Annotated in this window: 52 protein-coding genes, 1 tRNA gene and 1 pseudogene (2 of these 54 cut by a window edge); 39 read left to right on the forward strand and 15 right to left on the reverse strand. The window is 64.1% G+C overall.

The annotated features are described in order from the left end of the window. Positions 1 to 836, forward strand: partial view of an ATP-binding cassette domain-containing protein gene (locus L1277_RS01655; protein WP_253374615.1) — the 3' portion only. 40 nt of this gene lie to the left of the window's left edge; 836 of the gene's 876 nt are visible here — the last part of the coding sequence; its start codon lies beyond the left edge, outside the window; the stop codon is at positions 834 to 836. Positions 837 to 917: 81 nt separating this feature from the next. Continuing rightward, a complete protein-coding gene (locus tag L1277_RS01660; protein WP_253374616.1) occupies positions 918 to 2,000 on the forward strand; it encodes a LacI family DNA-binding transcriptional regulator in 1,083 nt (360 codons plus the stop codon). A 120-nt stretch (positions 2,001 to 2,120) separates the two neighbouring features. Here L1277_RS01660 and L1277_RS01665 read toward each other — a convergent pair whose 3' ends face one another. Further along, positions 2,121 to 2,981, reverse strand: coding sequence for a sugar phosphate isomerase/epimerase (locus L1277_RS01665; protein ID WP_253374617.1), 861 nt, complete (start codon positions 2,979 to 2,981; stop codon positions 2,121 to 2,123). 172 nt (positions 2,982 to 3,153) lie between these two features. On the opposite strand from L1277_RS01665, the gene uxaC reads away from it, so the two are divergent. The 14 genes and pseudogenes from uxaC to hisS all read left to right on the forward strand — a co-directional run bounded on the left by uxaC (position 3,154) and on the right by hisS (position 19,399). Continuing rightward, positions 3,154 to 4,566: a glucuronate isomerase gene (gene uxaC, locus L1277_RS01670; protein ID WP_253374618.1), complete on the forward strand. Its 1,413-nt coding sequence runs from the start codon at positions 3,154 to 3,156 to the stop codon at positions 4,564 to 4,566. Next, entirely contained in the window at positions 4,563 to 5,990 is a 1,428-nt protein-coding gene (locus tag L1277_RS15730) for a mannitol dehydrogenase family protein (protein WP_253374619.1), read from the forward strand. The genes uxaC and L1277_RS15730 overlap by 4 nt, the downstream gene beginning before the upstream one ends. Before the next feature lie 167 nt (positions 5,991 to 6,157). Beyond that, positions 6,158 to 6,352, forward strand: a complete 195-nt coding sequence (locus L1277_RS01680; RefSeq protein ID WP_253374620.1) for a hypothetical protein — start codon at positions 6,158 to 6,160, stop codon at positions 6,350 to 6,352. A gap of 150 nt (positions 6,353 to 6,502) precedes the next feature. Continuing rightward, positions 6,503 to 7,644: pseudogene (locus L1277_RS01685) on the forward strand (glycoside-pentoside-hexuronide (GPH):cation symporter); the annotation flags it as partial. A gap of 36 nt (positions 7,645 to 7,680) precedes the next feature. Further along, positions 7,681 to 7,836, forward strand: a complete 156-nt coding sequence (locus tag L1277_RS01690; RefSeq protein WP_253375291.1) for a hypothetical protein — start codon at positions 7,681 to 7,683, stop codon at positions 7,834 to 7,836. A 49-nt stretch (positions 7,837 to 7,885) separates the two neighbouring features. Continuing rightward, positions 7,886 to 9,124 carry a D-mannonate dehydratase ManD gene (manD, locus tag L1277_RS01695; RefSeq protein ID WP_253374621.1) on the forward strand — a complete coding sequence of 413 codons (1,239 nt, stop codon included), beginning with the start codon at positions 7,886 to 7,888 and terminating at the stop codon, positions 9,122 to 9,124. A gap of 17 nt (positions 9,125 to 9,141) precedes the next feature. Next, entirely contained in the window at positions 9,142 to 9,681 is a 540-nt protein-coding gene (locus L1277_RS01700; RefSeq protein WP_253374622.1) for a gluconokinase, read from the forward strand. A 325-nt stretch (positions 9,682 to 10,006) separates the two neighbouring features. Beyond that, complete coding sequence (locus L1277_RS01705) at positions 10,007 to 10,597, forward strand: 50S ribosomal protein L25/general stress protein Ctc (protein WP_253374623.1); 591 nt, start codon at positions 10,007 to 10,009, stop codon at positions 10,595 to 10,597. Positions 10,598 to 10,714: 117 nt separating this feature from the next. Further along, entirely contained in the window at positions 10,715 to 11,299 is a 585-nt protein-coding gene (pth, locus tag L1277_RS01710) for an aminoacyl-tRNA hydrolase (protein ID WP_253374624.1), read from the forward strand. Positions 11,300 to 11,347: 48 nt separating this feature from the next. After that, positions 11,348 to 14,980 carry a transcription-repair coupling factor gene (gene mfd / locus L1277_RS01715; protein WP_253374625.1) on the forward strand — a complete coding sequence of 1,211 codons (3,633 nt, stop codon included), beginning with the start codon at positions 11,348 to 11,350 and terminating at the stop codon, positions 14,978 to 14,980. A gap of 64 nt (positions 14,981 to 15,044) precedes the next feature. Next, the gene (locus L1277_RS01720; RefSeq protein WP_253374626.1) at positions 15,045 to 15,923 is read left to right on the forward strand and encodes an SDR family NAD(P)-dependent oxidoreductase; all 879 of its coding nucleotides are present in this window, start codon (positions 15,045 to 15,047) and stop codon (positions 15,921 to 15,923) included. A gap of 2 nt (positions 15,924 to 15,925) precedes the next feature. Continuing rightward, positions 15,926 to 17,350 (forward strand): aldehyde dehydrogenase family protein, encoded by a 1,425-nt coding sequence (locus L1277_RS01725; RefSeq protein WP_374110160.1) that lies wholly within the window; start codon positions 15,926 to 15,928, stop codon positions 17,348 to 17,350. A 77-nt stretch (positions 17,351 to 17,427) separates the two neighbouring features. Continuing rightward, positions 17,428 to 18,036 (forward strand): MazG family protein, encoded by a 609-nt coding sequence (locus tag L1277_RS01730; RefSeq protein ID WP_308215067.1) that lies wholly within the window; start codon positions 17,428 to 17,430, stop codon positions 18,034 to 18,036. Positions 18,037 to 18,082: 46 nt separating this feature from the next. After that, positions 18,083 to 19,399 (forward strand): histidine--tRNA ligase, encoded by a 1,317-nt coding sequence (gene hisS, locus L1277_RS01735; protein ID WP_253374628.1) that lies wholly within the window; start codon positions 18,083 to 18,085, stop codon positions 19,397 to 19,399. A gap of 96 nt (positions 19,400 to 19,495) precedes the next feature. Here the strand turns inward: hisS and L1277_RS15735 are convergent, their stop codons facing one another. Further along, positions 19,496 to 21,526: a hypothetical protein gene (locus L1277_RS15735; protein WP_253374629.1), complete on the reverse strand. Its 2,031-nt coding sequence runs from the start codon at positions 21,524 to 21,526 to the stop codon at positions 19,496 to 19,498. A 459-nt stretch (positions 21,527 to 21,985) separates the two neighbouring features. Between L1277_RS15735 and eno the strand changes: the two genes are divergently transcribed. From eno to L1277_RS01780, 8 genes are all read left to right on the forward strand, one after another. Next, positions 21,986 to 23,266, forward strand: a complete 1,281-nt coding sequence (gene eno, locus L1277_RS01745) for a phosphopyruvate hydratase (RefSeq protein WP_253374630.1) — start codon at positions 21,986 to 21,988, stop codon at positions 23,264 to 23,266. Between the two features lie 222 nt (positions 23,267 to 23,488). Next, positions 23,489 to 23,869: a septum formation initiator family protein gene (locus L1277_RS01750; RefSeq protein WP_253374631.1), complete on the forward strand. Its 381-nt coding sequence runs from the start codon at positions 23,489 to 23,491 to the stop codon at positions 23,867 to 23,869. 7 nt (positions 23,870 to 23,876) lie between these two features. After that, positions 23,877 to 24,407: a DUF501 domain-containing protein gene (locus L1277_RS01755; protein ID WP_253374632.1), complete on the forward strand. Its 531-nt coding sequence runs from the start codon at positions 23,877 to 23,879 to the stop codon at positions 24,405 to 24,407. A 4-nt stretch (positions 24,408 to 24,411) separates the two neighbouring features. After that, complete coding sequence (locus L1277_RS01760) at positions 24,412 to 25,674, forward strand: S8 family serine peptidase (RefSeq protein ID WP_253374633.1); 1,263 nt, start codon at positions 24,412 to 24,414, stop codon at positions 25,672 to 25,674. A gap of 45 nt (positions 25,675 to 25,719) precedes the next feature. Further along, positions 25,720 to 27,141 (forward strand): FAD-dependent oxidoreductase, encoded by a 1,422-nt coding sequence (locus tag L1277_RS01765; protein WP_253374634.1) that lies wholly within the window; start codon positions 25,720 to 25,722, stop codon positions 27,139 to 27,141. 94 nt (positions 27,142 to 27,235) lie between these two features. Beyond that, positions 27,236 to 27,308: transfer RNA gene (locus L1277_RS01770), tRNA-Leu, on the forward strand. Positions 27,309 to 28,164: 856 nt separating this feature from the next. Then, entirely contained in the window at positions 28,165 to 28,569 is a 405-nt protein-coding gene (locus L1277_RS01775) for a VOC family protein (RefSeq protein WP_253374635.1), read from the forward strand. Continuing rightward, positions 28,566 to 28,847 (forward strand): helix-turn-helix domain-containing protein, encoded by a 282-nt coding sequence (locus L1277_RS01780; RefSeq protein ID WP_253374636.1) that lies wholly within the window; start codon positions 28,566 to 28,568, stop codon positions 28,845 to 28,847. Before L1277_RS01775 ends, L1277_RS01780 begins: the two co-directional genes overlap by 4 nt. A 254-nt stretch (positions 28,848 to 29,101) precedes the next feature. Here the strand turns inward: L1277_RS01780 and L1277_RS01785 are convergent, their stop codons facing one another. Together L1277_RS01785 and L1277_RS01790 are read right to left on the reverse strand one after the other, a co-directional pair. After that, positions 29,102 to 29,485, reverse strand: a complete 384-nt coding sequence (locus tag L1277_RS01785) for a RidA family protein (protein WP_253374637.1) — start codon at positions 29,483 to 29,485, stop codon at positions 29,102 to 29,104. 171 nt (positions 29,486 to 29,656) lie between these two features. Beyond that, on the reverse strand, positions 29,657 to 30,634 hold the full coding sequence (locus L1277_RS01790; protein WP_253374638.1) for a YafY family protein: 978 nt from the start codon (positions 30,632 to 30,634) through the stop codon (positions 29,657 to 29,659). A 98-nt stretch (positions 30,635 to 30,732) separates the two neighbouring features. On the opposite strand from L1277_RS01790, the gene L1277_RS01795 reads away from it, so the two are divergent. The 3 genes from L1277_RS01795 (at position 30,733) to L1277_RS01805 (ending at position 33,986) form a co-directional block, all read left to right on the forward strand. Then, positions 30,733 to 31,158, forward strand: coding sequence for a VOC family protein (locus tag L1277_RS01795; protein ID WP_253374639.1), 426 nt, complete (start codon positions 30,733 to 30,735; stop codon positions 31,156 to 31,158). Positions 31,159 to 31,249: 91 nt separating this feature from the next. Continuing rightward, positions 31,250 to 33,127, forward strand: coding sequence for a Na+/H+ antiporter NhaA (nhaA, locus tag L1277_RS01800; protein ID WP_253374640.1), 1,878 nt, complete (start codon positions 31,250 to 31,252; stop codon positions 33,125 to 33,127). 19 nt (positions 33,128 to 33,146) lie between these two features. After that, a complete protein-coding gene (locus L1277_RS01805; protein WP_253374641.1) occupies positions 33,147 to 33,986 on the forward strand; it encodes a class I SAM-dependent methyltransferase in 840 nt (279 codons plus the stop codon). 5 nt (positions 33,987 to 33,991) lie between these two features. On the opposite strand, the gene L1277_RS01810 is transcribed toward L1277_RS01805, so the two are convergent. Then, on the reverse strand, positions 33,992 to 35,689 hold the full coding sequence (locus tag L1277_RS01810; RefSeq protein WP_253375259.1) for a bifunctional 3'-5' exonuclease/DNA polymerase: 1,698 nt from the start codon (positions 35,687 to 35,689) through the stop codon (positions 33,992 to 33,994). Positions 35,690 to 35,730: 41 nt separating this feature from the next. Next, positions 35,731 to 37,866: a hypothetical protein gene (locus L1277_RS01815; protein ID WP_253374642.1), complete on the reverse strand. Its 2,136-nt coding sequence runs from the start codon at positions 37,864 to 37,866 to the stop codon at positions 35,731 to 35,733. Between the two features lie 126 nt (positions 37,867 to 37,992). Here L1277_RS01815 and L1277_RS01820 point away from each other — a divergent pair, with 126 nt between their 5' ends. The 4 genes from L1277_RS01820 to L1277_RS01835 all read left to right on the forward strand — a co-directional run bounded on the left by L1277_RS01820 (position 37,993) and on the right by L1277_RS01835 (position 42,203). Continuing rightward, a complete protein-coding gene (locus L1277_RS01820; RefSeq protein ID WP_253374643.1) occupies positions 37,993 to 39,243 on the forward strand; it encodes an amino acid deaminase/aldolase in 1,251 nt (416 codons plus the stop codon). Then, the gene (locus L1277_RS01825; RefSeq protein ID WP_253374644.1) at positions 39,240 to 40,553 is read left to right on the forward strand and encodes a D-arabinono-1,4-lactone oxidase; all 1,314 of its coding nucleotides are present in this window, start codon (positions 39,240 to 39,242) and stop codon (positions 40,551 to 40,553) included. Before L1277_RS01820 ends, L1277_RS01825 begins: the two co-directional genes overlap by 4 nt. Positions 40,554 to 40,665: 112 nt before the next feature. Then, positions 40,666 to 41,232: a LemA family protein gene (locus L1277_RS01830; RefSeq protein WP_108391541.1), complete on the forward strand. Its 567-nt coding sequence runs from the start codon at positions 40,666 to 40,668 to the stop codon at positions 41,230 to 41,232. Positions 41,233 to 41,318: 86 nt separating this feature from the next. Beyond that, positions 41,319 to 42,203, forward strand: coding sequence for a M48 family metallopeptidase (locus tag L1277_RS01835; RefSeq protein WP_253374645.1), 885 nt, complete (start codon positions 41,319 to 41,321; stop codon positions 42,201 to 42,203). Positions 42,204 to 42,276: 73 nt separating this feature from the next. Here the strand turns inward: L1277_RS01835 and L1277_RS01840 are convergent, their stop codons facing one another. Both L1277_RS01840 and L1277_RS01845 read right to left on the reverse strand, forming a co-directional pair. Beyond that, positions 42,277 to 43,734: a hypothetical protein gene (locus L1277_RS01840; RefSeq protein ID WP_253374646.1), complete on the reverse strand. Its 1,458-nt coding sequence runs from the start codon at positions 43,732 to 43,734 to the stop codon at positions 42,277 to 42,279. Between the two features lie 95 nt (positions 43,735 to 43,829). Then, entirely contained in the window at positions 43,830 to 45,065 is a 1,236-nt protein-coding gene (locus tag L1277_RS01845; RefSeq protein WP_253374647.1) for a winged helix-turn-helix domain-containing protein, read from the reverse strand. Positions 45,066 to 45,140: 75 nt separating this feature from the next. Between L1277_RS01845 and L1277_RS01850 the strand changes: the two genes are divergently transcribed. Continuing rightward, positions 45,141 to 46,421 (forward strand): AI-2E family transporter, encoded by a 1,281-nt coding sequence (locus tag L1277_RS01850; protein ID WP_253374648.1) that lies wholly within the window; start codon positions 45,141 to 45,143, stop codon positions 46,419 to 46,421. After that, positions 46,414 to 47,655 (forward strand): threonine ammonia-lyase, encoded by a 1,242-nt coding sequence (ilvA, locus tag L1277_RS01855; RefSeq protein WP_253374649.1) that lies wholly within the window; start codon positions 46,414 to 46,416, stop codon positions 47,653 to 47,655. Before L1277_RS01850 ends, ilvA begins: the two co-directional genes overlap by 8 nt. Positions 47,656 to 47,716: 61 nt before the next feature. Here ilvA and greA read toward each other — a convergent pair whose 3' ends face one another. Both greA and L1277_RS01865 read right to left on the reverse strand, forming a co-directional pair. After that, positions 47,717 to 48,208: a transcription elongation factor GreA gene (greA, locus tag L1277_RS01860; RefSeq protein WP_253374650.1), complete on the reverse strand. Its 492-nt coding sequence runs from the start codon at positions 48,206 to 48,208 to the stop codon at positions 47,717 to 47,719. Between the two features lie 80 nt (positions 48,209 to 48,288). Continuing rightward, positions 48,289 to 48,705 (reverse strand): DUF4307 domain-containing protein, encoded by a 417-nt coding sequence (locus L1277_RS01865; protein ID WP_253374651.1) that lies wholly within the window; start codon positions 48,703 to 48,705, stop codon positions 48,289 to 48,291. A gap of 109 nt (positions 48,706 to 48,814) precedes the next feature. Between L1277_RS01865 and mca the strand changes: the two genes are divergently transcribed. Then, positions 48,815 to 49,681, forward strand: coding sequence for a mycothiol conjugate amidase Mca (gene mca, locus L1277_RS01870; protein ID WP_253374652.1), 867 nt, complete (start codon positions 48,815 to 48,817; stop codon positions 49,679 to 49,681). Further along, on the forward strand, positions 49,678 to 49,998 hold the full coding sequence (locus L1277_RS01875) for a hypothetical protein (RefSeq protein ID WP_253374653.1): 321 nt from the start codon (positions 49,678 to 49,680) through the stop codon (positions 49,996 to 49,998). The genes mca and L1277_RS01875 overlap by 4 nt, the downstream gene beginning before the upstream one ends. A 141-nt stretch (positions 49,999 to 50,139) precedes the next feature. Here the strand turns inward: L1277_RS01875 and L1277_RS01880 are convergent, their stop codons facing one another. Together L1277_RS01880 and L1277_RS01885 are read right to left on the reverse strand one after the other, a co-directional pair. Further along, positions 50,140 to 50,442, reverse strand: coding sequence for a hypothetical protein (locus L1277_RS01880; RefSeq protein WP_253374654.1), 303 nt, complete (start codon positions 50,440 to 50,442; stop codon positions 50,140 to 50,142). Between the two features lie 457 nt (positions 50,443 to 50,899). Further along, positions 50,900 to 51,802 (reverse strand): helix-turn-helix transcriptional regulator, encoded by a 903-nt coding sequence (locus L1277_RS01885; protein WP_253374655.1) that lies wholly within the window; start codon positions 51,800 to 51,802, stop codon positions 50,900 to 50,902. Positions 51,803 to 51,924: 122 nt separating this feature from the next. Here L1277_RS01885 and L1277_RS01890 point away from each other — a divergent pair, with 122 nt between their 5' ends. Beyond that, complete coding sequence (locus L1277_RS01890) at positions 51,925 to 52,770, forward strand: SDR family NAD(P)-dependent oxidoreductase (protein WP_253374656.1); 846 nt, start codon at positions 51,925 to 51,927, stop codon at positions 52,768 to 52,770. Positions 52,771 to 52,947: 177 nt separating this feature from the next. Here the strand turns inward: L1277_RS01890 and L1277_RS01895 are convergent, their stop codons facing one another. After that, positions 52,948 to 53,484: a helix-turn-helix domain-containing protein gene (locus L1277_RS01895; RefSeq protein WP_253374657.1), complete on the reverse strand. Its 537-nt coding sequence runs from the start codon at positions 53,482 to 53,484 to the stop codon at positions 52,948 to 52,950. Positions 53,485 to 53,765: 281 nt separating this feature from the next. Here L1277_RS01895 and L1277_RS01900 point away from each other — a divergent pair, with 281 nt between their 5' ends. Further along, complete coding sequence (locus L1277_RS01900; protein ID WP_253374658.1) at positions 53,766 to 53,903, forward strand: hypothetical protein; 138 nt, start codon at positions 53,766 to 53,768, stop codon at positions 53,901 to 53,903. Positions 53,904 to 53,906: 3 nt separating this feature from the next. Here the strand turns inward: L1277_RS01900 and L1277_RS01905 are convergent, their stop codons facing one another. After that, positions 53,907 to 55,460, reverse strand: a complete 1,554-nt coding sequence (locus tag L1277_RS01905; protein ID WP_253374659.1) for an FAD-dependent monooxygenase — start codon at positions 55,458 to 55,460, stop codon at positions 53,907 to 53,909. 92 nt (positions 55,461 to 55,552) lie between these two features. Here L1277_RS01905 and L1277_RS01910 point away from each other — a divergent pair, with 92 nt between their 5' ends. Then, complete coding sequence (locus tag L1277_RS01910; protein ID WP_253374660.1) at positions 55,553 to 56,005, forward strand: nitroreductase family deazaflavin-dependent oxidoreductase; 453 nt, start codon at positions 55,553 to 55,555, stop codon at positions 56,003 to 56,005. 39 nt (positions 56,006 to 56,044) lie between these two features. Here the strand turns inward: L1277_RS01910 and L1277_RS01915 are convergent, their stop codons facing one another. After that, complete coding sequence (locus L1277_RS01915) at positions 56,045 to 56,851, reverse strand: hemolysin III family protein (protein ID WP_308215068.1); 807 nt, start codon at positions 56,849 to 56,851, stop codon at positions 56,045 to 56,047. 64 nt (positions 56,852 to 56,915) lie between these two features. Between L1277_RS01915 and L1277_RS01920 the strand changes: the two genes are divergently transcribed. Then, positions 56,916 to 57,671: the 5' portion of an isoprenyl transferase gene (locus L1277_RS01920; protein WP_253375261.1), read on the forward strand. It continues 27 nt past the right edge of the window; the window shows 756 of its 783 coding nt (coding positions 1-756); it begins with the start codon at positions 56,916 to 56,918; the stop codon falls past the right edge of the window.

The following is a 57,671-nucleotide window of genomic DNA, read 5'->3' on the forward strand; positions in this document are numbered from 1 at the left end:
ACCTCGTTGTGGAGTACCCCAGCAAGGGCTTCCGCAAGAAACCGTTCCGTGCACTTACCGACGTGTCGATCCGTATCGGGCAGGGCGAGACCCTCGGTCTTGTGGGGGAGTCGGGCTCCGGCAAGACGACCCTGGGCCGTGCCGTGCTCGGCCTGGCCCCGGTCACCGCCGGAACCATCACGTTCGAGGGCGAAGACATCAGCCATGCGAGCCGCAAGCACCGGCAAAAGCTGAGCCGTGACCTGCAGGTGGTGTTCCAGGACCCGTATACCTCGCTCAACCCGGCCATGGAGATCGGCGACATCCTGGCTGAGCCGCTCACCATCCAGGGCATCGGGCCCACCGAGTCGAAGGCACGGGTCAAGGAGCTGCTCGACCACGTCAACCTGCCCTCCGACGCGTTGCACCGCCAGCCCCGTGAGTTCTCGGGCGGCCAGCGCCAGCGGGTGGCCATCGCCCGGGCGCTCGCCCTGTCGCCCAAGCTCATCGTCTGCGACGAGCCGGTATCTGCGCTCGACCTCACCACACAGGCCCGCGTGCTCGACCTGTTCCTGCAGATTCAGCAGGACACCGGCGTCTCCTATCTGTTCGTCTCACACGACCTCGACGTGGTGCGGCACATCAGCCACCGAGTCGCCGTCATGTACCACGGCGAGATTGTCGAGCAGGGGCCGGCGGCGCAGGTCACTGTCTCCCCCGAGCACCCGTACACGCAGCGCTTGCTGCTCGCATCGCCGGTGCCGGATCCTGACCGCCAGGAGGAGCGCCGGGCCAACCGTCGGCGCCTACTCGACGAGCAACGCGCCTCGGCCGAGCTCGCCGCGGCGGGGGCGTGAGTGCCGTGCCGTGCGATAGCGTAAGAGCAATACGGGCCGGTCGAACGGCCACGCGCGATGCGCACGCCCAGAGGAGATACCGTGTCGAGTGAGAGCGTCGAGGAGCACGCCACCAACGTCGTGCCCAAAGCGCGAACGGCCGCGCGGGGCGGGCGTCCAGCGAAGACAGCGCCGACCATTTATGACGTCGCCGAGCTGGCTGGGGTGAACCCGTCAACCGTGTCTCGCGCACTGAGCCAGCCCGGTCGCATCAACATCAAGACCGAAGAGCGCATCCACGCCGCAGCCAAGACGCTCAACTATCGGCTCAACCCGATGGCTCGGGCGCTGCCGACCGGTCGCACCAGCACCCTCGGCCTGCTGCTCGCTGACATCACCAACCCGATGATCTTCGGCATCGTCCGTGGTGCCGAGCACGCTGCCGCTGAGCAGGGCTATACCCTGGTCATCGCCGAATCGCAGGAGTCGGGGGAGCGTGAGGCGTCAACGGCTCAACGCATCCAGCCCTCGGTTGACGGCCTCATTCTTGGCACCACCCGACTGAGCGACACGCAGATCCAGGAGCTCGCGACGAACAAGCCGCTCGTTCTCATCAACCGAGACGTCGAGGGAGTCGCCAGTGTGCTGCCCGACGTCAACCCGGGGATCGACGGGGCGCTCGCGCACCTTGAATCGCTCGGACACCATTCGATCGCCTACCTCTCGGGCCCGGCCAACTCGTGGATGAGCGGCACCCGCTGGGCAAGCCTGCTCGAACGTGCCGTCGCGCGCGGCATGAACGTCGTCGAGATCGGGCCCGGTGTGCCGACCCTCGACGGCGGCCGCGCCGCGCTGACCCGTGTGCTTGCTTCCGGCGTCACGGCGGTGGTCGCATACAACGACCTGATGGCGATTGGCCTGCTCCAGGCCGCGGGCGATGAAGGCATCTCGGTGCCCGATCGCTTCAGTCTCGTCGGCTTTGACGACATCTTCGGTTCTGATTTCACCACGCCGGCCCTCACGACGATTCGCACGCCGCTCGCCCGGGCGGGTGCCCGCGCGGTCCGCCACGCCCTCGCGCTGGTGAGCGGAACAGCCGACGAATCGTCGACCGCTGCCGACAACGACGAAAAAATTGAAACCGAGCTTGTCATTCGGCAATCGACGGGGCCTGCGGCCTCTTAACTTCTTCTCCATGACGGATGCCGTCGCGCACGACGTGCGTGACGGCATCCGTTATTCGAATTCAGGCATACGAAAAGGCGCCCCCTCGCGGGAGCGCCTTCGTCGTCTGCCTCGAACGGCTTAGAACAGGTTGCTGTAGCCGAGGGCGACGAGGTTGTCGTATGAGGTCTGCAGGGCGTCGAAGACATCGCGGCCGTAGAGGTCGTCCTGCTCGACGAGCAGGTACTGCACCTCGCTGGCCAGGCTCTCCTCAATGATGGCGCGGAAGTCGAGGTTGCCCTCGCCGACCTCGGCGAACTGAACGACTCCGGTGAACGCGGCCATGAAGGTCTTGTGGTCGCCCGTGGCGAGGGCGGCAAATGCTTCGTCGGGGATCTGTCCGATGCGGTAGTCCTTGAGGTGAACCATGGCCACCCGGTCACGGTACTTGCGAATGGTCGAGACGGGGTCGAGCCCACCGCGCTGCACCCAGTGCACGTCGATCTCGAGTCCCATGTCGGGCGCGCGGTCGGCGATGATGTCGAGCAGGTGCTTGCCGTCGTACTTTGCGAACTCAACGTGGTGGTTGTGGTAGTACAGGCTGATGCCCTCGTCGGCCAGGCGGCGGGCGATGGCGTTGGTCTCGTCGGCGAACTCGAGCACCTTGTCGAGTGAGCCCATGGCGTCGAACGGCAGCATGCCGATGCGCAGCATGGTGGTGTCGAGGGTGCGGCAGTCGGCGACGATCTTGTCGAAGTCGGCAGTCAGCGATTCGCCGGGCATGCCAGCGGGAACACGCAGTGCCGCTGACAGTGCGGCGATATTCATTCCGAGCTCGTCGCGAGCGCGTGCCAGTTCGGCCACGTTCTCGGTGGTCATCGGGATCTGTGACACTTCTACGGCGTGGTAACCGATGCCGCTGATCTTGCGCAGCGTCTCGAACGGTCCCACCTCCGCGAAGCTGTTCTTGAGCATCATTGCCTGGACGCCGATAGTGGCCACGTGAGTTCCTCCGTTGGATCTGGGCTGCCGTCGTTGGAAGCCGATTGCCGTTGTGGGAGTCGGTGAAGATTCCCTACGGTGTTGCCCTCAGTCTGTCATGAGGTTACGATGTTTGGCAACCGGTTGACAACGATATCGCAGCCGACAAGATTATCCATATGAAGGTGTGTCAATGAAGCTGCAACTCGATCCAGACCGGCTCTTTCCGGTCGACCCCTCCACGCGCTCGATCGCCCGTGCCCTGTACGAGCAGGTGGAGAGCCTGCCGATCATTTCGCCGCACGGTCACGTCGACCCGGCAATCCTCGTCGAGGACCAGCAGTTCCCCGACCCCGCTGAGTTGTTCATCCGCTATGACCACTACGTCACCCGGCTCATGCACGCGGCCGGCATCGACCTCGACCGGCTGGGCATTCCGAACCGCACGACAGGGAAGCCGGCGGCCTCCCCGCGTGAGGTGTGGCGCACCTTCAGCGAGAACTGGCACCTCTACGCCGGAACGGCGTCGGGCTATTGGTTGCAGTCGACGTTCGCGCAGATCTTCGGGATCGACGTCCAGCCGAGCGCTGACAACGCCGACGCCGTCTATGACACGATCCAGAGCGCCCTCGATACCGACGCGTTTCGCCCGCGCGCCCTGTTCGAGCGGTTCAACATCGAAGTTCTCGCCACCACTGACGACCCGATGGACTCGCTGGCGCCGCACCAGGCGCTCGCCGCTGACCCGACGTTCTCGGGTCGCGTGCTCCCGACGTTCCGCCCAGACGCCTACCTCAATCCGGCAACCCCGGGCTGGGTAGACAAGGTGGCAGCACTCGCCGACTGGAACGGTTCCGCCGTGGGCAGCTACGCCGGCTACGTCGAGGCGCTCACCGGTCGCCGCCGATACTTCGTCGAGAATGGTGCGGTTTCGGCCGACCACGGCGTACTCCAGCCGCTCGCGGTTGACCTCGACCCGGCCGAAGCGGCAGCCCTGTTCGCCAAGGGCCTCGCCGGAAACCTCTCCGACGCCGAGTCGCGCGCCTTCGCCGGTCACATGCTGCTCGAGAGCGCACGCATGAGCACCGAAGACGGACTCGTCATGACCGTGCACCCGGGCGTCTACCGCAACCACTCGAGCGAGACCTTCGCGACGTTCGGCCCCGACACCGGCCACGACATCCCGGTCACAACGACCTACGTCGAGAACCTGCGCCCGTTGCTCGAGAAATACGGCAACAACGCCGACTTCCACCTCGTCCTGTTCAGTGTCGACGAGACGGTGTACTCACGCGAAGTGGCACCGCTCGCTGGCTTCTACCCGAGCGTGTACATCGGTGCACCGTGGTGGTTCCTCGACGCTCCCGACTCCGTCCTCCGCTTCCGCTCGGCCGTCACCGAAACCGCGGGCTTCTACCGCAGCTCCGGCTTCATCGACGACACCCGGGCGTTCCTCTCCATTCCGGCTCGCCACGACATGGCTCGCCGCCTCGACTCCGCGTTCCTCGCCCGACTCGTTCGTGAAGGACGCATCGACGAACAGGCCGCTGGCCGAATCAACGTCGACCTCGTCGACTCGATGCCTCGAAAGGTCTTCAAACTGTGACGAACACCGCTTCCGCTCCCCGTCCGCTCAACCGCTCCACATTCGCCAATTCGAATCGAGCGGATGCTTCGCGGGGCATCCGCATCGTCCACGTCGGTCTCGGCGCTTTTTCGCGTGCGCACCAGGCCTGGTACACCGAGGTCGTTGACGAAACGGGGGAGTGGGGGATCGCTGCCTTCACCGGTCGGAACGCAACGGCGGCCAATGAACTCGCCCCGCAGGACGGGTTGTTCACGCTGATCGAGCGCTCGGCTGCTGGCGACTCCGCAACGATTGTCTCGAGCATCGTTGAGGCCGTCGACGGCGCCAATCTCAACCGTTTTGTCGAGCTCCTTGCCGCGGCACCCACCGCACTCGTGACGCTCACCGTCACCGAGGCGGGCTACCGGCTGACTGCGAACGGCGAGCCCAACCGCGACGATGCCGCAGTGAACCACGACATCGACTGGCTCAGCTCGGCGCTCGGTGACAACCTTGACGAATCGTTCGACGGTGGACCCGTCACGACACTCGGGCGCCTCGTCCTCGGTCTTCACGTCCGGCGACTCGCCGGTGCTGGCCCGCTTGCCATCGTGCCGTGCGACAACATGCCCGACAATGGCCCGTTCGTGAAGTCGGGGATTCTCGCGCTCGCCCGGCTGGCGAACGCTGAGACCGCGAGCTGGATCGCAGGCAACGTGTCCTTCGTGTCCACGTCGGTTGACCGCATCACGCCCAAGACCACAGCGGCCGACAGTGAAACGGCCGCAGCGCTCACCGGCTTCGCTGACCGTGCTCCTGTCGTCACCGAGCCCTTCCGCGACTGGGTGCTCTCCGGGGATTTCCCGGCCGGCCGCCCCGCATGGGAGAAGGCCGGCGCCCGGTTCGTCGACGAAATTGAACCGTTCGAGCGACGCAAACTGTGGCTGCTCAACGGCGCGCACAGCCTGCTGGCCTACGCCGGTCGACTGCGCGGCCATGAGACGGTCGCCTCAGCCATCACGGACGCAGTATGCCTGACCTGGGTGAACGAGTATTGGGACGCGGCCTGCGCCCACCTCGGCGAGGACCTTGACCTCGACGCCTACCGCGCGGCGCTTCTCGACCGGTTCGAGAATGCCCGCATTGAGCACCGCCTGGCCCAGATCGGCATGGAGGGAGTGACCAAGCTCCGCGTCCGTGCTGCTCCGATCATCCTCGCCGAGCGCGCCGCTGGGCGCACGGGCCAAGCGCCGATCCGGGCGATCGGCTCCTGGGCAGCGTTGGTGATGTCTGGAGCCGATCTGGCTGATGCTGCGGCCGACGGCATCGCCGCCGCTCTCGCGTCAGGCGGGGATGTGCTCACTGAGCTCGTGCGCCTCATCGATCCGCGGCTTGCGGAGGATGCGTCGGTGCTTGCCGGCATCCGTTCGGTTGCCACCGAATCGTTGCCGACTCACGCATAATTCCGGGGCGGAACCTCTCGAACCGAGAGGTTCCGCTCTTATTTTGGCAACCGTTTGCCAAATGCCCAAAATCGTGCTTGAATGTACTTCATCAGGTCGCAGGCTTTCCCGTCTGCTCCACATATTTCGCAAGGACGCGGTTCGCAACGACGCGTAAGGAGACACCCATGACGGCACTGTCCGCACACCTGTCCCTGCCGCTCGTTGCCATACCCTCGACCTCGCACCGGCGCGTTTCTGACGCCGACTTCTTCGGCAACTCCGCCCGTATGGCGAGCACCAGAACTGGTGGAGTTGCCGGATTCCTCGACAGGGCGCTGTGCTCTGCCTTCCTCGTATTCACATCATCGGAAGAGCAGTAGCCGACGCGCTGCCCTTCGGGTAAAGGAGCCCCCATGACAACCTCGGCCACCGAGGCGCCCCAAGCGGCGCTTGGCAAGCTGCCGAAGATCAGCATCATCGGCTACGGTGCCGGCGACGCGGCGAACAATCTGGCGTTCACGACCGCCACGATGTTCCTGCTGATCTATTACACCGACGTTGCGGGTATTTCCGCCGCTGCGGCTGGAACCCTGCTGCTCGTCGTTCGCGTTTTCGACGCCTTCGCCGACTTGCTGGCTGGCCGAATTGTTGACCGCAGCTACAGCAAGCGCTTCGGAAAGTTCCGCCCCTTCCTCATGTTTGGTTCGGTTCCGCTCCTGCTTTTGAGCGTTGCGACCTTCTCGATCCCGCAGATCGGCGAGACCGGCATGCTGATCTACGCGTACCTCACCTACGCGGCCCTCGGCCTGGCATACAGCCTCGTCAACATCCCGTTCGGGTCACTCGCTGGCGCTATGACGCAGGATCCCAGTGAGCGGGCCAAGCTCGCGAGCGCTCGCACCATTGGCGCGATGATCGTGGGCGCCGGCCTCGGCATCTTCGTTGCACCGCTGATCACCCCCGAAAACGACCTGCAGTCGATCTTCACGTTCATGACCCTCGGCTTCGTGGTCGTCGGAACTGCGCTCTACTTCTTCACGGCCTTCACCGCGAAAGAGCGTGTGCGGCGCGATGTTCCTCACGTCACCATGAAGCAGAGCTTCGCCATCCTGAAGAGCAACAAACCGCTCGTCATGCTCTGCATCAGCTCGTTCGTGTTCCTCACTGGAATGCTCGCGCTCAGCACAGTTCAGCTGTATTACCTGCGCGACGTCCTCCACGCGCTTCCGCTCTACGCGGTCTTCTCTATCCTTCAGCTGGTCATCACCTTTGGCCTCGCGGGCTTCGTGCCCAAGATCGTCCGCACTTTGGTAAGCGGGCTGCATACATGGTGGGCGGCGGGATTATGGGCTTCGGTGGCCTCATCGTCTTCCTCGCACCGCCGAGCATGGTGTGGTTGGGCTTCACCGGATTGGTCGTCGCGCAGCTCGGAATTGTCCTCGTCAACATGCTGGTGTGGGCGCTGGAGGCCGACACGGTCGAGTACGGCGAGTGGAAGACCGGTGTTCGTGCCGAGGGCATCGTCTACGCGCTCTTCTCCTTCACGCGCAAAACCGGACAGGCCGTCGGTGGCGCTCTCGCCGCATACGCCCTCGCTTGGGGCGGTTACGTCTCCGGCGGTGCCGTTCAGTCGGTCCAGGCCGAGTGGGGCATCCGCGCCGGCGCTGGCCTGATCCCCGTCGCCGCAGCGGTCATCGCAATCGCCATCATGATCTTCTACCCGCTGACCGACAAGAAGCACAAAGAAATCGTCGCTGAAATCGCCGAACGCCGCCTCACCCGCGGCTCGGCAGCGCCGATGGACCCGTCGCTCTCCACTGCGGCATTCATCGTCAACCGCGCACAAAGCACTCCCACCGAATAATCCTTCTCGTTCGCACCGTCGAACGTCATCGCTACGCAAAGGGAAACCCATGAAAATCGAAAAAGCTGAAGTCATCGTCACGAGCCCTGACCGCAACTTCGTCACACTTAAGCTCACCACCGAAGACGGAGTCACCGGTCTCGGCGACGCAACCCTGAACGGTCGTGAACTGGCCGTCGTGTCCTACCTCACCGAACACGTCGTACCGCTGCTGATCGGTCGCGAAGCACACAACATCGAGGACACCTGGCAGTTCCTGTACCGCAGCGCGTACTGGCGTCGCGGACCGGTCACGATGGCTGCCATCGCTGCGGTCGACGTCGCGCTCTGGGACATCAAGGCCAAGGTTGCCGGCATGCCGCTGTACCAGCTTCTCGGCGGCGCTTCGCGTACCGGCCTCATGGCATACGGTCACGCCTCGGGCAAGACCCTGCCCGAATTGTTCGACAGCGTGCGCGAGCACCAGGAAAAGGGCTACAAGTCCATTCGTATCCAGACCGGCGTCCCCGGCCTCAAGTCGATCTACGGCATTGCGTCGAACGCGACGTTCGAAGCCAACAAGGGCGTTCGCTACGACCACGAGCCCGCCCAGCGCGGTGCACTGCCCAACGAGGAAGACTGGGACACCCGCAGCTACCTGCGCCACGTACCCACCGTGTTCGAGGCCGTGCGCAACGAGTTTGGCCCCGAGATCCCGCTCCTTCACGATGGTCACCACCGTATGACGCCGATCCAGGCCGCGAAGCTGGGCAAGTCCCTCGAGCCGTACGACCTGTTCTGGCTTGAAGACTGCACACCGGCCGAGAACCCTGAGGCCCTTCGTCTGGTTCGCCAGCACACCACGACGCCACTGGCGATCGGCGAGATCTTCAACACGGTCTGGGACTACCAGCAGATCATCCGCGAGCAGCTCATTGACTACGTGCGCAGCGCCGTGACGCACACTGGTGGAATCTCGCACCTCAAGAAGGTGCTCGACTATGCCGCGCAGTACCAGATCAAGTCGGGCATGCACGGACCGACCGATATCTCGCCGGTTGGTATGGCTGCAGCCATGCACTTGGGCATGTCCATCCACAACTTCGGAATTCAGGAGTACATGCAGCACGGCGAGAAGACCAACAGCGTCTTCGAGCAGTCCTTCACCTGGAATGACGGAATGCTGCACCCGGGCAACAAGCCGGGTCTCGGCGTTGAGCTCAACGTCGACGAAGCAGGCAAGTATCCGTACGCCACGGCTTACCTGCCCTACAACCGTCTCGCCGACGGTACCGTCCACGACTGGTAGACGGTAGATCTCGTCGGATGTCAGTGAACACCACAGTTCCCGAGGGCACACAGATTGTCGTGATGGGGGTGTCGGCGTCGGGGAAGAGCACGATCGGGGCGCTCATTGCCGGTGCCCTCGGGGTCCCCTTTGTCGATGGAGACGCACTGCACCCGCAGTCCAACATCGAGAAAATGGCGGGCGGACATCCGCTGAATGATGACGACCGTTGGCCGTGGCTCGCCATCGTCGGGGAAACCCTGGCGACGGCGGGTGCGGCCGGCACCGGTATGGTCATCGCCTGCTCGGCGCTCCGCCGAGGCTACCGCCAGGCGATCATCGACAACGCGCCGGAGGTGCGATTCATCCACCTTGACGGCAGCCGGGAAGTACTCGCTGCTCGGATCGAGGGACGCAGCGATCACTTCATGCCGCCCAGCCTGCTCGATTCGCAGTTTGCGACCCTCGAGCCCCTCGCCGAGGACGAGCCGGGGATCGTTGTCAACATCGACCAGACGGTTGCGGCCATTGTCGCTGAAGCGGTCGAAGCCATCACCGGGAATCAGAACGCCGCCTAGGTCTCGAGTCGAGCGATGTCGCGGTGACCGGACCGCTGTCGAGCCGCGTGCCGTGATTCCCGCCTCGCCACTGAACGATGCCTCGCGCGGCATGCTGTAGACTCGACGATTGAACTTCGGCGAGGGATGCTGCCTGCTTACGCAATCTGCGGCATCCGTTATCGACGCGGTGGGCAAGGCATCCACTTTTCTTACCCAAGAACTGGCTTTTCCTCACGCTGACATGCGTTCGAGTTGATTCGTAGCCGGTCATCCGGCTACCCAGACCACACGGAGCACCGCTCCGGTAAGCGAAAGAGCTGCAAAGCTCACCAAAGGAGAAACCATGGCTGACGAGAACAAAGTTGTCGCAGAAGTCCGTACCAAGTTCGGCAAGGGCGCTGCCCGCAAGCTCCGCGCCTCCGGCAAGATCCCGGCCGTTATGTTCGGTCGCGGCACCGAGCCCAAGCACCTCGCGCTTCCCGCGCACCAGGTGAGCCTCATCATCCGCAAGTCGAACGCTCTTCTCGAGCTCGACATTGAGGGCGAAGAGAACCTCGCGCTCGTCAAGGACGTGCAGAAGGACCCTGTGCTCCGCATCATCGAGCACCTCGACCTCATCGTCGTCATCAAGGGTGAGAAGGTTGTCGTCGACATCCCCGTGCACCTCGAGGGCGAGACCGCAGCTGGCACCGTTCACAATCAGGACGCCAACACGCTGTCGATCGAGGCAGAGGCAACGAACATCCCCGAGAACATCGTTCTGTCGATCGAGGGTCTCGAGGCTGGTACACACATCCTCGCAAAGGATGTCACCCTGCCCGCCGGCTCCACCCTGCTCAGCGACCCCGAGCTTCTCGTTGTCGCCGTTTCTGAGCCTGAGGCCGAGGAAGCCGACGAAGCAGCTGGCGAGTCCACCGAGGCAGCAGCCGAGTAACTCGACGTACATCCGGGGCCTGTCGGCTCGCGAATTCGACTCAATCGGATTCTCGGGCCGGCAGGCCACTCGGCTTAAGGGGCGCGCGTGCTGTGGCGAAGGAAGAAGGAACCGATCGTGTCTGAGAACACGTGGCTCGTCGTTGGACTGGGTAACCCCGGTCCGGGATACGCGGGCAACCGACACAACGTCGGCCAGATGGTGCTCGATGAACTTGCTCGACGGATTGGTTCAACCTTCACCCGGCACAAGACTCCAGCCGTGGTCGCCGAGGGCTTTCTCTCTCCGGGCGGTCCCAAACTCATTCTCGCCAAGCCGAACAGCTTTATGAACCTGTCAGGCGGGCCGGTCTCTGCGCTGCTCCGCTTCTACTCGCTCGACCCGTCGCGCCTGATCGTCGTCCACGACGAGCTCGACATTCCCTTCGACAGCCTGAAACTGAAATCTGGTGGCGGGCACGGCGGACACAACGGCCTGCGTGACATCGCCAAGGCCGCGGACACTCCCGACTTCATCAGGGTTCGCGTAGGTATCGGACGGCCGCCCGGACGGCAGGACCCGGCGGACTTCGTCCTGAAGGACTTCGGCTCCACCGAGCGCGCTGCGCTCCCTACTCTTCTCGCAGAAGCCGCGGATGCGGTGGAACTCATCGCAACGGAGGGGCTCGCAGCGGCGCAGTTGAAAGTGCACTCGAGAAGCTAACAGCGCAAGCCCCGCTTCGGTGTCAGTGCGCGTGCGTAAACTGATTCGGTGATCCTTTCGGGCTTAATCGCAGCACTTTCGCGCGCCTCCACTTTCGACAACGCTCTTTCGTATTCCACGAGAGACGCTGATTTCTCCGTCACCGATGGGCTGCGTGCACCTCTGCTCGCCGGGCTTCTCGAAGAGCGCGGCCGCGCGGATAAGCCCGCGTGCCTGTTCGTCGTCACTCCAACCGGGCGAGATTCCGAGCAACTTCGGGCGGCCCTCGCCGATGTGTCCCCGGAAGCGACAATCGTTGACTTCCCGGCATGGGAGACGCTCCCACACGAGCGGCTGAGCCCGAGCGCCGAGATCGTCGGCAAGCGCCTCGCTGCCCTGCGGACAATGAAAGCCTGGACGGGAGCCAAGCCGCTCATCGTCGTCGCTGCCGTGCGTGCTGCGCTCCAGCCCGTCGCCGATAACCTCACAGACACCGACCCGATCGAACTGGTTGCTGCCTCACGCGGCCACGATCTGGCTGAACTGGCCGTGCAGCTCGTCGAGCTGGCCTACGTCCGGGTCGACATGGTGTCGCGGCGTGGCGAATTTGCCGTGCGTGGTGGCATCCTCGATGTCTTCCCTCCAACGGCCGATCACCCGTACCGGGTTGAGTTCTTCGGTGACGAAGTCGAACAGATTCGCGCTTTTTCCGTCGCCGACCAGCGATCCATTCCGGATGTCATTTCCAGCGTGTCCCTTCCGCCCAGCCGCGAGTTGTTGTTGTCAGAGTCGGTACGCCAGCGGGCCCGTGAGATGCGCGACGAATTTCCCAGCATGTCGGGAATGCTCGAAAAGATCGCCAACGGCATTCCGGTCGAAGGAATGGAATCGCTGGCTCCCGCCCTGCTTGACCGGCTCGTACCGGTGAGTCACTACTTGCCAGCTGGTACGGCTGTTGCCGTGATGTCCCCGGAGCGGGTGGCAACGCGCGCCATCAGCCTCGCCGAAACGAACCGGGAATTCCTGGCTGCGGCGTGGAGCGCTGCCACCGCAGGCGCCCAGGCACCGATCGACCTCGAGAGCGGTGAGTTCATTACCCTCGGCGATCTGCGCGATGCCACGAAGTTCACGCGACCCGGGGAGCCGGCCAGCGACCACCCATGGTGGACGTTCAGTACCTTCCAGCAGGGGCCAGGCGATGTGCTTCCCGAAGAGCTGGAGATGGACGAACTCCTCGCGGTGCGCGTTGCCGCCGACCCGGTGCCAAGCTTCTCCGGCAATGTCGACGGCGCCATCGCCCACGTGGCCGAGCGCCTTCGTGACGGCTGGAGCATCGCCATCACCGCACGAGGCACCGGTCTCGTTGAGCGCGCGCGAGATGTGCTCGGCGAGCGGGAGGTGGCGGCTCGCGTCGTCGACGAATTCCCCGAGAACCCCGAGCCTGGGCTGGCCTACATCGTTCAGGCCACCACCGAATCCGGCTTCGAACTGCCCGAGATCAAGCTCGCGCTCCTCGGCGAGAACGAGTTCTATGGCCGGACGGTCGGCTACGACTCCAGGCAAGTGAAAAAGCTGGCGTCCCGACGGAAGAACGTCGTCGACCCGCTGCAGCTCAAGCCGGGCGACTTCGTCGTCCACCAGACGCATGGCATCGGCAAGTTCGTTGAGCTCACCCAGCGCGAGGTCTCCAGCGGCGGCCGCAACGCGACCAAGACCCGGCGCGAGTACCTCACCCTCGAATACGCTCCTTCGAAGCGTGGTTACCCTGGAGACAAGCTCCTGGTGCCGACCGACCAGCTGGACCTGCTGAGCCGCTACGTCGGAGGCGAAGCGCCTCAACTGTCGAAAATGGGCGGAAGCGATTGGGCCCAAGCCAAGGGCCGTGCCCGTAAGGCTGTCCGCGACATCGCCGTTGAGCTCGTCAAGCTGTACTCGGCTCGCATGGCATCGAAGGGATTCGCCTTCAGCAAGGACACCCCGTGGCAGCGGGAGCTTGAAGAGGCGTTCCCGTTCGCGGAGACCCCCGATCAGCTGACCACCATCGATGAGGTCAAGGCCGACATGGAGCGGCCCATTCCCATGGACCGGCTGCTGTCGGGCGATGTCGGTTTCGGTAAGACCGAGGTCGCCATTCGCGCAGCCTTCAAAGCGGTGCAGGACGGCAAGCAGGTGGCCATGCTCGTGCCGACCACTCTTCTCGTGAAGCAGCACTTCGAGACATTCTCCGAACGCTTCGCTGGCTTCCCGGTACACCTCCGGGCGCTGAGCCGGTTCCAGAGCGCCAAGGAAGCGAAGGAGACCCGCGACGGTCTTGAGCGTGGAACCATCGATGTGGTTATCGGAACCCATCGGCTGCTGAGTGAGAACATGAAGTTCAAGGACCTCGGCCTCGTCATCATCGATGAGGAGCAGCGGTTCGGCGTTGAGCATAAGGACGCCCTCAAGAAACTGAAGACCAACGTCGACATCCTGGCGATGAGCGCGACGCCCATTCCGCGCACCCTGGAGATGGCGGTCACCGGCATCCGCGAAATGTCGACTCTTGCCACGCCGCCGGAGGAACGGCACCCGATCCTGAGCTTTGTCGGTCCATACAGCGACAAGCAGGTGGGCGCCGCCATCCGCCGCGAGCTCCTTCGTGAAGGCCAGGTCTTCTTCGTTCACAACCGCGTATCGAGCATCAACCGGATTGCGGCGCAGCTCGCCGAGATCGTGCCGGAAGCCCGTATTGCGGTCGCCCATGGTCAACTGTCCGAAGCGACGCTCGAGCGCGTCGTCGTGGACTTCTGGGAGCGCAAGTTCGATGTGCTGGTCTGCACGACCATCATCGAAACCGGACTGGATATCCAGAACGCCAACACGATCATCATCGACCGAGCGGATAAGTACGGGCTGAGCCAGCTGCACCAGTTGCGTGGACGTGTCGGTCGAGGCCGCGAACGTGCATATGCCTACTTCCTCTACGACGAGAACAAGCCGCTCTCGGAGACGGCACTTGACCGCCTCTCCACCATCGCTGCCAACAACGAACTCGGCAGCGGCATCCAGGTCGCGCTCAAGGACCTCGAGATTCGCGGCGCCGGAAACCTGCTCGGCGGCGAACAGGCCGGACATATCGCCGGCGTCGGATTCGACCTCTACCTGCGCATGATTGGCGAGGCCGTGAGCAGCTTCCGTGGAGATGTGGCCGAGGGGCAGACCGAATTGCGACTCGAGTTGCCGGTCGATGCGCACATTCCCGAGGACTACGTCGACAGTGAGCGGCTGCGACTTGAGGCCTACCAGAAACTGTCTGCGGCGAGCGCCCCTGCCGCAGCCGATGACCAGATCGACCTGGTCCTCGACGAGCTGACCGACCGCTATGGGGAGCCGCCGGCACAGGTACAGAACCTCATCGCGGTGTCACGGTTGCGGCAGCGCGCCCAGCGGGTCGGGTTGGGCGAGCTGGTGGCCATGGGCAGCAACCTCCGTGCGGCACCCGCGAACCTGCCGGATTCGCTGCAAGCGCGACTGCGCCGGATGTACCCCGGCGGCAAATATCTGGCCCAGGCCAATGCGTTGATCGTTCCGATGCCCGAGAAGCACGGCGAGAAGCTCACCGACGCTGAACTGATTGCTTGGGTGAAGCAGTTCCTCGACGCCCTGTTCCCGTTGCCCGTCGCCGAGAAAGACACCGCCGTACAAGGCGCCGCGACCGCGTGAGTCATGGAGAACCCCCGTTCGTGCATGGAATAGTCTCTTCCACAGACACCAACGGAGGTTCTTCATGGCATTCACCGTCGCGAACGCACGGGTACTGATCACCGGCGGTGCGTCGGGAATGGGCAGGCTGTATGCCGAACGCGCCGTTCGGGAAGGCGCATTGTCTGTCACCCTCTGGGACATCGAGCCGCTCACTCTCGATTCCACAGCGAGCACCCTCTCTGGCTACGGCACCGTCATCCACACCCGCGTGGTCGATGTGTCGAAATTGAATGATGTACGGGATGCTGCGAGTAGCGAACTCGCCGAAGGTCGCGTTCCTGACGTTCTGATCAATAATGCGGGCATCGTCCGCGGTAACGCTTACTTCTGGAACACCGACTCCGAACGCGATACTGAACCGACCATGCGGATCAACGCGATCGCACCCATGCACGTCACGCGGGAGTTCCTGCCCGCGATGATTGCTGATCGCTCGAAGCAGAAGCGGATCCTCAACGTGGCGTCCGCTGCCGGCACTCTGGCCAACCCCCGGATGAGCGTCTACGCGGCGTCGAAGTGGGCGTTGATTGGCTGGAGCGACTCGGTCAGGCTCGAACTCGAGCGCTCGGGCAACGGGCACGTGAAGATCACCACTTTCTGCCCCTCCTATGTCACGACGGGCATGTTCGAGGGTGCACGCGGGCCACTGCTCACGCCGCTCCTGGCCCCGGACGTTGCGGTGGCGCGAGCATGGCAGGCCATGCTGTCCGGCAAACCGTTCCGGCTGACGCCCTGGACCGTGAGCCTGGCCCGCGGGCTCAAGGGGGTCCTTCCTACGGCGGTGTGGGACCAGGTCGCAGACAAGGTGTTCGGGGTCTACTCGACGATGGACGACTTCACAGGCCACGCCGATACCGTTGCATCGGATCCGGCCGAGCCAGCGAAGGAAACGAGACCGTGACGATCACCGACACCGAGACATCCGCTCGCCCCCTGGATATCCAGGCGACACTGAGCGAGCTGCGGCGAACGTTCGCGCGCGGAACGACAAAGCCGCTCGCGTGGCGGCTGCGCCAGCTGCGGGCACTCAAACAGATGCTCGTCGAACGCGGGCCGGAACTCGAAGACGCCCTGGCTGCCGACCTCGCGAAAAACGCGACCGAGGCACAGCTGTCTGAAATCGGACCGGTGATCGGAGAGATCGACCACGCACTGCGGCACCTGCGCTCGTGGGTGCGCACCCGACGGGTCGCCGTTCCGCTGACGCTCGCCCCCGCATTCGGCCGGGTGGTTCGTGAGCCGCTCGGCGTCGTCCTGGTCATCGGTCCATGGAACTATCCCGTGCAGCTCACCGTCACGCCGCTCGCTGGCGCGCTGGCCGCTGGCAACGCCGTTGTGGTGAAGCCGAGCGAGCTCGCGCCGGCGACGTCGGCGCTTCTGGCCCGCCTGATCCCGCAGTACCTCGACCGGTCGGCCGTTCGGGTCATCGAGGGGGGAGTAGAGGAGACCACCGAACTGCTCCGCGAGCGCTTCGACCACATTTTCTACACCGGCAACGGAGCGGTGGGCCGGATCGTCGCCCGCGCCGCCGCCGAACACCTCACCCCGGTCACTCTCGAGCTCGGCGGCAAGTCACCGGTGTTCATCGATGACAGCGCCGATCTCGCCGTTGCCGCTCGGCGCATCGTCTACGCCAAGTCGCTCAACGCGGGGCAGACCTGCGTCGCCCCCGACTACCTGCTCGCGACGCCGCGCACGGCGGCCGCGCTGCTGCCGCACCTGAAAGACGCCATCGCCGAGTTCTACGGTCCGACCCCGCAGGACAGTGCCGACTTCGGGCGCATCGTCAACGCGCGGCACTTCGACCGCCTCACCGGCCTGATCGCCGACCGGAAGGTCAGCCTGGGCGGCGGTTTCGACGCCGAGACACGCTACCTCGAGCCGACGGTGATCGATGGTGTCGACGTGGACGATCCGCTCATGGCCGAGGAGATCTTCGGTCCGATCCTCCCCATCGTTCACGTCTCGGGCGTCAGCGACGCCATCGACATCATCACGGCGCGCGACAAGCCACTCGCTCTCTACGTGTTCACGGCGCGCAGATCAGTCGAGCGCCGTTTCCTCCGCGAAACGTCTTCGGGCGCGGTCGGCATCAACGTGCCAGCCGCGCACCTGCTCGTCCCGCGGCTGCCCTTCGGCGGGGTGGGCCCGAGCGGCAGTGGCCGCTACCACGGCAGTTACTCGATCGACACGTTCAGCCACACGAAGGCTGTGTTGTCGAAGCCGCTGAACCCCGACACGCTGCGCCTGATCTACCCGCCGTTCACCGAACTGCGTGACCTCCTCGTGCGCTTCGTCGTCGCTCGAACCGGGCGATCACGACGGTGACCGGCGGCTTTCGGCAGATGGACGCGCTCGCCGCGTCGATGAGCGCCGTCCTTGACCGGTGCGTCTGGAGTCAGACCATGACGCACGAGTCGCTTGTGACCTATCTCGTTGAAGAGAGCTACGAGCTCATCGATGCGGTCGAGGCCGGCGACCGTGACGCCCTGCTCGAAGAGCTTGGCGACGTCCTGCTGCAGGTAGTCTTCCACGCGGAGATCGCCCGCCGCACCCCGGGTGAGGAATTCAGTCTCGACGACGTCGCACGCGCCGCGAACGAGAAGATGATTCGACGGCATCCGCATGTCTTCGGCGACGAAGTCGCCCTCACCGTAGACGACGTCTACCGGGTCTGGCGTGCAGCGAAGGCTCGCGAAAAGGCGTCACGCACGAGTGTCCTCGAGGGCATCCCGCAAGCAATGCCCGCCCTGGCGCTCGCCGATAAGGTGCTCGGCCGGGTCGCGCAATCGGGAATCACTATTTCTCGAACGGATGCTGTTCCGCCGCCGGTTTTCGACGATGAGGCTGAGCTCGGTGCCCTGCTGCTCGCCATTTCGGCGAGCGCGAACAGTCGCGGGCTCGACGCCGAGCGGGCACTGCGAGCTGCCCTGCGTGGGGTCCAGGATGAGCTTCGCAACGCCGAGGACGCGGCTCGCGTGCCGCCGTCCGACCAGGGACCATCCGCACCCTGAGTCCCTCTGGATCGAGGCGACTGATCCTGCGTGCCAGAATTGGAGTATGGCTCCTGGCGTAACTCCTCCCCGTGGCATGCGAGATTTCCTCCCGGCAGAGAAGGCGCGACGAGAGCACGCGCTCGGTGTGATCCGCCGGGTGTACTCAAGCTTCGGTTTCGATGAGATCGAGACCCCCGTCGTCGAAGACTACGCACGCCTGCACTCGGGTCTCGGCGGAGACAACGAAAAGCTCGCCTTCAACGTGCTCAAGCGCGGACTCACCGGCGACGACCTCGCCCAGCCCGCCGAGACCGGCGACCTCTCGACGCTCACCGACCTGGGTCTCCGCTTCGACCTCACCGTGCCCCTTGCCCGGTTTTACGCGACCCACCGCGCCGACCTTCCGCCGGTGTTCCGGTCCATCCAGATCGCACCGGTCTGGCGAGCCGAGCGCCCGCAGAAGGGGCGCTACCGCCAGTTCGTCCAGTGCGACATCGACATCATCGGTGAATCCGGTCCGCTCGCCGAGATCGAGTTGATCACCGCGACAGCCGCAGCGCTCCGTGAGCTCGGCCTCGCCGGCTGCCGCATCCGCATCAACGACCGCCGTCTGCTCACCGGAATGCTCGACGTCTTCGGTTTCGATGCGGCCGAGCGCTCGCAGGTTCTCATCACCATCGACAAGCTCGACAAGGTCGGGGTCGGGGGAGTGCTTGAGGAACTCCGGTCGCGCGGTGCCACCGCCGGTGCCGTCGACGCGCTCGAGCTGTTCCTCACCCGGGTCGCCCCGGAGAACCCTGGTCAGTTCGGCGAAGCGGCGATTCGCGCGCAGCTGCCCGACGGCATCGACGACACCGTTATCGCCGAACTTGCCTCCATCGGCACCGCCGCGGAGCAGGCCGACGCTGCGGCGACCGGTCGTGACGTGAACGACACCCCCTTCGTGGTCTTCGACCCGTTCCTCGTTCGCGGCATGGGCTACTACACCGGGCCGATCTTCGAGATTGAGCATCCCGAACTCGGCTACTCGCTCGGCGGCGGCGGCCGCTACGACGGCATGATCGGCCGGTTCCTCGGCTCCGATGTGCCTGCGACCGGCTTCTCGATCGGTTTCGAACGGATCGTCGACCTCGTTTCGTTGCCCGAAGCATCCGTTTCAGAAGCGATCGTCCTGATCTACGACAAGACCGTGCCGCCGGCAGCTCTCGTGTCGCTTAAGGCGGAACTCGTGAGCACCGGGCGTCGCGTTCGGCTGGAACCGCGCGCGAAAAACCTCAAGGCCTTGCTCGCGCGTGTGCAGGCGGCGGGATTTGGTGCGTTCGCCTTTGTGGCCGATGAAACGGCATCCGCTGCGGACCTGGAGATCAAGCCGCTGGGCTGACGTGCGGGTGGTACCGACACGGTGCCTGCTGGCAAAGACCACAAAGCGCCGGCCCGGGTGTATGCACCCGGGCCGACGGCCGTTTCTTTCTGGGGGTTATGCCTCCTGTGCGGTGGCTGACATCATGCGCCGGATGATCAGTGCGGCCGCACCGAGGACCAGGACGAGCAGCACGATCCAGAGCATCGGGGAGCCGGCCAGCTCGGACAGGCTGAACGCTGCAGCACCGCTGTGCAGCTCGGCGCTGCCGTCGTCGATTTGAGTGTTGCCCGCTGCGAGGGACGCAGCGCCGTCGGCGAGGGTGGTGGTGCCGTCGTTGAGGGTGCCAGCACCGTCTGCGAGTTCCGCCGTTCCCTCAGCCAGGCTTGTCGATCCGGCGTAGAGGGCAGCCAGTCCGGTGTTGAGCGTCGCCGATCCGGTCGCGAGAGCGCCGTTACCCGTTGACAGGGTTGCCGCGCCCGTCGCCAGCTTGTCGTTTCCGGCGGAGAGAGACGACGCACCGGTCTGCAGCTCCATCAGTCCGGCGTTGAGGGTTGTCGCGCCGGCGAACAGGGTGTTCACTCCGGTCGAGAGCGCTGTGGCTCCGGTGGAGAGTGTGGTGCTGCCATCTTGGAGCTTCGCCATACCCGGGAGGATCTGGGTCGCGACGCCGGCGTTGAGCTCTGCTGCGCCCCCGACCAGAGCAGGAAGGTTGGTTCTGTACAGAAGTCCGCCGGGGAAACCATCCGGATCGACAGCGCCACTGGGCAGGAGATCTGGCGCTCTGTTGCTGAGTCCGTCACGGAGCGCTTCTGTGCCTCCTACCAGAGTCGGAAGGTTGGTGCTGTACTGCAGCCCTCCGGGGAAACCACCCGGAACCAACTCGCCCTTTTCGTCAAGATCCGGTCCCCTTGTGCTGAGGCCATCACGGACCAATGCGGTACCACCCACGAGCGCCGGGATGTTGTCCTTGTAGAGCAATCCGCCGGGGAAGCCTTTCGGGATCGGAACGCCCTGCGCGTCCAGGTCAGGTCCTCTGTCGCTCAGATATGCGGCGATGGCTGAGGTGCCCCCGACGACGGTGGGGAACTTACCGAGGGCTTGCATGGCCGTGGGCATCGTAGCGGTGGAAGTAGTCATCCCTGCCAGGTGCTTGGTCGTCTCCGCGACCGAGCCCGTCAGTTTTTTCGCTCGTTCGATCGCCTCTTTAGTTTCCGTAATGGCGCCGACGTTCGTGACGGCATCTTTTTCAAGCGTGGTCAGGAGAGAAGTCAGCGTGGTCGTCAACGAGTCAGCCTCTCTAGCGGCAGCCGTGTTGGTCGTCTCGGCGGCAGGAACAGCCTGCTGCACCGCATTGACGAACGGAGCAATCTGCGCTGCCCCCGTCGAAACTTCGCGCGCACTGGTTCCCAATTCCGCGACCTTACCGTTAAGCCTTAGGGCTCCTTCGGCCACGTCAGCGGCCCCCGGGTGAAGGGACGTCTTAACTGCAAATTGGAGCTTGCCCGCTCCGGTCGCCAGCTCTGAAGCGCCGGGGAGCAGTTTGCCTTCGATGGCGGCTTGAATCTTTGCCGCGCCCTCGGAGACCTGCTTCGCACCCGGAGCGACCTTCCCGGAGAGACCGGCATAGAGAGCCTGTGCTCCCGCGTTCAGTTCGGTAGCACCATCAGCCACCTGGCCAGCGCCGCCCGACGCGGACGCCGTTCCGGCGGCGAGTGCTTTTCCACCGCCTGCGGCTTTTGTCGCGCCGGCAGAAACCTTCGCAGCGCCCTCGGCGGCGCTGGTTGCTCCGGTTGACAGAGTGAGCGCGCCGTCGGCGGCCGTCTGTGCTCCCGTGGCGAGTTTGACCGCCCCATCCGCTGCAGTCTGAGCCCCCGTCTCGAGCGACACTGCGCCATCGGCTGCCGCCTGCGCACCTGTTGCAAGCTTCCCAGCGCCGTCGTCGAGGTCACCCGCGCCGTCGGAGACGAGCGTCGCTCCCTCTGATGCCTCGGAGGCACCGGCCGTCAGCCTCGCCGCTCCATCAGTGATCTTCTGAGTGAAATAGAAGAAGAAGGCGAGGCCGGCCACCATGAGGACGGCAAGCACTGCGGTCGAGATTTTCCAGGCAAGCACCGGTGCTTGGTCTGAAGGGGACGTTCTACTCACGAGGAAACTCCTGTCTTCGGGCGCGCCACAAAGGCAGCAGACGGTGTTCCCGAGGGCGGGGCGGAACTCGATCTGTCTTCGTTGACGTACCGTTAGTTCGGGTGCCGGATTGACCGGCCGGGATGGGCAAGGCTGTTCGTGCTCCCAAGCCGTGGTTTGTGACCTCACCTCGGTCAATTCACGTCTACGGTGATGCGAATTGAAGGTTGCCTGGCAGCAGGCCGAACGTAACAGTGTTGGCGAGCGTGGTACACGACTGCTTCGAATTGTTGAGGATCTCTACAACGAGCCCTTCGTCGCGAACCCCTGCGTTGTGCACCGACTGCAACTATGCCGCCCATACAGGGGAGTATCCGGTCGTAACGGCCCCTCCCGCGAGGAACGCTCATGGCTAGACTGGCTCCGGGTCAACGTCGCTCCACACAATCCACTGGCAACACCTTGAACAGGAGAAATACTGTGGCACTCATTGAGGCTGTAGGCGCTCGCGAAATATTGGACTCCCGGGGAAACCCGACGGTAGAGGTCGAGGTTCTGCTCGACGACGGAACCGTCCAGCGAGCGGCTGTACCGTCGGGCGCCTCGACGGGCGCATTCGAGGCTTACGAACTGCGCGATGGTGACAGCGACCGTTACCAGGGCAAGGGTGTCCTCAAGGCTGTGGATGCGGTTCTCGATGAGATCAGCCCGGCCGTCGAAGGCCTCGAAGCCGACGACCAGCGCCTGCTCGACAAGGTCCTCATCGAACTCGATGGTACGGACAACAAGGAGCGCATCGGCGCAAACGCCATTCTCGGTGTGAGCCTCGCCGTTGCCAAGGCCGCGGCCGACGCAGCCGACCTGCCGCTGTACCGCTACCTCGGTGGACCCAACGCACACGTTCTTCCCGTACCGCTGCTCAACATCATCAACGGTGGATCGCACGCCGACAACGACGTTGACATCCAGGAATTCATGATCGTTCCGCTGGGTGCAGAGAGCTTCTCTGAGGGCCTTCGCTGGGGCGTCGAGACCTACCACGCGCTGAAGGCGCTGCTGAAGTCCAAGGGACTCGCCACCGGACTGGGTGATGAGGGCGGATTCGCGCCGAACCTGCCGAGCAACCGTGCAGCACTCGACCTCATCGTCGAAGCAATCACAAACGCAGGATTCACGCCGGGCAAGGACATCGCGCTTGCGCTTGACGTCGCAGCCACCGAATTCTTCAAGGACGGCTCGTACCACTTTGAGGGCAAGCAGCTCTCGGCTCAGGAGCTCAGCGCCTACTACGCGGAACTCGTCGAGGCATACCCGCTCGTCTCGATTGAAGACCCGCTGGAGGAAGAGGACTGGGAGGGCTACCAGCACCTCACCGCCGAACTCGGCAACAAGGTGCAGATCGTTGGAGATGACCTGTTTGTTACCAACCCGAGCCGCCTCGGAAAGGGAATCGAGCTTAAGGCCGGTAACTCTATCCTCGTGAAGGTCAACCAGATCGGTACCCTGACCGAGACGCTCGACGCGGTTTCGCTCGCGCAGCGCTCGAGCTACACGGCGATCCTGTCGCACCGCTCGGGTGAAACCGAAGACACCACCATCGCCGACCTGGCCGTTGCCACCAACGCCGGCCAGATCAAGACCGGTGCGCCTGCCCGGTCCGAGCGTGTCGCTAAGTACAATCAGTTGCTGAGGATCGAAGAAGAGCTGGGTGAGTCTGCCGTATACGCAGGCCGCAGCGCTTTCCCGCGTTTCACGGCGTAGTTTCCGGACACTCCCGGTGGCGCGTTGCGCTGCCGGGAGTGTTCTTTTTTGGGTTTACGCCGTACAACATTGCAATTGAGAGGGGCCGGTTACGTGGCTAAGCGACCACACCCCACACGCAGGGGCGCTCAGCGTGGCGCAGCACAACCGGGTGTCCCCGTAGCGGAAAGCGAGGCTGGAAACTGGCTTCGCGGCATCCGTTTCTCAGGATTTTCGCTCCTTATGATGGGGGTCGTCGTTCTTGGGGTTATCGTGGTCGGCCCGAACCTCAAGGCGTACATCGACCAGCGGCAGCAGATCGCGGCTCTGCAGGAGTCGGTGGATCAGAGCTCGGCCGATATCGCCGACATCCGGGATGAGCGCGAGCGCTGGAACGACAGCACGTTCGTGATGACACAGGCCCGCGACCGCCTCTACTACGTCAACCCGGGTGAGATCAGCTTCATCGTGATCGACGATGTCGACGCTGGGGTCGTTGGTGAAGACGAGGCGCCGGTCAGCGACAGCCTCAAGGAAACGCAGATCAACTGGGCCGAGTCGATGCTGGGGTCGCTGGTCAACGCCGGCTACGCAGACGTGGTCTCCGGCGACGGTCAGGGATAATAGGTCAATGACTACTCCGCCGTTTGGGCCCGTGTCCGACGAAGACATTCGCATCGTCTCCGCCCAGCTGGGCCGACCCGCGCGAGACGTCGTCGGCATTGCCGCCCGGTGCGTATGTGGTGCGCCGACCGTGGTCTCCACGGCCCCGCGCCTGACAGACGGTACGCCGTTTCCCACGTTCTACTACCTCAGCCACCCCGCGGCGACTGCTGCCGTATCTACCCTTGAGGCAACACTCGTTATGGGCGAGTACAACGATCTCCTTCAGGCTGACGCTGAGCTGCGGGACCGCTACGCGGCCGCTCACGAGGCGTACATCGCGGATCGGGAGAGTGTCGGAGTCGTTCCGGAAATCGCCGGGATCTCGGCGGGCGGCATGCCCGTTCGGGTGAAGTGCCTCCACGCGCTGGTCGGTCATGCGCTCGCTGCGGGCCCCGGTGTGAACCCCATCGGCGACCTGGCGCTTGAGCGCGCACTGTGGAGCCCCGACATCTGCGAATGCGCCGACTACTCGGCCGAGGCCGCAACCGGAAGGTAACTCCGTGCATTCGAGACGCCGCATCCTGCCAGCAGCCCTTGCCACACTCTTCGTTTTCGGCACGGTGTCGGCCGGATCAACCGCAGCGCACGCCGACCCGGTTCGGGACGCTCAGTATTGGCTCGCGAACTATGGCGTCTCCGAGGCGTGGAACACGACGCGTGGCGCCGGCGCGACCATTGCGATCATCGACACAGGCATCGCCAACGGACCCGCCGAATTCAACGGTGCCGTTGTCGCCGGGCACGACGCGTCGGGTGTCGGAAGCGCTGACGGGCGCACTCCCATCGGAGGCGCCGATGAGAACCCCCATGGAAGCTGGGTGGCGTCCCTTGCTGCCGGTCGTGGGAACGGCGACGGCAACGGAGTGCTGGGCACTGCTCCCGAAGCGAACCTCATCTCCATCTCGGTCGGGTTCCAGTCGAGCGGCTCCACCCTTCCCTTTGCCGATCAAATTGCGGATGCCATTCACTTCGCAGTTGATAACGGTGCCGACGTGATCAACATGTCTCTGACGACAAATACGCTCGACTGGCCAGAGAGCTGGGACGAAGCGTTCTCGTATGCCAACGAAAACGACGTGATTGTCGTGGCAGCCGCCGGAAACCGGGGGAGTGGAACCGAGCAAATCGGTGCGCCGGCGACCATCCCAGGTGTCCTTGTTGTCGCGGGTGTTGACCCGGCCGGAGCGGCAAGCTGGAACGCGTCGAGCCAGGGAATCACTCTTGCGGTCGCCGCGCCCAGCGAAGAGCTTGTCGGTGTTTCGCCCGACGGCACCTACGTCTCGTGGGCTGGAACAAGTGGCGCTTCGCCCATCGTCGCCGGTATCGCGGCGCTGGTTCGAGCGAAATACCCCGACATGGATGCCGCAAACGTGATCAACCGCATCATCGCAACCGCGACGCCGGCGGCGGACCAGACAGCGGTACCAAGCCCGATCTACGGGTACGGTTACGTCAACGCCAGCCGGGCCGTTACCGCTGATGTTCCCACGGTCGACGCAAATCCGATGGGGGACCTCGCAGCGTGGATCACCCAGCACCGCAAGGCGGAAGCTGCACCACCCGAAATCCCCACAGATGAAGGGAGCGTGCCCACTCTGCCGCCGCTCGAGACCTCGGCCGATGCGCACAATCCGTTCCTGCCGACTACCGAGTCACTGCTCTATGTGAGCATTCCGCTCGCCGTCTTTCTCGGAACTGCTACCCTAGTAGTGCTCGGTGCCATAGGCGCCACCCGGCAGATCAAGCGGGTGGCTCAGAAGTAGTAGCCTGTTTGAGTCCTTGCGACCCTCAGTAGGAGAATTCTCACCGTGCCAAAAATCCTTATCGTCGGCGGCGGCTATGCCGGTTTCTACACAGCATGGAAGCTCGAAAAGTGGCTTCGTCGTGGCGAGGCAGAAGTCACTGTTGTTGACCCGCTGCCCTACATGACGTACCAGCCGTTCCTCCCCGAGGTCGCGGCAGGTTCGATCGAGGCCCGCCACGCCGTTGTTGCGCAGCGTCGCCACCTCAAAAAGACCACGGTTATCACCGCGAAGGTGACCAACATCAACCACGCCGAGAAGAAGGCGACCATCACTCCGGCCGTCGGCGAGTCGTGGGAGTTTGACTATGACATCGTCGTCGTTACCGGCGGCGCTGTCTCGCGCACCTTCCCCATCCCCGGTGTGGCAGATCAGGCCATCGGCCTCAAGACGATCGAGGAAGCAGTCGCTATCCGCGACCGTGTGCTCGCGAACTTCGACAAGGCAGCCAGTCTCCCCGCCGGCCCCGAGCGCGCGCGTCTGCTCAACTTCGTTGTCGTCGGTGGCGGTTTCGCTGGTATCGAGGTTTTCGCTGAACTTCGCTCCTTCGCCAGTTCGCTGTTGAAGTTTTACCCGCAGCTGTCCTTCGACGACGTCGAGTTCCACCTCATCGAGGCCATGGGACGCATCATGCCTGAGGTCAGCCTCAAGACGAGCCACTGGGTTCTGAAGAACCTGGCCGAGCGCGGCGCTCTCGTTCACCTCGACACCCAGCTGCAGTCGGCCGTTGACGGAAAGATCGAGCTCTCCACTGGCGAGAAGTTCGAATCCGATCTCATCGTCTGGACCGCCGGCGTCATGGCGAACCCCCAGATCGTTCGCAACACCGACCTCCCGGTCGAAGAGCGCGGTCGCCTCGTCGTGCGCCCCGACCTCCGTATCGGTACCGCGGACGAAATCATCGCCGACGCATGGGGCGCTGGAGACATCAGCGCCGTTCCGGACCTGTCCGGCGGCGGTGTCGGTGGTTTCTGTGTTCCCAACGCGCAGCACGCTGTCCGTCAGGGCAAGCTCATGGCGAAGAACATCGTCGCCGTCCTCCGCGGGGAAGAGCCGAAGGAATACCTGCACAAGAACATGGGTGCTGTTGCCGGCCTCGGTATCGGCGTCGGTGTCTTCCAGTCCGGAAAAATTGCCATCAAGGGATCCCTTGCATGGCTCGCCCACCGTGGATACCACGGGCTGGCCATGCCAAGCTGGGAGCGCAAGCTTCGGGTTGTTGGTGGCTGGGTAGCTAACTTCTTCCTCGGTCGCGACATCGTCGGCATCACTGCTGTTCAGACCCCGCGTTCCGCTTTCGAGGAATTCGCGTCTCGTCCGAAGCCCGCCGCAAAGCCGGCTGAAGAAGCGCCGGTGGTGAAGAAGCCTCGCGCGACCAAGAAGGTAGCTCCTGCTGCCGAGTCCGAGGCTGTCGCCGCCTCGAAGTAGGTTCGTGATGAAGAGCCCGGCCCATTGGGCCGGGCTCTTCTGATATCAGCCGTGTTCATCCCAGCGGGTTCATCCCCATAAGCTGGAGAGGCACGCCCCCGTAGTCCAATGGCAGAGACAGGCGACTTAAAATCGCTCCAGTGTGGGTTCGAGTCCCACCGGGGGTACTCATTCATTGACAAGCACATCCGTCCGATCGCGGCCGTCGTTGGCGGTGATCCGGCAAGGCGCAGTATCTGGCGGCGCCGCAGTGATGGGCGACGCTGGCGGGCCTCATGGAAGGAACGTTTCTTGGGGTCCGATAAACCGCTCAGTTATTGGTGCGTTTGATCGGAGCGTCTGAGGGACACTCTCAGCGCCACACGGGAAAGCTATCGAGCAGGGCGCCCATACATGGCGGCGACCGCCCGAGCGTGTTCTCGTCGTTTCATTTGCTGGATTATCCTGATGCCCAGCCATCCGGGCACGAGGCGCATAGCCCCCTGTCGCGACGCTGATGCGACGGTTATCCGTCCGCGGTAGTTGTCCAGGTCGGGCGGTTCCACAGGCTCCGGCAGCGCAGGCGTATCGATGTTCTCATGATCGAGGTCTGCGAACCGGGCCGCCCACTCGTGCGCCGCTGCACTGTCTCCGGCGGCGTAACCGCCGACCCGAACCCAATCGCCTCCGTCGGGATGCTGGAAAATCTCGGCGAAAGACGTTGCCCTTGACCAGTTACACACCCGCGATACTAGCCACCGCTCATTGCGCGAGTACACGAGTTCAGCACGTGGCATGCGTGCATTCTCCACAGTCATCGGACCTCCATTTCTCGAGGCGAACACTCTTGCCTCACCATAGGGGCGCGCGCCCCTGCGCGCACTAGTGTCCACGCTCGGGCGCTCCTCTGGAGCCGCTGCGCGACCGACTCACGCCGAGCGCTCGTGGAGCTTGAGCGCTCCCCGGCAGGCGGTCGACAGTTCTTGACCAACAAAGTGCACGCCGGGGCTTGACGCCGCACTTGTATTTTGCAAGTGTGTCCACATGAGCCTTTTCATCACCTGCCCGGTCGAAAGCGTCGACCGTGCGACCGCCTTCTACACCGCCCTCGGGTGGACCCTCAACACCGAAATGTCCGATCATAACGTTTCGTGCTTCGCGATCGCGCCCGAGCAGTTCGTCATGCTTGGGAGCCGTGAGATGTATGCAAGCGTCGGCGGCGTCGAGGAACTTATCGGCGGACCCAACACCCCCTCAAAGGTCACGGTGTCGTTCAACCTCGCCACCCGCGAGGCGGTCGACGAGATGGTCGAGCGTGCCGGCGCTGCCGGGGGCCGGATCGGCGACACCGACGACTACCCCTTCATGTACCAACGCCAGTTCGACGACCCCGATGGCTACCACTACTCACCGTTCTGGATGAAGCCGGCCACCGACCCGACCGAGTGAGCGACCTCGCAAAAGCCCTCGACATCATCGGAGCCCGGTGGGCCCTGCTCATCGTGGAGCGGCTGCTCGAAGGGCCGCAGCGCTACGGCGACATGCAGCGCGACCTCGGAGTGCCGACAAACATCCTCGCGACCCGCCTGCGCGAACTCGAAGCGGCTGGCGTACTGTACCGGCTGCCCCTCCGACACAACACCCGAGCCTACGCGCTGACCGATCGCGGCCTCGCGCTGCGCGAGGCGATTATGGCGCTCGCGCGCTGGGGTACCGGGGAGATGTAGGCCGCGTATGGGTGTCGCGTGGCCGTCGTGCTCCGGTGCATTCCCCGCGTCCCTGAGCGGCACGTCAGCAGTTGCAGGAACGCTCTACGGGACACGGAAGCGTTGGATCCGCTGACGCCGGAATGTCGTCGCCTCGTTCCCATGCCGGACGTCCCCGGACCGGAACGTCGTTTGAGGGACGGTGTGCGAACTTCAATGGATTCCGCACTGCTGGAGATCGCAGAACGACCTGGCCTACCTGTCCTGTGTTGCAGTCAACTGTCTGTATGCGCTGTCATCACAATCGACACGAGGATGCCTGGCAAGTTCGGTCCGAGGCGAGCGACGGCACGGGCCGGAGGAGCGTCTGGGAAGAAGGCTGCGTATGCCTCGTTCATCCCGATGAAGTCCTCTGGTTGAGCGAGCAACACCGTGACCAGCGTGACGTCAGCAAGAGTGCTTCCGGCCGCGTGAAGGATGGCCTCGCAGGCACGCAGCGCCTGCTGGGTTTGATCCTGGATCGATGGCCCGGCGGGCACCCCGGTTGCCGGATCGATCCCAACCATTCCCGAGAGGTAGATTGCCGAACCTGCTCTCACGCCCTGGCTGTAAAGCGGAGAGCGCGGTGCATTCTCAGTGCTGATGATTTGTTTGTTCATGCACCGGAGCATATGCCTGGAGCAGGCATGACCGAAGGGCCGTGCGCCTCCCAATATGGAGAGGACTCGGTTGCTTTCATGTTGCCGCCTAGAGGCGTTCAAGGGGACGAAGATCCGCTGAGACTGGCGCTAAGAACGTTTGCGTACCGCGTCCTGTTGACGTCCGTCCGGTCAGTGCTTCGAGAGGTGCGTTGAGGGGGCGCTCGCGTGCGCGAAGCGGTCGGCGAGAAGGCGAAAGGCGTCGGCAAGTTGGGGTGGATCCTCGACCTCCATTGGTGCATCAAAGCGTCCCATCGATGCTGCCAGCGCCGTCCATGACCAGGAACCGGCTCGGAGACGGCAGCGCTCGGGGCCCATGACCTCGACTGTGCCGTCTCCGGCGAACGGTATGACGCTGCCTGCGGGGAGGTCGAGGATCACAGTGCCGATGCATGGCCAGGCGTTCGTGTTCGCGGCCCCCTTGAATTTCGCCGAGACGTAGTTACTGACGTTTCCCCCGGGCACGACGCGAGGGGAGTACCGGGGTCCGGCGGGAACTTTGGGCGAAATACGGTCGACGCGGAACAGCCGCCAATCGTCGTGATCAAGGTCCCACGCGACCAGATACCACAGCCCGTTCGCCATGACGACGTGATGAGGCTCGGTTCGCCGCGGTGAACTGCTGCCACTGCGGGCGTAGTCGAACCGGAGGATGGCGTGGTCTCTGATGGCAGTGCTGAGTGACAGCAAGACATGCGGGTCAGCGCGCGTCGAACTATCGGGCTGGGCGGCGAGCGTCGTGAAGCGGAGCGCATCAAGTCGGTGTCTCAATCGTGACGGCATCACCTGTCTTACCGTCGTTAAAGCCCGGACGGCTGCTTCCTCGATGTCCGCCCCGGACCCTACGGCTGATTGGAGTACCACGGCCAAGGCGATGGCCTGTTCGTCGTCGAAAAGCAGGGGCGGAAGCGCGCTGCCCGCTTCCAGGCGATAGCCGCCGTCCGGCCCTTTCGAAGCGTGGATGCGGTATCCCATCTCGCGGAGTCGATCGACGTCTCGGCGAACCGTGCGGTCGGTGACGTGAAGCCGATCTGCCAGGACGGCGCCCGGCCAGTCCCGTCGCGTCTGCAGCAACGACAGTAAGAGGAGGAGCCGGGACGTCGATGACATGACTTTGAGTCTAAATAGAAAAGCGGACCGAAACTGTCCTGTACTGCTGGGAGGGTGGCTACACCGGGATCGACCCGGGCGCAACCAAGGAGCAAAACATGCCTGTCACCACCACTCCCCATCTCAACTTCCGCGGCGATGCGCGAGCCGCCCTGGAGTTCTATCAGTCCGTTTTCGGCGGGCACAGCGTAATCGTGACCAATGAGGACGCCCACAGCGTTGAGACGCCTGATGAGGCCCAGCAGGTGAAATTCGGTCAGGTGATTGGCGAGAACGGATTCCAGATCATGGCCTACGACGTCCCGGCAAGCGTCTCCTATGACCAGGGCGACAAATCGATGTTCGTCTCGGTTCGGGGAGGCTCAGCGGAGGAAATCGCCGAGCTCTGGAACAAGCTGACTACCGGGTCGACGATCATCGACGACTTGTCTCCATCGTTCTTCTCGCCCGCCTACGGGATGTTGAAAGACCAATTCGGCGTGGTCTGGGTGCTGGACGTTGCAGTTGCCTACAGCGCAGCGTGATCATTGCGCTCGACCTGTCGCGGGTCTATAACTGAGCACATCCGCGACGCAACGGGGCGACGACCACGACACTGTCGGAAAGGACGGGCGCATGCCGAACCTCACGATCATCGAACGGTCACCAGACCCCGAAGAGGTCGACACCGGTGCGAAGCGGAGCTCGGTTGCTGAGTACATTCGTGCGATGGGGCAGGTGCGCGTTGGCGCGCTCCTGCTCCTCGCAGCGACGGTGCTGGCGATTGCGTGGGCGAACCTGTCGTCCGGCTCGTACCACGGCTTTTGGGATACCCACGTGACGCTCGGCGTCGCTGACCTCCGGTTGGATTTCACCCTTCACGCGCTCGTCAACGATGCGCTCATGGCCGTCTTCTTCTTTACAGTCGGACTCGAAGTTCGGCGAGAGTTCGCAATCGGAGAACTCACCACGTGGTCCCGCGCCGTGGTTCCCGTGCTTGCTGCGGTCGCTGGTCTTGCGTTGCCCGCCCTGCTCTACGTTCTCGTGAGCTCGGGGTCGGGGTACGAGAACGCGTGGGGAATTGTGATCTCCACGGATACGGCTTTCCTGGTCGGCGCTCTCGCCCTCATCGGACCCAAAGCGCCCGGCCGCCTTCGGGTCTTTCTTCTTGCGCTCGCGGTCGTCGACGACATTGGAGCGCTCAGCATCATCGCGCTCGTCTACACAGAAAACTTCAATCCGGTTCCGCTCATTGTCGCGGCAGTGGGCCTCGCCGGAATCTTCCTCACCCGCTACCTCCGCAGCGGTCGCGGCCTCATCTACGGGACACTGTCGATCGTCGTCTGGCTCTCTTTCCTGGGATCCGGTGTGCACCCGACCCTGGCCGGCGTGGCCATCGCCTTACTGGTGCCGGTCTACCGGCCCGACCGCCGGGAGGTCGAGCATGCCCTCGATCTTGCACGGACCTTTCGCCAGTCGCCGAATACGGAGTACGCCCGAGCGGCCGCGAACAGCCTGCGTGAGTCGATCTCGATCAATGAGCGACTCCAGTCTGCGTACGCGCCCTACGTTGCCTATGTCGTGTTGCCGCTCTTCGCGCTGGCGAATGCCGGGGTGCGATTGAACGGTGACATTCTTGCTGCGGCGGCAACGTCATCCGTCACATGGGGGATCATCGTCGGACTCGTTGTGGGGAAGTTCCTCGGTGTCTTCGGCTCGACCGCCCTTGTTCGGCTCTTCCGACTTGGCGAGTTCGGCCCTGGCCTCACGACGGAACGCATCGCCGGCGGCGGTGCTTTGTGTGGAATTGGCTTCACGATTTCCCTTTTCATTGTCGATCTCGCGATTGAGGATGAGGCGGTACAGAACGAAGCTCGCGTCGGCGTGCTGACCGCGTCGATCGTCGCGTTCCTTCTGGCGGCGCTGATCTTCCGGATTTCCGATGCTGTAAAACCGGCGCAGGAACTCGGCCGAACGCTTGAGCGCCCGGTCGACGCCACTCGCGACCACATCTATGGCGCGCTTGATGCGCCACTGACCCTTGTTGAGTACGGCGACTTCCAGTGCGGATTCTGCTTGAAAGCGACCGGGTCCGTCGAAGAGGTCCATCGGGAACTGGGGGACCGGTTGCGTTACGTGTGGCGGCACGCCCCGCTGACCCGTTACCACCCCAACGCCCTGGCCGCAGCCGAAGCGTCAGAAGCCGCGGCTCTGCAGGGTATGTTCTTCGAGTTCGAGCGCAGTTTGTTCGCCGACCAGGAGAACCAGCTGCCGTCTCACATCATTCGTCGAGCCCAGGACCTTGGCCTTGACGTGGAACGGTTTGAGGCCGATCTCAAGTCGGCAGCTGTCGCCGCTCGGGTTCGAGACGACATGCTCGACGCCGAAGCGATGGACATCACAGCGGTTCCGACGTTCTTCGTGAACGGCAAACGGCACATAGGGCCGTACGACGCCCAATCGCTCATCCGAGCATTGGAAGAATCCGCGCAGCCGCAGGCCGCCCGGAACTGATCACGTCAGGGAGAACACAATGGATCTTGAAGCAGCGGTGTCGGGACACTACAGTTCGGGTCGGCTCGAGGAAGTGCTTCTCGGTGCACTTCGCGATGCCGGCGTGGACCCCGAGCAGTTCGATCCGGTCGACCTGTTTCCCGCAGACGAGTTGCACGTGGGCGGCGCTGTGGCTGCCCACGAGCTTGCCGAGGCTGCCGGTATCAGCCGAAGCACTCGGGTGCTCGACCTGGGCTGCGGCATCGGTGGGCCCGCGCGACTCTTTGCATCGCAATTTGGTGCTCATGTCGTCGGGGTGGATGTGACGGAGGAATTCGTTCACACGGCCACATCCCTCACTGCACGCAGCGGTCTGGGGGAGCTGGCGACGTTCGCGGTCGCGAGTGCTCTCGATCTTCCGTTTGACGCGGGCAGCTTTGATCGGGCGACGCTCCTTCATGTCGGGATGAATATTGAGGACAAGTCGTCGCTGTTCACCGAGGCGTTCCGAGTGCTTACCGACGGCGGCGTCTTCGCCGTATTCGACATTATGCGCACAGCGGACGGCGACCTCACCTACCCGATGCCGTGGGCTTCAACCGCCGATATCTCGTTCTTGGCGACGCCCGGCGACTACGAAGATCTAGGTCGCGCGGCCGGATTCGTGGTCGACGGTACCCGGGACCGGCGCGAACTCGGGATCGAATTCCTCACGAAGATGCAGCGGGCGGCGGCCCAGGGTACCGACGCTCCCGGGCGGCCTCGTCTCGGGCTTCCGCTCGTGCTCGGTCCAGACAGCGGCATGAGGGTGGGCAACCTTCTCGCCGCAGTGCAAGCGGGCGTGCTGTCACCGGTGGAAATCCTGTTCCGGAAGCCCTGAGTGAGTTATTTGGCCTGGTCGTAGCTCGACACAGCGACGATGGTGAGGGCGAAATTCACCGGGAAGCTGCCAAAGAGCAATCGTCCGGCGTCTGCAGCGGCCGCGGAAATGGCATCCGTTACTGCGTCTGTGAGGTCCTCAGGACTGTGAACGATGACTTCGTCATGAAGGAAATAGGCCAAGTGCGGTTCGCCGCGTTCGTCGGCGAGGGCGCGGAGCCGGATGCGAAGGCCGGCCATCCAGCACAGTGCCCATTCGGCGGCGGTGCCCTGGGCAACAAAGTTGCGGGTGAAGCGGCCCCAATCGCGGGCGAGCTGGCGGGCGCGACGTTCGTCGACGGCGGTGGCCTCAGCTTCCGCGGCCGCACGCTGGGCGGCGTGCCAGGTGGGGCCGGGCGTCGGTGAGCTCCGCCCCAGCCAGGTGCTGACCTGGTCGCCACGCTCGCCGGTGCGAGCCGCATGCTCGACGAGCCCGATGGCTCGCGGGTATGCACGGGCGAGCTTGGGCATGAGCCGTGCGCTCTCGCCGGTGGTCGCGCCGTAAAGCGCACCGAGCATCGCGAGCTTGGCGTGTGGCCGGGTGTCGACCACGCCGGCATTCACGAGGCCCTGGTACAGGTCGCCCTCGCGTCCCGCGGCTGCCATCTTTTCGTCCCGGGACATGGCCGCGATGATCCTCGGCTCAAGTTGGGCGGCGTCGGCGACCACCAGCGTCCAGCCGTCACCGGCACGCACGGCCCCGCGCACCTGTGCCGGAAGTTGCAGGGCCCCGCCGCCGCGGGTGGCCCAGCGCCCGGTGACGACGCCACCGACCACGTACTCGGGGCGGAATCGCTCGTCGCGAATCCAGGCATCCATCCAGGCCCAGCCATTGGCTGAATGCAGCCGAGACAATTTCTTGTACTCGAGAAGCGGCTCAACCACGGGGTGCTTCTGCGACCGGAGTTCCCATTTACTCGTGCTCGTTACGGAAAGACCGGCGCGCTTCAGGGCACGAAGGAGGTCGTGTTGTGAGTCAGGGTTGAGCCCGGGTGCCTGCAGCAGCTCACCAATAGAGTCAGCGAAAGCCTGCAGCTTGCGCGGGCGACCGCCGAATTGCGGTCGTGGGCCGAGCAGTTCGGTAAGGGCGGCGTCGTGCACGGCAGTGCTCCACGGCAAACCCCGAGCGCGCATCTCCTCGGCGATGAGGGCGCCGCTGGATTCGGCGGCGAGGAGCAGCTGCAGCCGGGAAGCAGCTGTCGGGGAACCTGCCGCCACGGCGTCGAGGGCTGCTCGTTGCAGGGTGAATTCGGCGATCGGATCACGAGCTCCGGGGTCAGAACCAGCATCGGACGCTTCGGCCAGGTCGGCGACGTCGTCGAAGAGAGCGGTTCCGGACGCGGTTTGCTCGAGAGGCGCGTCATCCCATGCATTCGGTTGAGCCCGGGCAAGCTCGGTGTCTCGCGCCGCCTCCGCCAATCGCAGAATGCGATGACAGAGTCGCAGGTCATGGCAGCGTTCGACGGCGAGTCCTGCTGCCAATAGAACGGGATACCACTGTGAGGTGTCATCCCAAACCCATCGCGGGTGTTCTGGTTCGCGTCGGGCTACTTCGCGGAGGAGTTCGGGCCGTGACAACGACTCGGTTGCGACGGTGGCTCCGGCCGCGTTCAGCTCGGTGAGGGTCGTTCGACCGCTGGGCGACCCGCCGAGCACGATGAACATGTATCCATTCTGCCGTCGACCGGTGACACCGGCGGGCGAGGTCAGCTGACCGTCAAATTCGGCGACACCATTCGCCGCCATACCCAGAGCGACATTCCCACAGCGGCAAATCCAACGACGGCGATGAGGATGACGAGCGTCGCGACCTGGCCCTGCCACGCATCGACGGTAGGACTGAGGAAAGCGAACAACACGGTGAAGATGACGAGGGCGGTGGCGAACCAGGCGGGGCGTGACCAGTTGAGCACGGCTCGGCCGCTGAGCTTCCCCAAAGGAACCATCATCATCGCTGCCGAACCGAGGGCCGTCATGGCGACGATGTTGATGAGCTCCGCGGCGAACGAATCAACGAAGCCAACCGGCGTTCCGATGAGCGACGTGATGAGCCACCCGACCAAACCGAGCGTGAAAACCGCGACGATGCGGGACAGGCCCAACTGGCCTCGATCCGCCCGACTACTGTTCGGCAGGGCGACGACAAACAGCAGCCCGAAGAGGAAGGCCGGCTGCAGGTCGAGGAGGCGGGAGACGAGCGCCACAGCGACAATGACCGGGAACGCGACCATCGACAGTCGCTGCTGTGGCTGGTCGAAGCCTCGCCACGCGGCGAACTTGGCGGGAGCCCAAGTTGCGGCAGCATTCACAAGGACGAGGGCGAGAACAGACGCCACGAAGAGACGGAGATACACCGGCTGTCCGTCAACGGGGCGTGCGAAAAGCTCGAGAGCTCCCGCAATACTCAGAGCGATGATCGATCGGGCGACGTTTCCCGGTGCAGCGAGGAGAGGAGCCGGATCGTCGTGAGTGGGCGTTCGATTACGCCCGGTCAGTGCTGCGCGCAAAGTTTCGGGGGAGTGTCGCCGCCGCGCCACGGTGGTGGCAACCATCCGGGCGGGAACCAACAGGAGCACCACAACGGCGACGGCTAAGAGAACCGCCCGGAGCCAGGTGAAGTCAGCGCCGGGTCCGACCGCGGCCTGCACCGCCGTTGTGAACGGGGTGCGTTCGGCCCAATTCCCGCCGGGTGGTACAGCGGCGCCTGGCGCCGGTGCTGCACTGGATGGCGGCGGCGCGGCCGGAGGGGCAGCCGGTGTGGCGGGCTGCTCGTCAGGGGGAGTTGATCTCTGGCTGGGGGAGGGTGACGCCGTCGGTCCCGTGAACAGGACGTTGAACGGTGGGCTGCCTGCGCCGGTGTTTCCCGCCGCGTCACGCTGATACGCCGTGATGGTGGCGCCCCCGGCGGGGACGGCGGCTCCCGTGCAACTCCAGCGCCCGTTGGTGACCGGTACGTCCGCACAGAGCTGAATGTCGATTCCTGACGCTGTGACCGCGAAGACGGTAACCGTTGCGCCGGTCTCTCCGATCCCAGCGTAGGTGGTGCTCCCGGCAGGAATTGCTCCGTCGGGCACCGGCGTGGTGATCGATGGTGCACCCGGTGCGTCACGGTCCAGCGAAATCTGCACGGGAGCGCTCGCCCGTGATTGCGCTGACCCGCTGAACGCAGTGCTCTGCGTCGCGGTCAGTCGGAGAGAACCACTGGGAACGCCCTGCGGCAGAACGTACACCCAACTGCCCGTCCCGGAGACAGTCACCGTCCATGTCGCCCCCGCCGAACTGCGGAGAGTCAGTGTTGCCCCCGGGTACCCGGTGCCCTGCAGAAAACCGTTTGATGCCCCCGCTGCGGAGAGGGCGATGGTTGGCGGAAGGAGAACACGGATCGGCGATGTCGCCGTCGAGGTTTCGGCACCGTCGAGCAGTTGGACGGCGGTGAGCGGAACCGACGATCCCTGGAGGAGAGACGTGACTGTGCAACTGAAGGAAGTCTTGTCGCTCGCCGGGACCAGGCAGACCGGGTTGCCGCTATCGCCAACATGGAGTTGCACCGAGGCGCCCGTTGCCTTCGTGCCGCGGACGGTCAGCGGAACGGCATCGACCAGCTCATCGGAGACGGGCGACGTGATGGTCACGGGCTCAGGGGTGAATGACACCGGAGGCGGTGATGGAGTGGGCGTCGGCGCGGCGGAGGCCGCGGTCGGTGCGGCCATCACCAGCAGCGCCAGCAGCATCGCCGAGAGAAGCGCAGGACGGCGTCGACGCTGAATCCGCGTGGCGGCGCGCGGACGAAGACCTGTCGGCAACGCCGACGAGCCCCCCGATTGCTGTGCCGAGATCCCCACCTTCCTCCCATTCCACGGGGCGAAAGCGCGTAAGTCAACCACTACACCCAATTCGGGGGCCTTTCTCAGGGCATGTGCTCACCAGCCACGCCGCGTGGTCATACTAAGTTTGACGCGGAGGACACCATGGCTATTGCACTCTCGGCACAGGGGCGCGCGGCGAGTTCCCCCGCCCGGTGGCTGACGCCCGAGCTCTTCTGGCCCGAACTTGATGCCTCCACCGCAGCCCTCGAAACTCCGCTCGGCGTTCTGCACCTCGGAGCCTTGCAATTCAACGCCCACGACATGGTGCGTCGGGCAGCCGGGAAACCCATTCGAGTCGCCACCAAGTCGATCCGCGTGCGGTCGGTCATCGATGCGCTCCTCGCAACCGACGGCTACCGGGGAGTCCTGGCCTTCACCCTTCCCGAGGCACTGTGGCTCGCAGAAGAAGTTGACGACGTCGTCGTCGGTTATCCGACAGCCGACCGTGCCGGTCTCATCCGGCTCGCCACCGATGAACGGCTCGCCTCTCGAGTGACGATCATGGTCGACTCGGTGGAACAGCTTGATTTCATTGACGGATGCATTCCGCCTGGCGATCGCGAAAGCATCCGTTTGTGTCTCGAACTTGACGCCTCGTGGCGCGCTGCTCCTCCCCTCGGCAATATCGGCGTTCTGCGCTCGCCGATATTCACCGCTGACGACGCTGTGCGGTTCGCCCGGGAAATCACTCGTCGCCCCGGATTCACGCTCGTCGGGATGATGGCGTACGAAGCGCAGATCGCGGGACTTGTGGACGACGTGGGGTCGCGAGCGGCCTACTCGGCCGGGATGCGGTGGATCAAGAGACAGTCGGTGAGCGAGCTGTCCGAGCGGCGGAAAGCAGCCGTCGAGGCCGTGCGCTCGGTCTGTGAGCTTGAGTTTGTCAATGGGGGAGGCACCGGGTCGCTCGAGAGCACGAGCGCTGACGACTCGGTCACTGAAATCGCCGCCGGTTCGGGCCTGTTCGGTGGCCACCTGTTCGACAACTACCGCGAATTTCGGCCGGCGCCCGCCGCGAGTTTCGCGCTGTCGGTCGTGCGAAAGCCCCGCGAAGACACGGCAACCGTGCTCGGTGGCGGATGGACAGCCTCCGGCCCGCCGGGGCGCGACCGGCTCCCGCAGGTGGCATGGCCCCAAGGGCTCGACATGGTGCCGCGAGAAATGGCTGGTGAAGTCCAAACACCACTCGTCGGAAAGGCTGCCGTTCGCCTGCGACCCGGTGATCGGGTCTGGTTCCGGCACACCAAGTCGGGTGAACTGAGCGAGCACCTCAACGCGTTCGCCGTGGTGGACGACGGCACGGTCATCGACACCCTGCCGACCTACCGCGGTGAAGGAAAGGCTTTCCTGTGACGGCAACCGGGGCGATGTGGCACAACTGGGCACGTACCGAGAAGGTGCGCCCGCTGCGGGTTGAACGCCCGCGCACAACGGCGGCTGTGCAGCGTGCCGTTCGGGCAGCCGCCGGATCCGGCATCCCGATCAAGGCGGTCGGCGCGGGCCACTCCTTCACGGGAATCGCGATTGCGCCCGGCATCCAGCTCGAGCTTGAAGACCTTGTCGGCATCGTGGGCCAGCCGACCAGCGATGGCCTGGTCACCTTCCTCGCCGGCACCCGCTTGCACCAGATTCCGCGCCTGCTCGCGCCGTACGGTCTCGCCATGGAGAACCTGGGCGACATTGACGCCCAGAGCATCAGCGGCGCTGTGTCGACCGGCACCCACGGCACCGGTGCCCGCTTCACCGGAATCGCCGGCCAGGTACGCGGCGTGGTGATGGTGACCGCGACCGGCGACCTGCTCGAGGTGAACGACGAGGCGTCTCCCGAACTGCTGCCCGCCGTCGCCCTGGGGCTTGGCGCCCTCGGCATCCTCGCTGAGGTGACTGTGCAGTGTGTTCCCCGCTTCCTCCTCCAGGCGGTTGAGCAGCCCGAGCCGCTCGATGATGTCCTCGACACGGCGCTTGAGCGGGCTGGCACGGCCGATCACTTCGAGTTCTACTGGTTCCCGCACACCCGAACCGCGCTGACCAAGACCAACACCCGACTGCCGGTCGGCGCCAAACGTAAGCCGCTCAACCCGGTATCGCGGTTCATCGACGATTCCGTGCTCGCCAACGGACTGTACCGCGTCACCTGCGCCACCGGAGTTGTCGTGCCGCCACTCATTCCGCGGGTCAACCGGCTCGCCGAGAAGCTCACAGGCAACCGCAGTTTCACCGACCTCTCGCACCGCGTGTTCACGACGAAGCGCACTGTACGGTTCCGGGAGATGGAGTACGGCATCCCGGCCGAACACGTTCCCGCAGCGGTACGCGACATCGAAGCGCTCATCGGGAGCCGAGGCTGGCGCATCAGCTTTCCCCTCGAAGTCCGGTTCGCGGCAGCTGACAACCTGTGGCTCTCAACGGCACACGGCCGGCCCACCGGATACATCGCCGTCCACCGGTACTACCGCGAGCGGCCGACCGCCTACTTCGCGGCCGTTGAGGCGATCCTGCGCGGCTACGGTGGGCGTCCGCACTGGGGAAAAATGCATACACAGGATGCCACGGGGCTGGCAGGCGAATATCCGCATTTCGCCGATTTTCTCGCGGCACGTGACCGGCTTGACCCCCGCCGCCTCTTCAGTAACCCCTACCTCGATCGCGTGCTCGGGCACTGAGGGTCCCGAGCGTTTGCCCTGAATAGGGGTTCTCGTCCCGGTCCGGCGCGCGCCCCGGCCGCTAGAATGGGCCGTAGAGTTCGAACCCGCTAGCAAACTTAGGAGCACACGCATGGAATGGCTCATTCCTGTACTCATCATCGTCGCGCTGGCGGTTATCGTCGGCATTTACTTCTGGGTCACCTACAACTCGTTGGTGTCACTGAACGTACGCGTCGACGAGGCCTGGAGCGACATCACGGTCCAACTGAAGCGTCGTGCTGACCTGATTCCCAACCTCATCGAGTCTGTGAAGGGCTACGCGGCACACGAAAAAGCTGTCTTCGAGAATGTGACACGCGCCCGGGCAGAGACGCTATCGGCGCAGGGCCCGCACGACGCATCGGCTGCAGAGAATCACATGCAGCAAGCGCTGAAGTCTATCTTTGCCGTCGCTGAGGCATACCCGCAGCTGCAGGCAAGCCAGAACTACCTTCAGCTCCAGGGCGAACTGGTCGACACCGAAGACAAGATTCAGGCATCGCGCCGGTTCTACAACGGTGGCGTGCGCGAACTCAACACCAAGATCAAGGTGTTCCCCAACAACCTCATCGCCAAGAACCTCGGGTTCAGCGAACGAGAATTCTTCGAGGTCACCGACAACGCAGCGATCGCCGAGCCGCCGCGCGTGCAGTTCTAGCGACAGCGAAACAACTTCTTCTCACAGGCTCGGGCGCGGCGATAGGCGCGCTCGGGCCTTTGTTGTATCTCCTGAAAGGACACTGAATGTATAGGGCCATCCGCAAGAACAAGGTGAACACCGTGTTGATCATCTTGTTCTTTCTGCTGATCATCGGCGGACTCGGAGCCCTGGCCGGTTACGTCTACAACAGCCCGACGATCGCGATCTTCACCCTCGTCGGCGCCACGTTGTACGCCGTGATCCAGTACTTCTTCGCGGCGAGCCAGACGCTCGCGGTGAGCGGTGGCCGCCAGATCGAGAAGCGCGACAACCCGCGCCTGTATCGCATCGTCGAAAATCTCGCCATCACGACCGGATCCCCGATGCCGAAGGTGTACCTGATCGATGACCCGGCGCCGAACGCCTTTGCGACGGGACGCGACCCGCAGCACGCCTCGGTTGCCGCGACTACCGGACTGCTCGACATCCTGACCGACTCCGAACTTGAGGGGGTCATGGCGCACGAAATGGGACACGTGCGCAACTACGACATCAGGGTGTCCATGATCGTGTTCGGGCTTGTCGTCGCCGTGGGTTTCATCGCCGACATGTTCGTTCGCCTGGCGTGGTTCGGTGGAGGAAACCGCAACAACAACAACGGTGGTAACCCGATTGTCTTGATCTTCGGACTCGTCGCGATGATCGTCGCCCCGTTGCTCGCAAGCCTCGTCCAGTTGGCTGTTTCTCGTCAGCGTGAGTACCTCGCTGACGCGACTGCCGCGATGACGACGCGGTACCCGGATGCTCTCGCCAGCGCGCTCGAAAAACTGCAGGCGTATGGGCGACCGATGAGGCGGCAGAATTCTTCCATGGCTCACCTCTGGATTGCTGACCCCGCGAAGCCGGGCAAGGTTGAGCGTCTCTTTTCCACCCACCCCCCGATCGCAGATCGTGTCGCTCGTCTTCGCGAGATCGGCGGCGGGTTCTAAACCGTCGAACGCACAAAAAAGCGGGGCGAGCCGAATGGCTCGCCCCGCTGTCGTCTGCGACAGGACTGTCGATTTAGTACATGTCCTCGATGGTGACCGCGTCACCGTCGATCACGATGTTTCCTCGGACTGTCCAGTCGTCCCAGGTGTAGACAGCGCTGCCCTGTCCGCCGGGGTAGGAGAGCTCACCGGTCGCTGTTCCGGTGACCTGGCCCTTATTGGCGTCGAAGTAGGCCCCCGACTCATCCACGGTGACCACCGGGTACTTGTCGACCTTGTAGGAGAAGGCGGGATCTCCGCTGAAGTCGAAGTAGTAGAGGCTGCGGAGCCCGCAGTTCTCGGGGTTCGGAACCGTCTGCGCGGCGCAGGTGTCGAGGTGGGCGTTGACCTGCTCCTGGACGGCGTCGGTCAATTCTTGCGTCGGCGTGAGTTCAAGGTCGATGGAGTCGTAGGTGGCCTTCGATCCGGTTGCAGCGACGAACGTCTGTGCCTCGGCTTCGAAAAAGCTGCTCTCCGGCGCACCGATTTCGTAAGCAGCCGGGTAGGCGGCGAGCTCGTAGTTCTTCCCGAAGTCGACGTCCACGCCGTTCACCGCGACGAGGCTTCCCTCGGTGGTGTACACGTACACCGACGCGAGGAGGGGCTTATCGATCTTCCACTTGTCGAAGAAGAGGCCTTGCTTGCCATCCTTGCTGAGTTGGAGGACACCGTCGAAGACGGTGCCGTCGATGCTGTAGCTGACCTCGACCTGAGCCGCGTCACCGCGCGTGTTGACGTCGGTGATCTTCGGGTTCTTCATCAGTTCCTTGGACTCCTTGAGGACGTCGTCGGAGAGAAGAGCGGCTGCGTCTTTGGACACTCCCGGGTCAACCAGCTTGTTAGCCGCGGATGCTCTGCCCTGGCTGATTGCGGTCAGGTAGTTCTTCACCGTAGCTTCGGGGCCGTACTGAGTGGTGTTGACGGCGTTGATCACGACGATTGCGATGACGAGCAGCAGAACAAGTCCGGCCGCGAGGGAGCTGAAGAGAATGATCTTCTTCTTCTTCGCTGGGTTCACCGGAGGGCGAGGCGCGCTCTGCGGGAATCCGGGACCGTTCGGCCCGCCATAGCCGCCGGCCTGAGGGTAGCCGGCTCCCTGCGCGTACGCGCCGGGGGCACCGGCGGTGTACGGCTGCTGTGATGCCGGGTTGCCGGGGTTGGGCTGTCCGGGCTGGGGGTGCGCGCCCTGGGTGTAGGCCCCTTGGGTGTACGCCCCCTGGGTGTAGGCCCCTTGGGTGTAGGCCCCTTGGGTGTAGGCCCCTTGCGTGTACGCAGCTGCTGCATCGGCCCCATCGGTCGGCTGTGCCGGAGTGCTGTTCTCCGGGGCCTGGCCGTAGGCGTTCTGGGCATAGTTGGAGCCCTGCGAATAGGCCTGTGAGGCGGGATCAATTACCGCGCCGTCACCCGGCGGTGTTGCGGAGTTGGGCTCGTTATCGCCCGGCACCGAACTGTCGCCCCCGGGAAATTCTGGTGTCTTGTCATCCGTGACCATGGGGAAGTTTCTACCTCTCGTTGAATGTGATCGAAGCCAACCTAGCAGGGCTGACACCCGAATCGGGGCCACGAGAGGCGCGGAAATACGCGGAACTATGGGGAGTAGTCCCCATCGGCAGTGAGCGCAACGCCCAGTGCCGATGCGAGCGGCGCTGCAAGTGTTCCGCGGTCAACGACGACCACGCGCTCTGACCCCTGCCACTCGGCGGTGCGACGCAGCAGAGCTGCGAGACGTTCCGCGGTGTTCTCGGGGGCGCCCGGTTCGAGCCACGCGGCCTGAACCCTGAGGGCCCTCGCCTGCCGATCGTTCTTGAGATCAACGCGAGCGGCGAGGGTGTCGTCGAGGAGGACCGGGAGGACGTAGTAGCCGTGGATACGTTTGTGCCGAGGGGTGTAAATCTCGATTCGGTACCGGAAGTTAAACAACCGTTCGGCGCGGGGCCGAGCCCACACGACCGGGTCGAACGGGGACAGCAGGGCGTCGGCCACGATCGATCGCGGCTTCCGGGCGTCTCGGGCCAGCCATGCCTGTCGGGGCCGAGCGCCGCGGTTCCAGCCCAGCACGGTGACCGGGAGAACCTCGCCCGCATCCTCAAGCTCCGCGATTGCGACGCGGGCGTCAGCGATGGGCAATCGGAAGTAGTCGGCAAGGTCTTCCAGGGTGCCGACCCCGTGCGCGACCGCACCTCGCCTCAGCAATTCGCGGATGGCATCCGTTCGATCAATCTCTCGCGAACGAATGTCGTCCGGGACGATCTGGGAGGCAAGCGCGTATCGCCGTTCGAAGCCGCTTCGCCCCGCCGAGACGATCTCACCCCAGCGAAACAGGGTCTCCAGGCCGATCTTGACGTCGGACCAGCCCCACCACGGACCGGTGCGCCGATTCGCATCATGCTCCACCTCGCTCGCGGCGAGCGGACCCTTTTCGGCGAGCTCGTCGCGCAGCCACTGCAGGAACGGGCCGTGCGCGTGAGCCCAGCTGTCGGGGTCGCTGAGGCTCCGTTGCCGGAACGCCTTCATCCGCCAGCGGAACAACGGCCAACTCTCGACCGGCATGAGCGTCGCTTCGTGGCCCCAGTACTCGATGTATCGTCCGGGGCTGAAGGTCAGTCGGTCGAGCTGTGACTTATCGAAGGCTCCGAGCCGAGCGAAAACGGGCAGGTAGTGGCTGCGCTCAAAGACGTTGACCGAGTCTATCTGCAGCACCTCAAGCCGGTCGACGAGGCCGTGCAGCTGTCGGGTTCCGACTGTGGCCGGGCGGGTTCGACCCAAGCCCTGCGCCGCGAGGGCGACCCGGCGCGCCAGGGCAGGCGAGAGAGTGTCGTTCATCGGGAAAGGGTATCGGCAACCTCCGACACCAGATGCATTCCTGTGGGAGCAAACGGCGCGGCATAGACTAATGCGGTGCCGAAGTCGACAGACAAAACGTGGTGGGAGCGAGCGTTCTCGCGGCCAACCCAGGAGTCGTCGGAGCCCGCGAAACCAGAGCTCGACGATGACGACGTTCCGCGCGGGGTGCGCATCGCTGGCGCGTGGGCGTGGCGCTTCCTGGTCATCGTCGCGGCCATCGCCGTCATCGTACTGATCGTCATCCAACTGCGACTCATCGTCATCCCGCTGTTCATCGCCGTTCTGGTGTCGGCGTTGCTCACTCCGCTGATCACCGTGCTGGTTCGACACGGCTGGCCGCGCGGACTCGCCATCGCAGCGGCCATCCTCAGCGCCGTCGCCGTGGTTGGAGGACTTCTCTGGCTCGCCATCTGGCAGATCACCCGTGACTTCAGCGAGGTGCGAGCCCGCACCGTCGAGTCGTTTGGAGAGCTTCGCCAGGCTCTGCTCCAGTCACCGTTCGGGGTCACCGAAACGCAAATCAATGGCTTCATCGCGGATGTCATGACGAGCGTTCAAGAAGACAGCGCTGCGTTGTGGAGCGGTGCGTTATCGATCGGAACCACCCTGGGGCACGCCCTCACCGGTGTGTTCCTGGCCCTGTTCTGCCTGCTCTTCGTTCTCATCGACGGCGAGGGCATCTGGCGCTGGCTCGTCCGGTTGAGCCCGAAGAAGGCCCAGCGGGCCATCGATGGCGCCGGTCGCGCCGGGTGGTCGACCCTCACCAACTACGCCCGCACCCAGATACTCGTTGCCTCGATCGACGCGCTCGGCATCGGGCTCGGAGCCGCGATCCTCGGTGTGCCGCTCGCTATCCCGATCGCCGTTCTCGTCTTCCTCGGTTCGTTCGTCCCGATCGTCGGAGCCGTCGTCACCGGCACCATCGCGGCGTTCATCGCGCTCGTCTACAACGGCTGGGTCATCGCGCTCATCATGGTCGGCGTCGTGCTGTTCGTGCAGCAGCTGGAGGGGCACGTGCTCCAACCGCTCCTGATGGGTGCGGCGGTCAAGGTGCACCCGCTCGCCGTGGTGCTCGTCGTCGCAGCGGGCAGCATGGTGGCCGGCATCCCCGGCGCACTCTTCGCCGTGCCGGTCGCAGCCATGATCAATGTGATGACCCGATATATCTCCTCCGGGGCATGGCGGATCTCTTCGCCGGGCACCCCACTCGTTCTCGACAGCATGATTTGGCAGATGGTGCCGGCCGAACGCCGGATGAGACGCCCGCGCCCCGAACGAGAAAAGCCCGCCCCCGCCACGCCAACCCCCACAGACAAGGTCGACCCGGATGCCTGAAACCTCCCTCGCTGGTCCCACCCTCGAACAGCTGGAGGCGGCCCGCGTTCTCGTCAGCCGTGTCGCCCAGGAAACTCCGATGGAGAGTTCGCGCTACCTCGCCGAGCTGCTGGGGGCGCCGGTCTATCTCAAGTGCGAGAACCTACAGCGAACCGGCTCATACAAGATCCGGGGCGCCTATAACCGGATGGCCCAGCTCAGCGACGAGGAGAAAGCCAGGGGAGTGGTTGCCGCCTCGGCGGGAAACCATGCCCAGGGCGTTGCCTTCGCGGCGCGCGAACTCGGCATCACTGCCACGATCTTCATGCCGGTCGGCGTGCCGCTGCCCAAGCTGCAGGCCACCAAGAACTACGGCGCGCAAGTCATTCTTCGGGGCCACACGGTGGCAGAGCCGTTGCTGGCTGCTGCCGAGTACGCGGAAGAGACCGGGGCGATCTTCATCCCGCCGTACGACCACATCGACGTGATCACCGGCCAGGGCACGCTCGGCCTCGAGATCTACGACGAGGTACCCGCTGTCGAAACAGTCATCGTGCCGATCGGCGGCGGTGGACTCATTTCAGGAGTCGCAGCCGCGGTGAAGCAGCGCGCCGCGGCGGAAGGCCGAACGGTGCGAGTGATCGGCGTGCAGGCAGCCAACGCCTCTGCATACCCGGCTTCCCTTGACGCCGGCTATCCGGTCGACGTGCCCATCACGCCGACGATCGCCGACGGCATCGCGGTGGGGCGCCCAGGCGCCGTCAACTTCGATATCATCCGTCACCTTGTCGACGAGGTGACCACGGTCAGCGAAGACGACATGGCGAAGGCCCTGCTCGTCCTTCTCGAGCGCGCCAAACTCGTCGTCGAGCCCGCCGGGGCCGCCGGCGTCGCGGCCATTATTGCGGGAAAGGTGACGCCAAGCGGGCCGACCGTTGTGGTGCTCTCGGGTGGAAACATTGACCCCCTGCTGATGCAACGGGTGATCAGCCATGGCCTGGCGGCATCCGATCGATATCTCACCCTTCGCATCCCGCTGCCCGATCGCCCCGGTCAGCTGGCGAGGACCTCCGAACTCGTCGCACAGGCCAACGCCAACGTCATCGAGGTGCTGCACACCCGGCACGGTCACGGCCTCAAAATCGGTGAAGTCGAGCTGGAACTCAGCGTGGAAACCCGCGGCGCCGAACACCGCGACCTGGTCGTCGAGACGCTGCGCGCGGCCGGGTACCACCCGCACATCGTCGAGGATTAAACGACAAACGCATCGGGCCGGTCTTCCGGTCCGATGCGTTTCTCTTGTGCCGAGCGGGCGATTAGCCCATGTAGGTTTCGACCTTGAGGATCTTGACCGAGATCTCTTTGCCGTTGGGGGCAGCGTATGTCGTCGATTCGCCGACCTTGAGGCCGAGGATGGCGCCTCCGAGCGGGCTCTGCTCGCTGTAAACGTCGATGTTGGATCCTGCGGCGATCTCGCGGTTGCCGAGGAGGAAGACTTCCTCGCCACCGGCGACGTCAGCGGTAATGACCGTTCCGGACTCAACGACTCCGTGGCTTTCGGGGGCCTCGGACACGGTGGCGTCACGCAGCAACTGCGTGAGCGTGCGGATGCGGGCTTCCTGCTTGCCCTGCTCATCCTTGGCAGCGTGGTAGCCGCCGTTTTCTTTCAGGTCGCCCTCTTCGCGAGCGGCCTCAATCTTCTTGGCAATCTCTTCGCGGCCAACCGTGGACAGTTCCGCAAGCTCGGCAGCGAGTCGATCGTACGCTTCCTGCGTCAGGAACATGACCTGCGTCGTCTCTGCAGCCATGGCGAACTCCTTACATAAACGGACGCCCTGACGGTTGCGTCAGGGCGTGTCACATACCCGTTTGCGGGTATCAGGAGAGCTTAGGCCAGCCAACAACGATAAATCAAACCCGTACTGGCACGTTCCGTGGTTCTCACAGACTCCGTGATCGTGCGGTTGAACGCGTCAGACGCTGGCACGTCGATGATCTTCCAGCCGACGACCGCGAAGCGATCGTTGAGTGCCTGGACCGCACAGTAGGTGGGGGTTCCTACGGGAACGGAGAGCTGGAATGTGACGTCCACCGAGGTGTCGGAGGTGACGGAGTGTGCGATGTCCTTCGCCTCCATGTTGGAGCCGCCCGCATCGAGTCCGGCCCAGACCACCCACGCCACGAGTACAACCGCGAAGATGGCGGCGGCGACAACACCGAGTCGCTTCTGCTGGGTTCTCGATCGTTTGGAGCGGCCGTATCGTGCGTCGAGGATGTCTGGCTCGCGCGAACTGTCCGAAACCATCAATCCTCATCCGTACAACCGTTTAGTCTGTAGGTACAAGGTTATCGTTTCTCGGCTCACGGTCGGACGAGAGCCAGCACGCACACTCAGGGAAGACGCAGGCGACATCGTGACTCTCCGGCTCCTGTCGGTCCACGCCCATCCGGATGACGAATCCAGCAAGGGCGCAGCGACCAGCGCGTATTACACCTCTCGAGGCGTCGAAGTTCTCGTCGTCAGTTGCACCGGTGGCGAACGAGGCGACATCCTCAACGACGCGCTTCCCGACCGTCCGCACGCCGAGCGCGACATCGCCGGACTTCGTCGGCGCGAGATGGCGGAGGCCGCCCGCATCCTCGGCATCCAGCACCGCTGGCTCGGCTACGTCGACTCCGGCATGGCCAACGACGATGGCAGCCTGCCACTGAACTCCTTCGCCTCCATTCCGCTCAGCACCTCCGCCGAGGCACTCGTGCGCATTGTTCGTCGGTTCCGGCCGCAGGTCATGGTGACGTACGACGAGAACGGTGGCTACCCGCACCCCGACCACATTCGCTGCCACCAGATCTCGGTTGCCGCTTTCGACGCGGCCTCCGACGCCACCGTGTATCCGAACGCCGGCCAGCCGTGGCAGGTGTCGAAGCTCTACTACGACAACGTCTTCAACTACCAGCGCATCAAGGCGAACGCCGACACGCTGCTCGCCGAACAGCCTGACTCACCGCTTACCGAACAACTCGGAGAGATGCTGACGTGGATGAAGGACCGCCCTGTCCGTGCGACGACGCACGTTCCCGCTGGCGAATTCTTCGAGGCCCGCGACGCCGCGCTCCGGGCTCACGCCAGCCAGGTTGCAGGTGACTCCAGCTTCTTCTTCTGGCCCAATGATTTGCAGCGGCGAGCCTGGCCGTTCGAAGACTTCGAATTGGCCCGCAGCCTGGTGCCGACAGAAGACACAGAGAGCGACTTGTTCGCCGGAATTGAGGACACGGAATGATCGCCGGATTTAACGCTGTGACGGATGCGATGTGGCGCTTTGCCGCCACACCGGTGCCCACCCCGACCGGGGTGGACGCCGACGATGTCACACCGGGCGTCTGGGGATTCGCGATCATCTTCCTGATCGCCGTGGTCGTTGTACTCCTGATCATCGACATGCAGCGCCGGGTACGCCGGGTGAACTACAAGGCCGAGATCGATGAGCGGCTGCAGGACGAGCTTGCTGAGTCACAGCGGACCGATGCGTCTGGCACTCCGCAGGATCCGGGCGCACCCCGGCAGAACGGCGACGGAACCGAGTTCCCGGGCCGGTAACGGTTCCGTCACGGGATCCACTCCGAAGGTGCATAGCCTGCCTAAGCGTGAGATTGTCACCCCGGCGCAGCTTACAGCCACACCACTAGCTGATCGAGAAGGCTGCTGGCGACCCGCGTCTTCGGCGCCGCGCCGAGTTCGCTAGCCAGCGACTCTAAGGCGGCGCCATCTCGAGGCCGAGTCCTCGCTTTCGGCAATGGTCTGCCAATGAGCATCGAGCCGAGCAACATGTGAATCGATGCGCGATAGGTTGTCGATATGAATCCACCCCGCCCTCGGCTCTTTGCTCTGGCTGGGATCGTTGTCGTGGTCGGTGCTCTTTCCGGGTGTGCGCCGCAGGATGTCGACGGAACCTTGTGGCGGCAGGTTGCCGCCTTCAAGGATCCGTTCGGCCGCTCTCTTGTCGGCGCGGTCGAAGGGATGGCGACCGAGGATCTTGCGCACGGCATTAGCGAAGACAACTTACTCGCGGGCAACTATTGGGACGGCGACGAATCGAGTCTCGAATCTCTTTCGTTGGTGAACGGGGGCGCTGTGATCCACAACCTTGAGGAACACACCCCGGGTATTTCGTTCGATGTTCTAATCACCTCCGGACCTCGCGATGTCGAAGCTGACACTTTGGCCAACCCAGCAGGTCCGTATCTTGGACCGAACTCTGTGTTCACCTGCTCAAGAATTGCGATCGGATTCGAGACTCGAACGTCGTGGCGATGGACCGATACGGATTGTGATGATGCTCTCACAGGGCAGCTGGGGCCTGGGGCTCAGCTCGTCTCGATACACGAGTTCGACGGGTGAACCCTGCCGTCCAGATCTCCTGTTCCGTTCACCGACCGGTCATTGGGGCACTTCCAGAGACGGCCTTACGATTCAGAGGAACACTTACCGGACCCCACTACTAAGCGGTTGGATCGGGTTGCACCCTGTCGCGGATAGATTCATCGGTGTTGATGGTTGCTGCCCAGTTGGCGAGCAGTTGAAGTTTTTCGTGTGAGGGGGAGCCGGGATCAGTTGTGTAGGCGAGCAGTAGCAGGCCTGGTGCACTGGAGAGTTGAAGGCCTTCGAATGACAGAGCCATGTCCCCGACCGTTGGGTGATGAATTTCCTTGAAACCGGTGCGGTGTTCGCGGACGTTGTGCGATGCCCAGAGGGTGCGAAAGACGTCGCTGCGGGTGGAGAGCTCTCCGACGAGGTTGCTCAGGCTGCGGTCGTGTGCGGAACGGCCAGCCTCGCTGCGAAGCAACGCGACGGTTTGCCGCGCGGCTTCTTCCCAATCGAGGTAGAAGTCTTGTGATTTCGGGTCGAGGAACACGAACCGTCCGAAGTTCGGTGTTCGCTGCGACTGCTCGAAAATCGGAGAATAAAGGGCCTGCCCGAGGCTGTTGGCGGCGACGATATCGCCCCGGCCGTTCTGAACAACCGCGGCGACGTCTTTCATCGCGTCGATCATCTGGCGGACACTCGGGGAGATCTGCGCCGCCTTTGCAGAGCTACGACGACGGGCCGCGCCTGGGCTGGCGGTCGCGGCTCTGACGAGGTCGTGCAGGTGCGCATGCTCCGCGTCGTCAAGTTGCAGAGCGCGGCTGATGCCATCGAGGACCGATTCGGAGACTCCGGTGGCGTTGCCGCGTTCGAGGCGGGTGTAATACTCCACACTGATTCCGGCGATCAGGGCCACTTCTTCACGGCGCAGACCGGTGACGCGGCGGCGACCCCCGAAGTTAGGGAGTCCAGCTTTCTCGGGGGTCAGCCGGGCGCGGCGAGTCATCAGGAACTCCCGAATGTCGTTAGAACTGTCCATTCCTCGACGGTACGTCAGCGGACGGCCTTTAGGGGGTCCCTGGTATTAACCGGATAGGTAGGGACTGCCTCGCGTGTACGAAGTTGCCTTTACTGGAATCACCGACAGGAAAGGAGTCACCGATGAGTGACAGCAAAGTTTGGCTTATCACCGGCGCAGCGCGGGGGATGGGCGTCGACATCGTCAACGCGGCTTTGGCCGCCGGCCACTCGGTTGTCGCTACAGCTCGAGACGCCGCCCGCGTCACAGAGGTTTTCGGGGAGCAGGAGAATCTCCTTGCCGTGCCCCTGGACATCACCGATGAGGGTGCCGCGCGGATGGCTGTCGAAGCCGCTGTTGAGCGTTTTGGTCGAATCGATGTGCTCGTGAACAACGCTGGGTTGTTCTACGCGGGGTTCTTCGAGGAGATCAGCCCTGAGCAGTTCCGCCACCAGATGGATGTGAATTTCTTCGGCCCGCTGAATGTCACCCGCGCCGTCCTGCCGGTCATGCGCAAGCAACGCAGCGGCCAGGTCGTCACGTTCAGCTCCACCGCGGGCCTGGTCGGTCAGGAGTTCGTCGCCGCTTACTGCGCTTCGAAGTTCGCGCTTGAAGGCTGGATGGAATCCATCCGGCTCGACCTTGCCCCGTACGGGATCGGAACCACTATCGTGGAGCCCGGATTCTTCCGAACGGAACTGCTTGTCGAAGGCTCCTCAACGTTGTGGCCGGAACTGTCGATCCCCGACTATGCCGAGCGCACCGCCGCGACAATCGAAGGGTGGAAAGGCATGAACGGCAAGCAGGGTGGGGACCCTGCGAAGCTCGCCGCAGCTTTGATTACCGTCATCGACCGTGCGGAGCCGCCGCTGCGGTGGCTCGCCGGAGCCGACGCTGTCCAGACCGCAGAGCAGAAGAGCGATGACCTTCGTGCTCAGGCGAATGCCTTCCGTGAACTGTCGACCTCGCTTAACCACGACGACACCTAAACAACAACCTCACCGTGTCGTTGCCCGGGCACTCCGTAAGCCGTACCGTGCCCGGGCACACAGCCGATGTATTTCGGCGCCCCTGCTTCTATGGGATTTCTGGCTCCGCGTGATGGCGACGTGATTATCCGATCACCCATGTGGCGGACACCGGCCGTAAAGTGTCGTGCAACGGGGCTATTGCTTTTGTCGAGAGGCAAGTTGATCATTCAAGGGTGGTTGTGCCGTGTCGTGCGTCTGTCGGCGCGCGCGGCGAGATGATCTCGCACGCGAAAGGGGATATTTCTCATCGAGGTGCGGTTCCAGGTAGAGCCTGCGGATCGCAAGCAAGATCATTGTGCCGCCGATCCAGTAGCCCAGGAACAGGACCAATCCTTGTGCGAAGGTGAAACTGACCAGTGTCAGGACAACACCGATGCCAATGTAGAGCCATCGCCAGGCACCGGTGATCCGATCACGGGCGGCCTGCTGCTGATGGGTGCGGTTGTCTAAAGAATCGACGCGGCTGATGAGCCCCGCGTCGTCAATGGCGAAGAAGAGATCTCGGACCGACACTCGCAGGGCCTCCGCCACAAGCGACAACGTTTCAAGGCTCGCATCTTCTCCTGCTTCCAGGCGCTGGACGGTTCGGAGTCCGATACCGCTCTCGGTTGCGAGTCGTTCTTGGGTCCAACCTTGGGCTTGTCGAAGCTCGATTATTCGTGTCTTGTTCATAGACCCCATGCTTGCTCCGACCATGCTTCAACACCACGCCACTACGACGCCAGTGGGCCGCCAGATCACCGCCAGAAGGCCGCCACCCAATACTCTCAGCCCTCGCCATCGAATGGCAGCAGTCCAGTCGGGTAGCGGCTGGGCCTGAGGCGCTCCGCTGAGCGTCGGGCCGACGATCTTATGGTCGCAAACCTCCAGCGGACGTTGGCTATCGAACTTGTCGCGCCGATGGCGGTTCTCACACTCACATTCCTTCATTGGCGCCCAGCGCGGAGTGCCGGGTGAACTACAAGGCCGAGATCGACGAGCGGCTGCAGGACGAGCTGGCTGAGTCACAGCGGACCGATGCGTCTGGCACTCCGCAAGATCCGGGCGCACCCCGGCAGAACGGCGACGGAACCGAGTTCCCGGGCCGGTAATGGTTACGGCGATTCCAACGCGTCGGGATCCACGCCCCAGGCCATCAGTTCACTCCGGAAGTAGCTGGCTGCCTGGGCCGGATCCGCGACCGCGCACACGAACCCATCGGGACGCACGAGGTAGTACCGACCGGGCCGAAGCCGGGTTCGACCCGGTGTCGCGAACGCGTGAAACTCGACAGGCAGCTGCCGGGTGAACCGCACGGCGGCGCGAGCGTCGAATGGGCCGTAGACGTGCACTTGCCAGCGTGTTGAACGCAGCGCGGAAAGGTTCTCGCCCGTCCACGGCAGTCGCCGACCCACGACCGGGCCGCGTCGACCACGGCCCTCTTCTCTCGAAGCGTCGCTCATCCAGTAGTGAATGCGAATTTGCGAGAGATAGCCGAAGAGCCGTGGCGCGAGCGGGAGGCGTGGAATCCCGCGCACCAGGAGCGGAACGAGCAACCGGGCGAGCACCCGGCGTGCGAGTTGCATGGTGCCGGTCCCCGACGTGACCAGCCCGAACGCCCGATCCGTTGTCGAGACGAGCCGCTGTGCCACCGGCCGTCGCTCGGCGTCGTACCGGTCGAGGTACTCCGCGTTCGCCCGCCCAGCGAGCACATCGGCGAACTTGAGCGCGAGGTTGTGGGCGTCCTGCAAGCCGGTGTTCATGCCCTGAGCGCCGACGGGGGAGTGCACGTGGCCGGCGTCCCCGGCCAGGAACACAGCCCCGTCGCGAAAGCGGTCGGCGACCCGGTGATGCACGCGGTATGTCGCGAACCACGTGGTCGCGCCATACTCGACCCCGAACACCTCGCGCATCTTGGCTCGCGCCGAGCGCTCACTCACCTCCGTGACGTGGTCAGACAGCCGAACAGTTCCTAACAATCGAAAATGAGAACCGGATGCCATCGGAAACGCCAGCAGAAATGCATCCGTTCCGAAACGGAGAGTGACGGCATCCTCCTCAACTCCCGCAACGTCGTGGGCGTCAGCGACATAGAAGGTGTGCTCGTTTGTGACTCCCGTGAATGGAATCCGGCGGAGTCGCCGCACGGCAGACGAACCGCCGTCGGCGCCGACGACGTACCGGGCGAGGATGCGCCGGGTACCGTCCGGGCCGGTCACCGTCGCGATACAGCCGCCGGACGGGTCGTCGACCAGGTCTTCGAGCGCCGTGCTCCAGTGAACAGAACCGCCCAGGGCGTTGAGGTTCTCGCCGAGGATGCGCTCTGTTCGCGACTGCTCCAACACGAAGAGGCCGGGAAACGGTGTGAGGCCGGTACCCAACTGGCCGACCGGCACCGACCCGAACGAGTGCGATTCGAAGCCGGGTGACACTCGCCGTGCGGCAAACGCCTCGGCGGCGACGGCATCCGCAACGCCGAGCTGATCGTAGATCTCCATGGTTCGCGCCTGCACGACGAGCGCCCGCGACTCGCGGGTGGGTCCCTGCTTGGAATCCACCGTCAGAGCGTCCACGCCCGAGCGCTGCAACCAGTTGGCAAGCATCAGCCCGGTGGGGCCGGCGCCCACCACCAGGACGTCGACTCGTTCCTCGACCGGCAACGCGTGCACAGCCCCATGCTAGGCATTTCACCGGGTGGCGACTACTACTCTGGTTAAGCGCTGCCGAATCGGCGGCGCAGGAAGACACCGAGGGGAGAGCTGTGCCACTGACCGGAGAATACGCACCGTCAACCGCTGACTGGGCTCGCGAGCAAGTGGAGCTTTACGAGAGCTCCGGAGGGACGAAAGGCACCACACTGCGCGGGCTGCCCGTCATCGTGCTCACCAGTGTTGGCTCCAAATCGGGCAAGCTCCGCAAGACCGCGCTCATGCGGGTCGAGCACGAGGGTGCATACGCGGTCGTCGCCTCTCTGGGCGGAGCACCGAAACACCCGGTCTGGTACTTCAACCTGCTGAAGGAACCGCACGTTGAGCTTCAGGACGGACCGGAGAAGCACGACTACCTCGCGCGCGAGGTCACGGGCGAGGAGAAGAGCGTGTGGTGGGAGCGTGCCGTTGCCGCGTACCCGCCGTACTCGGACTACCAGGAGAAGACCGACCGCGAAATCCCCGTGTTCGTTCTTGAGCGGATGTCGGACGACACAGCGTCCTGATCGCCCGGCGGTCCGTTCGCTGACGCCGTCGATCCTGCTCTAGCCCACGTGGTAGACAGGATCGATGGCCAGCAGGAAGATCCCGGTCCAGTGGCAGAGGAACGCGAGAACCGTGCACACGTGGAAGATCTCGTGGAACCCGAAGTGCCCGGGCACCGGGTTCGGCTTCTTGAGCGCGTAGACCACCGCGCCTCCGGTGTAGAGCAATCCACCGACGATGATGAGGGTCATCGTGGTCGGGTTGGCCTGGAAGATGTCGACGAGGTACATCACAGCGGCCCAGCCCAGGGCGATGTACAGCAGCACGTAGAGCCAGCGCGGCGCGTGGATCCAGAAGACCCGGAAGCCGATGCCGATGACGGCGCCCGCCCAGACCAGGGCGAGCAGAAGGTTCCCCTTCTCCGGCGGCAGGGCGAGCATCGCGATGGGCGTGTAGCTCCCGGCGATGAGCAGGAAGATGTTGGCGTGGTCGAGGCGCTTGAGCAGGATCCGGGCCTCTGCTGACCAGGTGAACCGGTGGTAGAGCGCGCTGATGCCAAAGAGCAGCAGTGAGGTGAGCGCGAACACCGCGGTGCTGAGCTTGGCCGCGGTTCCCTGCGCGGCAAGCACGAGCACGATGCCAGCGACGATCGCCACCGGGGTGGTCCCAGCGTGGATCCAGCCGCGCCAGGTCGGCTTGACGTCTTCCGGTGACGGCACCGACGCGTCGATGACCGGGATATTCGGCAGGTCGGCACCGCGCTCATCATCCGCGTGCACGGCAGCATCTGCGGGGGTGCGCGGCGAGCGAAGTTCGTCTGCGGTGTCGGAGACACCGTTCGGTCGCGGTGACTCGTTGTCGGACATAGAAGACAGAATACAAGCCGCTCACGCGAAGCTCTGACGGAATGTGCACTAACGTAACTGTGTGATGAAGAGTGGGACGAAGCCTGGTTCCGGCTTTCTTTACAACCTGTACCAGAAGCGCATCCGCCGCGGGTTGAGCGGCGCTGCCCTGCCGCACCATGTGGCCATGATCATCGACGGCAACCGTCGCTGGGCTAAGCAGCTCGGCTACGAGACGGCTGCGCACGGACACCGGGCGGGCGCCGCCAAGATGCGTGAGTTCCTCGAATGGTGCGATGACATTGGCGTTCAGGTCGTCACCCTGTACCTGCTCTCCAGCGACAACCTCACCTCACGCTCATCCGACGAGCTCCACGACCTCGTCGAGATCATTGCCGACCTCGCCGAAGAGCTCTCGCACTACCGCGACTGGCGGGTCAAGCACGTCGGTTCCACCGACGGACTGCCTGAGCCGCTCGTGGCGACCCTCGAGGCCGCCGAGGCGCGGACCGCACAGAAGTCTGGGCTGCACATCAACCTCGCCGTTGGCTACGGCGGTCGCACCGAGATCGTCGACGCCATGCGCAGCATCGTCGAAACCCATTCCCGCAAGGGCGGCAACCTGGAGACACTGGCCGAGCTGCTCACCCCCGACCTGATCGGCGAGCACCTCTATACCAGTGGCCAACCCGATCCCGACCTCGTCATCCGTACATCGGGCGAACAGCGGCTCAGCGACTTCATGCTGTGGCAGAGCGCACACAGCGAGTTTTACTTCGTCGAGGCGCTCGGTCCCGACCTGCGTGAGGTGGACTTTCTCCGCGCGATGCGTGACTATTCC

The organism is Okibacterium sp. HSC-33S16, assembly GCF_024171565.1.
Classification (GTDB): Bacteria; Actinomycetota; Actinomycetes; order Actinomycetales; family Microbacteriaceae; genus Mycetocola_A.

Bases quoted from the DNA above. Each gene is read 5' to 3' on its own strand.
- L1277_RS01865 (WP_253374651.1), bottom strand. From the start codon at position 48,705: ATGGTTTCGGACAGTTCGCGCGAGCCAGACATCCTCGACGCACGATAC.
- L1277_RS01705 (WP_253374623.1), top strand. From the start codon at position 10,007: ATGGCTGACGAGAACAAAGTTGTCGCAGAAGTCCGTACCAAGTTCGGC.
- L1277_RS01810 (WP_253375259.1), bottom strand. From the start codon at position 35,689: ATGTTCATCGTGCTCGGCGGGTCGCCCAGCGGTCGAACGACCCTCACC.
- L1277_RS01840 (WP_253374646.1), bottom strand. From the start codon at position 43,734: ATGGTCACGGATGACAAGACACCAGAATTTCCCGGGGGCGACAGTTCG.
- uxaC (WP_253374618.1), top strand. From the start codon at position 3,154: ATGAAGCTGCAACTCGATCCAGACCGGCTCTTTCCGGTCGACCCCTCC.
- L1277_RS01890 (WP_253374656.1), top strand. From the start codon at position 51,925: ATGAGTGACAGCAAAGTTTGGCTTATCACCGGCGCAGCGCGGGGGATG.
- L1277_RS01820 (WP_253374643.1), top strand. From the start codon at position 37,993: ATGGCTATTGCACTCTCGGCACAGGGGCGCGCGGCGAGTTCCCCCGCC.
- L1277_RS01750 (WP_253374631.1), top strand. From the start codon at position 23,489: ATGATGGGGGTCGTCGTTCTTGGGGTTATCGTGGTCGGCCCGAACCTC.
- L1277_RS01875 (WP_253374653.1), top strand. From the start codon at position 49,678: ATGATCGCCGGATTTAACGCTGTGACGGATGCGATGTGGCGCTTTGCC.
- L1277_RS01845 (WP_253374647.1), bottom strand. From the start codon at position 45,065: ATGAACGACACTCTCTCGCCTGCCCTGGCGCGCCGGGTCGCCCTCGCG.
- L1277_RS01680 (WP_253374620.1), top strand. From the start codon at position 6,158: ATGACGGCACTGTCCGCACACCTGTCCCTGCCGCTCGTTGCCATACCC.
- L1277_RS01700 (WP_253374622.1), top strand. From the start codon at position 9,142: ATGTCAGTGAACACCACAGTTCCCGAGGGCACACAGATTGTCGTGATG.
- L1277_RS01730 (WP_308215067.1), top strand. From the start codon at position 17,428: ATGACGCACGAGTCGCTTGTGACCTATCTCGTTGAAGAGAGCTACGAG.
- ilvA (WP_253374649.1), top strand. From the start codon at position 46,414: ATGCCTGAAACCTCCCTCGCTGGTCCCACCCTCGAACAGCTGGAGGCG.
- L1277_RS01835 (WP_253374645.1), top strand. From the start codon at position 41,319: ATGTATAGGGCCATCCGCAAGAACAAGGTGAACACCGTGTTGATCATC.
- hisS (WP_253374628.1), top strand. From the start codon at position 18,083: ATGGCTCCTGGCGTAACTCCTCCCCGTGGCATGCGAGATTTCCTCCCG.
- L1277_RS01720 (WP_253374626.1), top strand. From the start codon at position 15,045: ATGGCATTCACCGTCGCGAACGCACGGGTACTGATCACCGGCGGTGCG.
- nhaA (WP_253374640.1), top strand. From the start codon at position 31,250: ATGCCGAACCTCACGATCATCGAACGGTCACCAGACCCCGAAGAGGTC.
- L1277_RS01755 (WP_253374632.1), top strand. From the start codon at position 23,877: ATGACTACTCCGCCGTTTGGGCCCGTGTCCGACGAAGACATTCGCATC.
- L1277_RS01830 (WP_108391541.1), top strand. From the start codon at position 40,666: ATGGAATGGCTCATTCCTGTACTCATCATCGTCGCGCTGGCGGTTATC.
- greA (WP_253374650.1), bottom strand. From the start codon at position 48,208: ATGGCTGCAGAGACGACGCAGGTCATGTTCCTGACGCAGGAAGCGTAC.
- L1277_RS01895 (WP_253374657.1), bottom strand. From the start codon at position 53,484: ATGAACAAGACACGAATAATCGAGCTTCGACAAGCCCAAGGTTGGACC.
- L1277_RS01915 (WP_308215068.1), bottom strand. From the start codon at position 56,851: ATGTCCGACAACGAGTCACCGCGACCGAACGGTGTCTCCGACACCGCA.
- manD (WP_253374621.1), top strand. From the start codon at position 7,886: ATGAAAATCGAAAAAGCTGAAGTCATCGTCACGAGCCCTGACCGCAAC.
- L1277_RS01785 (WP_253374637.1), bottom strand. From the start codon at position 29,485: ATGAACAAACAAATCATCAGCACTGAGAATGCACCGCGCTCTCCGCTT.
- L1277_RS01885 (WP_253374655.1), bottom strand. From the start codon at position 51,802: ATGGACAGTTCTAACGACATTCGGGAGTTCCTGATGACTCGCCGCGCC.
- L1277_RS01775 (WP_253374635.1), top strand. From the start codon at position 28,165: ATGAGCCTTTTCATCACCTGCCCGGTCGAAAGCGTCGACCGTGCGACC.
- L1277_RS01805 (WP_253374641.1), top strand. From the start codon at position 33,147: ATGGATCTTGAAGCAGCGGTGTCGGGACACTACAGTTCGGGTCGGCTC.
- L1277_RS01690 (WP_253375291.1), top strand. From the start codon at position 7,681: ATGATCTTCTACCCGCTGACCGACAAGAAGCACAAAGAAATCGTCGCT.
- L1277_RS01790 (WP_253374638.1), bottom strand. From the start codon at position 30,634: ATGTCATCGACGTCCCGGCTCCTCCTCTTACTGTCGTTGCTGCAGACG.
- L1277_RS01795 (WP_253374639.1), top strand. From the start codon at position 30,733: ATGCCTGTCACCACCACTCCCCATCTCAACTTCCGCGGCGATGCGCGA.